At 33.1% G+C, this 57671-nt stretch carries 50 protein-coding genes and 1 pseudogene (1 of these 51 running past the window's edge); 25 read left to right on the plus strand and 26 right to left on the minus strand.

Annotation, left to right across the window (positions count from 1 at the left end; all coding sequences use genetic code 11):
- The 3 genes from CL818_RS08555 to porQ form a co-directional block, all read right to left on the minus strand.
- On the minus strand, positions 1-2397 hold a 2397-nt coding region (locus CL818_RS08555; RefSeq protein ID WP_502692233.1), incomplete at its 3' end, for a beta strand repeat-containing protein.
- A gap of 233 nt (positions 2398-2630) precedes the next feature.
- Positions 2631-3329, minus strand: a complete 699-nt coding sequence (gene cmk, locus CL818_RS08560; RefSeq protein ID WP_286972685.1) for a (d)CMP kinase — start codon at positions 3327-3329, stop codon at positions 2631-2633.
- Positions 3329-4363, minus strand: a complete 1035-nt coding sequence (gene porQ / locus CL818_RS08565) for a type IX secretion system protein PorQ (protein WP_286972687.1) — start codon at positions 4361-4363, stop codon at positions 3329-3331. The genes cmk and porQ overlap by 1 nt, the downstream gene beginning before the upstream one ends.
- Positions 4364-4712: 349 nt before the next feature.
- On the opposite strand from porQ, the gene CL818_RS08570 reads away from it, so the two are divergent.
- The 3 genes from CL818_RS08570 (at position 4713) to CL818_RS08580 (ending at position 6645) form a co-directional block, all read left to right on the plus strand.
- Positions 4713-5255 (plus strand): DUF4402 domain-containing protein, encoded by a 543-nt coding sequence (locus tag CL818_RS08570; protein ID WP_286972689.1) that lies wholly within the window; start codon positions 4713-4715, stop codon positions 5253-5255.
- Positions 5256-5362: 107 nt separating this feature from the next.
- A complete protein-coding gene (locus CL818_RS08575; RefSeq protein ID WP_272973725.1) occupies positions 5363-6181 on the plus strand; it encodes a fimbrial biogenesis chaperone in 819 nt (272 codons plus the stop codon).
- On the plus strand, positions 6181-6645 hold the full coding sequence (locus CL818_RS08580) for a hypothetical protein (RefSeq protein WP_272973726.1): 465 nt from the start codon (positions 6181-6183) through the stop codon (positions 6643-6645). The genes CL818_RS08575 and CL818_RS08580 overlap by 1 nt, the downstream gene beginning before the upstream one ends.
- Positions 6646-9280: 2635 nt before the next feature.
- Here the strand turns inward: CL818_RS08580 and CL818_RS08585 are convergent.
- Positions 9281-10525 (minus strand): ABC transporter permease, encoded by a 1245-nt coding sequence (locus tag CL818_RS08585; protein WP_286972692.1) that lies wholly within the window; start codon positions 10523-10525, stop codon positions 9281-9283.
- 107 nt (positions 10526-10632) lie between these two features.
- Between CL818_RS08585 and hisS the strand changes: the two genes are divergently transcribed.
- The 5 genes from hisS to CL818_RS08615 all read left to right on the plus strand — a co-directional run bounded on the left by hisS (position 10633) and on the right by CL818_RS08615 (position 14865).
- Positions 10633-12003, plus strand: coding sequence for a histidine--tRNA ligase (hisS, locus tag CL818_RS08590; RefSeq protein WP_286972693.1), 1371 nt, complete (start codon positions 10633-10635; stop codon positions 12001-12003).
- 1 nt (position 12004) lies between these two features.
- Positions 12005-12517, plus strand: a complete 513-nt coding sequence (locus CL818_RS08595; RefSeq protein WP_286972696.1) for a DUF3124 domain-containing protein — start codon at positions 12005-12007, stop codon at positions 12515-12517.
- Positions 12518-12722: 205 nt separating this feature from the next.
- Entirely contained in the window at positions 12723-13523 is an 801-nt protein-coding gene (gene rlmF / locus CL818_RS08605; RefSeq protein ID WP_353743986.1) for a 23S rRNA (adenine(1618)-N(6))-methyltransferase RlmF, read from the plus strand.
- Positions 13524-13525: 2 nt separating this feature from the next.
- Positions 13526-14113 carry a pseudouridine synthase gene (locus tag CL818_RS08610; RefSeq protein ID WP_286972844.1) on the plus strand — a complete coding sequence of 196 codons (588 nt, stop codon included), beginning with the start codon at positions 13526-13528 and terminating at the stop codon, positions 14111-14113.
- A 41-nt stretch (positions 14114-14154) separates the two neighbouring features.
- Positions 14155-14865 carry a flavodoxin family protein gene (locus tag CL818_RS08615; RefSeq protein WP_286972699.1) on the plus strand — a complete coding sequence of 237 codons (711 nt, stop codon included), beginning with the start codon at positions 14155-14157 and terminating at the stop codon, positions 14863-14865.
- A gap of 92 nt (positions 14866-14957) precedes the next feature.
- Here the strand turns inward: CL818_RS08615 and CL818_RS08620 are convergent, their stop codons facing one another.
- The 6 genes from CL818_RS08620 to CL818_RS08645 form a co-directional block, all read right to left on the minus strand.
- The gene (locus tag CL818_RS08620; protein ID WP_286972702.1) at positions 14958-15527 is read right to left on the minus strand and encodes a carbonic anhydrase; all 570 of its coding nucleotides are present in this window, start codon (positions 15525-15527) and stop codon (positions 14958-14960) included.
- A 146-nt stretch (positions 15528-15673) separates the two neighbouring features.
- Positions 15674-16222 carry a type 1 glutamine amidotransferase domain-containing protein gene (locus CL818_RS08625; RefSeq protein WP_286972704.1) on the minus strand — a complete coding sequence of 183 codons (549 nt, stop codon included), beginning with the start codon at positions 16220-16222 and terminating at the stop codon, positions 15674-15676.
- Positions 16223-16330: 108 nt separating this feature from the next.
- Entirely contained in the window at positions 16331-17302 is a 972-nt protein-coding gene (locus CL818_RS08630; RefSeq protein ID WP_286972706.1) for a YihY/virulence factor BrkB family protein, read from the minus strand.
- Positions 17302-17817 carry a DinB family protein gene (locus tag CL818_RS08635; protein ID WP_272973732.1) on the minus strand — a complete coding sequence of 172 codons (516 nt, stop codon included), beginning with the start codon at positions 17815-17817 and terminating at the stop codon, positions 17302-17304. Before CL818_RS08635 ends, CL818_RS08630 begins: the two co-directional genes overlap by 1 nt.
- Before the next feature lie 87 nt (positions 17818-17904).
- Positions 17905-18387, minus strand: coding sequence for an Lrp/AsnC family transcriptional regulator (locus CL818_RS08640; RefSeq protein ID WP_013187829.1), 483 nt, complete (start codon positions 18385-18387; stop codon positions 17905-17907).
- A 75-nt stretch (positions 18388-18462) separates the two neighbouring features.
- Positions 18463-19629, minus strand: a complete 1167-nt coding sequence (locus CL818_RS08645) for a M14 family zinc carboxypeptidase (RefSeq protein ID WP_272973733.1) — start codon at positions 19627-19629, stop codon at positions 18463-18465.
- Positions 19630-19906: 277 nt separating this feature from the next.
- Between CL818_RS08645 and CL818_RS08650 the strand changes: the two genes are divergently transcribed.
- On the plus strand, positions 19907-20350 hold the full coding sequence (locus CL818_RS08650) for a helix-turn-helix domain-containing protein (protein WP_272973734.1): 444 nt from the start codon (positions 19907-19909) through the stop codon (positions 20348-20350).
- 27 nt (positions 20351-20377) lie between these two features.
- Entirely contained in the window at positions 20378-20752 is a 375-nt protein-coding gene (locus CL818_RS08655; RefSeq protein WP_272973735.1) for a DNA topoisomerase IV, read from the plus strand.
- Between the two features lie 8 nt (positions 20753-20760).
- On the opposite strand, the gene CL818_RS08660 is transcribed toward CL818_RS08655, so the two are convergent.
- The 3 genes from CL818_RS08660 to CL818_RS08675 form a co-directional block, all read right to left on the minus strand.
- Entirely contained in the window at positions 20761-21300 is a 540-nt protein-coding gene (locus CL818_RS08660; protein ID WP_286972710.1) for a cupin domain-containing protein, read from the minus strand.
- Positions 21301-22537: 1237 nt separating this feature from the next.
- Positions 22538-23443 carry a patatin-like phospholipase family protein gene (locus CL818_RS08670; protein ID WP_286972714.1) on the minus strand — a complete coding sequence of 302 codons (906 nt, stop codon included), beginning with the start codon at positions 23441-23443 and terminating at the stop codon, positions 22538-22540.
- Complete coding sequence (locus tag CL818_RS08675; protein ID WP_286972716.1) at positions 23443-25509, minus strand: M1 family metallopeptidase; 2067 nt, start codon at positions 25507-25509, stop codon at positions 23443-23445. The genes CL818_RS08670 and CL818_RS08675 overlap by 1 nt, the downstream gene beginning before the upstream one ends.
- A 182-nt stretch (positions 25510-25691) precedes the next feature.
- Between CL818_RS08675 and recG the strand changes: the two genes are divergently transcribed.
- A complete protein-coding gene (gene recG, locus CL818_RS08680; protein ID WP_286972718.1) occupies positions 25692-27794 on the plus strand; it encodes an ATP-dependent DNA helicase RecG in 2103 nt (700 codons plus the stop codon).
- Here the strand turns inward: recG and CL818_RS08685 are convergent.
- From CL818_RS08685 to CL818_RS08705, 5 genes are all read right to left on the minus strand, one after another.
- Positions 27791-28462 carry a haloacid dehalogenase type II gene (locus tag CL818_RS08685; protein WP_286972719.1) on the minus strand — a complete coding sequence of 224 codons (672 nt, stop codon included), beginning with the start codon at positions 28460-28462 and terminating at the stop codon, positions 27791-27793. The genes recG and CL818_RS08685 overlap by 4 nt on opposite strands.
- 65 nt (positions 28463-28527) lie before the next feature.
- The gene (locus tag CL818_RS08690) at positions 28528-29949 is read right to left on the minus strand and encodes an NAD-dependent succinate-semialdehyde dehydrogenase (protein WP_272973742.1); all 1422 of its coding nucleotides are present in this window, start codon (positions 29947-29949) and stop codon (positions 28528-28530) included.
- Positions 29950-29995: 46 nt separating this feature from the next.
- Positions 29996-31111 (minus strand): alkene reductase, encoded by a 1116-nt coding sequence (locus CL818_RS08695; protein WP_272973744.1) that lies wholly within the window; start codon positions 31109-31111, stop codon positions 29996-29998.
- A gap of 85 nt (positions 31112-31196) precedes the next feature.
- On the minus strand, positions 31197-31781 hold the full coding sequence (locus CL818_RS08700; RefSeq protein WP_013187841.1) for a Crp/Fnr family transcriptional regulator: 585 nt from the start codon (positions 31779-31781) through the stop codon (positions 31197-31199).
- A 77-nt stretch (positions 31782-31858) separates the two neighbouring features.
- The gene (locus tag CL818_RS08705; RefSeq protein WP_272973745.1) at positions 31859-32635 is read right to left on the minus strand and encodes a TerC family protein; all 777 of its coding nucleotides are present in this window, start codon (positions 32633-32635) and stop codon (positions 31859-31861) included.
- Between the two features lie 472 nt (positions 32636-33107).
- Here CL818_RS08705 and CL818_RS08710 point away from each other — a divergent pair, with 472 nt between their 5' ends.
- From CL818_RS08710 to CL818_RS08735, 6 genes are all read left to right on the plus strand, one after another.
- Complete coding sequence (locus CL818_RS08710; protein WP_219360231.1) at positions 33108-34076, plus strand: TerC family protein; 969 nt, start codon at positions 33108-33110, stop codon at positions 34074-34076.
- Between the two features lie 108 nt (positions 34077-34184).
- Positions 34185-34487 (plus strand): ribosome hibernation-promoting factor, HPF/YfiA family, encoded by a 303-nt coding sequence (gene hpf / locus CL818_RS08715; protein WP_013187844.1) that lies wholly within the window; start codon positions 34185-34187, stop codon positions 34485-34487.
- A gap of 675 nt (positions 34488-35162) precedes the next feature.
- Positions 35163-37568 carry an alpha-ketoacid dehydrogenase subunit alpha/beta gene (locus CL818_RS08720; RefSeq protein ID WP_286972724.1) on the plus strand — a complete coding sequence of 802 codons (2406 nt, stop codon included), beginning with the start codon at positions 35163-35165 and terminating at the stop codon, positions 37566-37568.
- Between the two features lie 1095 nt (positions 37569-38663).
- Positions 38664-39437, plus strand: coding sequence for a mechanosensitive ion channel family protein (locus CL818_RS13590; RefSeq protein ID WP_502692239.1), 774 nt, complete (start codon positions 38664-38666; stop codon positions 39435-39437).
- 35 nt (positions 39438-39472) lie between these two features.
- On the plus strand, positions 39473-40006 hold the full coding sequence (locus CL818_RS08730) for a hypothetical protein (protein ID WP_272973749.1): 534 nt from the start codon (positions 39473-39475) through the stop codon (positions 40004-40006).
- Entirely contained in the window at positions 40006-40410 is a 405-nt protein-coding gene (locus CL818_RS08735) for a hypothetical protein (protein WP_272973750.1), read from the plus strand. The genes CL818_RS08730 and CL818_RS08735 overlap by 1 nt, the downstream gene beginning before the upstream one ends.
- Here CL818_RS08735 and CL818_RS08740 read toward each other — a convergent pair.
- Entirely contained in the window at positions 40407-41243 is an 837-nt protein-coding gene (locus CL818_RS08740) for a 1,4-dihydroxy-2-naphthoyl-CoA synthase (RefSeq protein ID WP_272973751.1), read from the minus strand. The genes CL818_RS08735 and CL818_RS08740 overlap by 4 nt on opposite strands.
- 99 nt (positions 41244-41342) lie before the next feature.
- Here CL818_RS08740 and CL818_RS08745 point away from each other — a divergent pair, with 99 nt between their 5' ends.
- Positions 41343-42455 carry a C1 family peptidase gene (locus CL818_RS08745; RefSeq protein ID WP_272973752.1) on the plus strand — a complete coding sequence of 371 codons (1113 nt, stop codon included), beginning with the start codon at positions 41343-41345 and terminating at the stop codon, positions 42453-42455.
- 90 nt (positions 42456-42545) lie between these two features.
- Here CL818_RS08745 and CL818_RS08750 read toward each other — a convergent pair whose 3' ends face one another.
- Both CL818_RS08750 and CL818_RS08755 read right to left on the minus strand, forming a co-directional pair.
- On the minus strand, positions 42546-43583 hold the full coding sequence (locus CL818_RS08750; RefSeq protein ID WP_272973753.1) for a hypothetical protein: 1038 nt from the start codon (positions 43581-43583) through the stop codon (positions 42546-42548).
- Between the two features lie 321 nt (positions 43584-43904).
- Positions 43905-45098, minus strand: coding sequence for a proline dehydrogenase family protein (locus tag CL818_RS08755; RefSeq protein WP_272973754.1), 1194 nt, complete (start codon positions 45096-45098; stop codon positions 43905-43907).
- 88 nt (positions 45099-45186) lie between these two features.
- Here CL818_RS08755 and aroB point away from each other — a divergent pair, with 88 nt between their 5' ends.
- The gene (gene aroB / locus CL818_RS08760; protein WP_272973755.1) at positions 45187-46263 is read left to right on the plus strand and encodes a 3-dehydroquinate synthase; all 1077 of its coding nucleotides are present in this window, start codon (positions 45187-45189) and stop codon (positions 46261-46263) included.
- A gap of 67 nt (positions 46264-46330) precedes the next feature.
- Positions 46331-46660 (plus strand): hypothetical protein, encoded by a 330-nt coding sequence (locus CL818_RS08765; RefSeq protein ID WP_013187855.1) that lies wholly within the window; start codon positions 46331-46333, stop codon positions 46658-46660.
- Positions 46661-46675: 15 nt separating this feature from the next.
- Here the strand turns inward: CL818_RS08765 and CL818_RS08770 are convergent, their stop codons facing one another.
- Positions 46676-47374 carry a hypothetical protein gene (locus CL818_RS08770; RefSeq protein ID WP_272973756.1) on the minus strand — a complete coding sequence of 233 codons (699 nt, stop codon included), beginning with the start codon at positions 47372-47374 and terminating at the stop codon, positions 46676-46678.
- 75 nt (positions 47375-47449) lie between these two features.
- On the opposite strand from CL818_RS08770, the gene CL818_RS08775 reads away from it, so the two are divergent.
- The 3 genes from CL818_RS08775 to CL818_RS08785 all read left to right on the plus strand — a co-directional run bounded on the left by CL818_RS08775 (position 47450) and on the right by CL818_RS08785 (position 52542).
- A complete protein-coding gene (locus CL818_RS08775; RefSeq protein ID WP_013187857.1) occupies positions 47450-48727 on the plus strand; it encodes a carboxypeptidase-like regulatory domain-containing protein in 1278 nt (425 codons plus the stop codon).
- Between the two features lie 146 nt (positions 48728-48873).
- A complete protein-coding gene (locus CL818_RS08780; RefSeq protein WP_272973757.1) occupies positions 48874-49761 on the plus strand; it encodes a GLPGLI family protein in 888 nt (295 codons plus the stop codon).
- Positions 49762-49794: 33 nt separating this feature from the next.
- Positions 49795-52542, plus strand: coding sequence for a carboxypeptidase-like regulatory domain-containing protein (locus CL818_RS08785; RefSeq protein ID WP_286972729.1), 2748 nt, complete (start codon positions 49795-49797; stop codon positions 52540-52542).
- Between the two features lie 3 nt (positions 52543-52545).
- On the opposite strand, the gene CL818_RS08790 is transcribed toward CL818_RS08785, so the two are convergent.
- The 4 genes and pseudogenes from CL818_RS08790 to CL818_RS08805 form a co-directional block, all read right to left on the minus strand.
- Entirely contained in the window at positions 52546-53601 is a 1056-nt protein-coding gene (locus CL818_RS08790) for an iron-containing alcohol dehydrogenase family protein (RefSeq protein ID WP_272974108.1), read from the minus strand.
- Positions 53602-53685: 84 nt separating this feature from the next.
- Positions 53686-54390: pseudogene (kdsB, locus tag CL818_RS08795) on the minus strand (3-deoxy-manno-octulosonate cytidylyltransferase); the annotation flags it as partial.
- 65 nt (positions 54391-54455) lie between these two features.
- Positions 54456-55034, minus strand: coding sequence for a DUF4126 domain-containing protein (locus CL818_RS08800; protein WP_272973759.1), 579 nt, complete (start codon positions 55032-55034; stop codon positions 54456-54458).
- Positions 55035-55048: 14 nt separating this feature from the next.
- Positions 55049-56479 carry an ATP-dependent DNA helicase gene (locus CL818_RS08805; protein WP_286972730.1) on the minus strand — a complete coding sequence of 477 codons (1431 nt, stop codon included), beginning with the start codon at positions 56477-56479 and terminating at the stop codon, positions 55049-55051.
- A 123-nt stretch (positions 56480-56602) separates the two neighbouring features.
- On the opposite strand from CL818_RS08805, the gene CL818_RS08810 reads away from it, so the two are divergent.
- Both CL818_RS08810 and CL818_RS08815 read left to right on the plus strand, forming a co-directional pair.
- A complete protein-coding gene (locus tag CL818_RS08810; RefSeq protein WP_286972732.1) occupies positions 56603-57256 on the plus strand; it encodes a hypothetical protein in 654 nt (217 codons plus the stop codon).
- A protein-coding gene (locus tag CL818_RS08815) for a DUF3822 family protein (RefSeq protein ID WP_286972734.1) crosses the window boundary here: on the plus strand, positions 57237-57671 show its 5' portion. It continues 372 nt past the right edge of the window; only the first 435 of its 807 coding nucleotides appear in the window; the start codon lies at positions 57237-57239; its stop codon lies beyond the right edge, outside the window. The genes CL818_RS08810 and CL818_RS08815 overlap by 20 nt, the downstream gene beginning before the upstream one ends.

A 57671-nucleotide genomic window follows, 5' to 3' on the forward strand; every position in this document is an offset into this window, starting at 1 on the left:
GATCGTTCCTGCTCCGATGACAACCGATCCGGCTCCATCCTCAGCGAAGATTCCTCCACCACCTACAATCTCCAATGGATCTGCAACAAGGTCTCCCTGTGCATCGTTACCATCTATAGTTGTTCCGGTGATAGTCATCACACCTTGGTTGTTCCATAGTCCGCCACCTTCTTTGGAAGCTGTGTTTCCACTTACGGTTCCTCCTGTGATGTTAATAGCACTAGACCCACTTACGTGTAGTCCGCCACCGTTTCCAGGAGCAGGAGCAACACCACCAGCATTGTTATTATCTAATGTTACATTAGTTAAATTTACAATACCTGGTACACTTCCTGAATCTGTATTATTTGCTTCAATACCACCACCAGCTCTATTTGCTGTATTATTAGAAATTGTTGTTCCTGTAGCAGTAAATGTTCCNCCTGCATTTAAAATACCACCACCAGAACCAGANGGNCCTACTGTAGCAATGTTATTTATTATTTGNGTNGTAGCATCTGTTGTTACAGTACCTCCTTCATTNTAGATACCACCACCACCAGATGTTGCTGCAGCAGCACTATGAGCACTGTTTCCATCAATAACAACATCAATAATTGTCATTATGCCAGAGCCATTCCATAATCCACCACCTTCATTAGCAGCTTGGTTATTAATAACTGAACCACCTGTAATATTAGTAGTTGCATTACCACCTACGTGTAAAGCACCTCCATTACCAGGATTAGAATTTAAAGGAGATGTAACACCAACATTATTACTGTCAAAAATTACACCTGTTAAATTAAGAGTTCCGCCAGTATGTTCTATAGCACCACCAGCACGTGTAGATACGTTATTAGTGAAAGTTGTTTCAGTAATTGTTACAGTACCTCCATTACTTAGAATAGCTCCACCAGAACCTGAAACACCATCTGCAANATTATTGACTATATTATTTCCTGCTAATACTATAAGATCTCCACCATTGTTGAATATTGCACCACCACCTGTAGTAGGCGCATCTCCACTTGCGATATTATCTGAGAAATTTGGTGTTGGTGTATTGCCTACTGTCATTGTACTTCCAAGTTGATTCCATAGTCCACCACCTTCGTTAGCTGCTATATTTCCTTGAATATTACCTCCATTAATTATNANAGTAGCAATTCCAGAAACGTGTAAACCACCACCATTACCNGGACTTGCTGAAGCATTTGGTGCAACACCAGCATTATTACTATTAAGTGAGGCATCTTGTAATGTAAGTGACCCATCTATTATTTCGATACCACCACCAGCACGGTTTGCTATGTTACTATTTACTGTAGTATTTGGATCTGTAACTGTAACATCTCCATCTGTACTTAAAATACCACCGCCAGAACCAGAAGTNCCTGTAGCAGAATTATTATTTACTAAAGTTGCGCCAGAAACTATTAAAGTACCACCGTTGTTGAATAAACCTCCACCACCGTTAGAGCTATCGTTTCCTTGTGCTTCATTACCAGTTACAGTTGAGGCATTTACGGTCATTGTTCCGCCAGCTTGATTCCATAATGCTCCACCTTCTGATCCTGCAATATTATTTATAAATGTAGAACCTGTTACGTTTGTATCACTTATACCTGTATTATGTAACGCTCCACCATTACCAGGTGTACCAGTTGCTTGGTTACCATCAAAAGTTACGTTAGTAATTGTTAATACATTAGGTGTATTAGTTTCAATCGCACCACCAGCACGACCAGCAATNTTTCCTGTTAAATCTGAATTTACTAAAGAGAATGTTGTTAAAACACTTTGAGACTCATAATAAATTGCTCCACCACTACCNGAAGCAGCANTTGCTATNTTATTATTAAATTCAGTTCCTGTAATATCTAANGAAACATCTGAAGCATAAATTGCACCACCACCGCCATCCCCAGACGTGTCTGATTCTGTGGAATTGTTATTAAAATCACAATTTACTATAGTTAAAGAACTAGGAGCTACAATATCATTAGCTGATACAAATATAGCACCACCACCATCTGCTGTTCCTGTAATTGAACCGTTNTGAATAGTGATTGCATCTAGTGTTGAGGATNCTCCTGCAATAATGCCACCATCCATCTGAAAATTAAAAATTCTTCCAGAATTGGAAGAACCATCAATAATTGTATTACCAGTACCATTTCCTGTAATTGTTACATCATCTGTAACTAATATTTCTCCAGAAGTTAGGTTTACTGTAAAGTTTCCATTAAATGTAATAACGTCTGCTCCNGCATTTGCGTTAGCTTGAGCAACTGCGTCTCGTAGGGAACCTGGTCCAGCATCATCGCCGTTTGTTACAATTTGACCAAAAGATAGGCCAGCAACAAACAACAAGGAAAATGTAAGAAATAAGTTCCGAGTAGTTTTTTGTTTCATAATGAAATGTTGATTTAGTTAAACTTAGTTTAGNACACAGTAGTTTTAAAACACTATGNCTTAAAGTATTAACGANTAATGAGGACTGTTGGATTTTCAACATAACNTCTTTAACCTAAGTTTAACTGCTTAACATTTCATTAACACCGATTGGCGATAAAATATGATTAAAACCANTATTTTTTGTAAGAATTAACAAATAATACTAACCTGTGTTAATANTCAAGCNAGATTTANGATCTGCCCGCTAATTTATCNTTTACAAGTTGTAGTATGGTATGAAATTGGCCATCTAAAGTAAGTTGAGAGTTATCAATTTCAATTGCATCTTTTGCTTTAACTAATGGAGAGTCTTTACGTGTAGTATCAATTAAATCTCTTTCGACAACATTATTATATATGTCTTCATAATTTACAGCATCGCCTCTTTCAATAAGTTCTTTATATCTTCTTTGAGCACGTTCTTCTGCAGATGCNGTCATAAATAATTTTAAATCGGCATCTGGAAATACTACTGTACCTATATCTCTTCCATCCATAACAACACCTTTNTCTTTACCTAAGCGCTGTTGTTGNCTTACTAGTTTTTTTCTTACTTCTGAAACAGTAGCTATTGGACTAACAAAATTTGAAACTTTTAAAGTTCGTATTTGATGCTCTACATTAATTGAGTTTAATAANACTTCGGCAAACCCCTTTGTCTCATTGTATTTAAAAGTTATTTCAATATTATCTAATTCATTAATTAGCTTTTCTTTATCAAAAACTGTTTCAGAAATAATATTGTTATTTAATGCATATAACGTTACTGCTCTATACATTGCTCCTGTATCAACATAAATATAATTAAGATGGCTAGCTAATTGTTTTGCNACTGTACTTTTTCCTGTAGAGGAATACCCATCAATTGCAATTGTAATTTTTTTCTGCATTATTGTAAATCTATATTTAAACCAAAAAAGCTTGAGCTAGCTGCGCTGTTATAGCGAGAATAGGCATAATTAAAACGTACTCTATTAAATTTGACACCAAAACCAGCACTTAAGCCTGCAAAAGACCTTTGGTCTACAATTCTTAATTCTTCTCCTCTTCTAAAGCTATAACCTAACCTAATATTAAAGCCTCCTTTTGGAAATAGCTCTACTCCTAATATTGTATGTCTTAATACATTATTAAAGAANCCTGGATCATCTTCAATAACATTTCCAGAAAGATCTTCTTCATCTCTATTTGTATTTCTGAAAGCTATTTGCCATTGCTGTAAATTCTCAAAGGTTAAATGCCACTGCAATGGTACTTTTCTTAATTGTTGTGAAATTCCGAAATTAACTTCGAAAGGGATACTTTCATAAGTATCATCATACGCAGTAAATTGAGTACCTATATTTCTAGCAACTGCAGCTATAACTAAATCCCANTCTTCATAAAAATAAGTTANACCAAGNTCTAATGCNCCTCCTAAAGATGAATATTGTTCTAATTTTGAAGATATAAACTTTGCATTTGCTCCAATATAAAAATCTGAGTATGGTATATTATAAGCATATCCTAAAGACAGTGCTGCTTCTCCACCACTAAAAGTGTTTGTAGCATTACCATTTTCATCATACCCATCAAANCTTCCATAGTTTATNTAAGTAATNCCTGCATGAATAACTTGAGTTCTCCTNTCATATAAATAAGCATAACTAGCAGTACCATAATTTACATCTGCTATATAATTTACATAGTTAACAGACAATTGGTTGTCCATTCTNAAATTTATATTGGCAGGATTGTAAAGACCAGATGTGGGATCTTGGTCATATATAGTAATATTCTTTCCACCTAAAGCAGCTTGTCTAGGAGAGTTTATAAGGTTTAGGAATTGATATGTAGACTGACCACCTATCTGTCCATATATAAAATTAATATTTAGGAAACAGAATAATGCAATGGCGGCTAAAACATAATAACGTTGCTGCATAGGCACAAATGTAATTAAAACTACAATTGAAACGNTTAGCTCTAATATTTATTTTAAACAGATATTATTTAAGNAAATTGAATGACTATGGATTATTATTTAACAAGTTGCACATAGCATTTAAGCNTATACAACTGTTAAAGTAAATGTNTAATGCACTGCATAATATTTAATTAACATTTANTTAGTGCTTTTAATCTATNAAATTAGCTTTTAACATATTAGNTGTGAAATGTTTCCNAAATTAACNAACTGTTAACNTTTTATATTTATAAATAATATAATTTAGCTTGTGTATTAATACNATAAANATTTANTCTCTTATTTAACAATTCAAAAACAATCTCTTATGAAAACTTTTAAAAATTTAGTATTTNCTGCAGTTCTTTCAACATTTGGNATTTTAACNGCTACNGCACAATTAACAAATACTGCNACTGCAAATGCCTCTGCAACAATTGTACAAGACTTAACAATTGAAAAAACAAATGATCTTAATTTTGGTGTGGTAATTCCATCTTCTTCAGCTTCATCATTTATATTAGCTCCTGCTGGAGGTTTAACTATAAGTGTTGGTTCTGTAAGTCAAATATTAGGTGATCAAACTGCTGCTAGTCCAGAAGCTGCAGCTTTTGAAGTAACTGGTTCTGGTATCTCTATCTTTACAATATCATTACCTACATCTATAGATATTACAAATACTAACGACGACACAATGACTGTTGATACGTTTACATCTAGTTTACCAATTGCTGGTGTAACTTTAGGTGGTGTATTAGGTGATTTGAGTGTAACAGAAGATTTTACGGTAGGTGCTAAACTTAATGTAGGTGCAGATCAAGCTGCTGGTTTATACACTGGTACTTTTGATGTTACTGTAAATTACTTATAAACCTACACAACATATTAATTTAAAAAGTACCATCTTTTTTAGATGGTACTTTTTTTTATCTCAACTTATTAATACTTTTATAAACACATCTCTTATTATTATTAATTATGAAACACGCTTTATATATCTTATTCTTATTATTAAGTATACCAAGTTGTTACCCTCAAGGCGATTTATCTGTAGTGCCAAGACGAGTAGTTTTTGAAAATGGAAATAAACGCTCAGAAACTTTATACCTCACAAATAGAGGAAAAGATACCGCTACATATAATTTGTTGTATGTTAATTATAAGGTAGATAATTCAGGTGTTTTTAAAAGAGTACCTGAAGACTCTATTGAAAACCCATCAAGTAAAAATTTTAGATTTTTCCCAAGGCGAGTAACCTTAGCTCCTAACCAAACCCAAACTGTAAAGCTGCAAATGAGAAATTTTTCAGAATTGGAAGATGGAGAGTATAGATCCCATTTACTTTTTAAAGGTGTGCCTAGAAATAATGCAAGATCAAATGTATTAGAGGTAGACAATGAGGCTGCTATGGGCGTTAGTCTTAAAGCAGTTTACGGTTTAACTATACCTAATATTATTAGAAAAGGAGCTTACAATACAACTGTTGCTATTGAAGATGTTAGCTTACCATTTACTGAAAACAATAAAAGAGCGCTCTCTTTTAAAGTTACAAAGTCTGGCAATATGTCTATTTATGGATCAATTAGTATAGATTACCTATATGGTGATGGTAGTATAGAAAATATAGGAGAAATTCCTGGAATTGCAATCTATGCCAAAAATGATCATAGAGTTGTAAATATGCTCATGCCAGATGAATTTTCTAATTTAAGCGAAGGAAATATACAAATTACGCTAACAAGTAAAGAGGAACGAAATATTAATGATATTATCGCTGAATATGTAATAAAACTCTAATGAATAATTTAAAAGTTCTTCTTTTCTTATTCTTTTGTTCAACTTACACATATAGTATAGGTCAAACTATACTTGCACAAAATATAGAACCTTATAATTTTGGAATGTTTACTTTAGGTGGTCAATCTTCTGGAGTTTTAAATTTAACAGAGAATTCTACACTAACCACATCACAAAATATTACAGTTTTAAACCAAAGTACAATAAGTGCCGCTAAATTTTTAGTTACCACAACAAGTGTATTCCCTATTAATGTATCAATATCCACATCAGATGTATATTTGGTGAATCAATTTAATGAGACTATTCTTTTGCAACCAGAATTACCAAATGATGAGTCTTTTAATATATCGGTATTAAATCCACTCACAGTTTCTTTAGGGGCTAGCCTACTCATAAGCAATAATTCGCCAGGGCATTATAATGGCGACGTAGAAGTTATGTTTATAATTAATTCTGAATGAGTAAAACTTTACGCATTATTCCATTCAAAATATTAATTCGGAGTCTCATTCTATTAGGGTTTGTTTTAATTTCATTATTACCGTTTCAATCATACTCTCAAATTTCTCAAGATTGTGACGAGGTCATTGTAAGGTTATTTATTGAAGGTTTACGAGATTCTGAAGTGTCTTCAATTATATGTGAAAACAAAACCTATATTTCTATAAATGAGTTATTTGCAATAACAAAAGTTAAGTTATCTCTCATAAATGATGATGCATCAATAGTTGAAGGTTTTATAAGCTCTCCAGAAGATGTCTATATCATAGATACAGAACAGCAGGAAATTATTTTTAGAGATAATAGATATGCTTTAGGTGAAGATGACGTGTATTTAAGTCAAGGAAACCTGTATTTAAGTTTAGAACGATTAGATGCTGTTTTTAAATTTGAAAGTAGCTTTATTTATAGAGAACTAGCTATTGTCACAAAAAGTGCTATTGAACTTCCTGCTATGAAAGAAGCTAGGATTTTAGAAAGACGCCTTAATCTTAATAAGATTACAAACACTGTTTATGTAGGAGATACGTTAGCTAGAAGAGAAAGGCCTTGGATAGAGTTAGGTGCGCTCACCTATGCAGTTAACACCTCTCAAGTTATAAATGGTAATTCCTTTAACAGGTTTCAAGTCTCCACAGGCGGCCAAGTTTTGGGAGGAGATTTAGCTGCTAATTTTGTAAGTAACGCACAAACGCCACTTACGTTAAGAAATTTTTCTGCAACCTATAAATATGTCGATAACTCAGACACTAATTTTAAGCAGTTTAGTTTAGGAAATGTTGGTACAAACTCAATCGCTACAAACTTTGCACCATTAATTGGTGGACAGATCACAAACAGGTCTACTCAACTAAGAAACACTTTTGAATACTACAACCTTACAGAATATACAGAACCCTTTTGGACTGTAGAGCTTTATATAAATGATGTCTTGGTAGATTATACTGAAGCAGATGCCACAGGCCTTTTTAGTTTCTCTATACCTGTAGTTTATGGAAGAACTAATGTCGATTTAAGATTTTTTGGACGTTTTGGGGAAGAGCAAACACAAGAACGTTTTATAAATGTTCCCTTTAGTTTTTTACCGCCAAAAGAATTTGAATATCAAATTACTGCTGGAACATTTGCAGAAGAAACTGGAAGTGTATTTTCTCAAGTAAGAGGAAGTTATGGTGCAACTAGGTTTTTAACATTAAACGCAGGTACAGAATATGTAAAGACAAGAGGAAATATAAGCTTCTACCCTTTTTTATCTACTAACCTTAAAATAAAGAATAACCTTATCTTTTCTTCAGAATATGCTTTAGGTGTAAGATTTAAGAGTACTATAAATTACTTTTCAACGTCTAACTTTAATATTCAGGCAAACTATACAGAGTTAGATGAAAACCAAACTGTAGTATTTCAAGGAGCAAACAGACAGTTAGATGCTACTGTAGCATTTCCTTTAAGATATAAGTTTATTCAAGGGTTTTCAAGATTTAGATTCGATTACAGATCTAACAGAAATGGTAATTATTCTACCAACACTCAATACATTTATAATGGAAAAATATTTGGTCTAAGTTCTAACTTAACNACCAGTATTTTAAAAAATGCTAACGCNAATGCATTNTATAGNTTAAGAGGATTTACAACCTTTGAAATTTATAACGGNTTNTTAATGTCNCCAGAGNTATTATATGAAATCTCACAAAACAAAATTAACTATGCCAGAGTAAGAATTAGAAAGAATTTATACGGAAGAGGATTACTAGATTTTAGTTATACAAGAGAGTTCTTNTCAAACTCNAACTTATTTAGCTTAGGGTTACGATGGGACTTTAACTTTGCTCGTACCGGAGCAAATATTGCTATTAGTGAAGACTTAGTAACCTTAGGGCAAAATATATCTGGTGGTTTACTATTTAATAATTATGACAACCACTTAAGCTTTGATAAAAACATAACTCTAAACAGAGCTAATCTTGTGTTTAAACCATTTTTAGATTTAAACGACAATGATATAAAAGATGAGGATGAACCTGTAGTTGTAGGCCTTGGCGGTAAGTTAAACAAAGGTAGAAATGGAAACCAGATGCCTAATGGAGATTTACAATTTAATAGTTTAGAGCCCTACATAGATTATTATGTTGAGTTAAATACAGACAACACAGAAAGTGTTGCTTATAAATTAAAATACGATTCTTACAATATTACACTTAGNCCAAATAAAATTACTACTATTGAAGTNCCTGTAAAAATATCTGGTGAAGTNGNAGGATATGTCTTCAGGTCTAAAAATGGTACTCAACAACCGTTTAGCCGAATTAAAATAAATATCCTAGATGAAAAATTTAATACTGTAGCAACAGTATTATCAGAATATGATGGTTATTTCTCTTACTTAGGATTATTAAGTGGAAATTACTCTGCAAGAGTTGATAATGAACAACTNCAGAAAATATTTTACTCTACTAAAAGTCCAGTAATTAATTTTACAATAGATAATAGCAAGTANGGAGATATNTTAGACAACCTAGAGTTTTACTTAGATCCTAAAGAACCTCAGTTTGATCTTTATGAGACTATTGTTAAGTACTTTACGTTTTAATGTTACTCGTACCTAAGAGACTCAATAGGATCTTGTTTAGATGCTTTTAAAGCTGGATAACTGCCAGAAACTACTGCAATTAAAAAGGTAATACCTGTTGCCCACAAAATAGCAACCCAAGGCGTTACAAAATCAAACTCTGCAGCAGATGCCACAGCATAACCTATAAGAATACCTAATATAATACCTATTAAACCTCCTAATTGTCCAATAATTAAGGTTTCCATAAAAAACTGAGTGGCAATNGTATTACGTTTTGCTCCNAAAGCTTTTCTAACCCCAATTTCTCGAGTACGTTCTGTCACAGAAACCAACATAATATTCATAAGTGCTATTGAAGATCCAAAAATTGTGATTATACTAATAATCCAAGCAGCAATATCTAGATACCCTGTAATTGCAAAGATTTGATTTAATAAGCTATCACTACGCTCTATCCCAAAGTTATTGTCTTGTACAGGACTAAGACCTCTTATATTTCTAAAGGTTATAGTTGCTTCATCTTGAGCACCTTCCATCATTTCTTTATTNTCTATTTTCACGCTCATCTCATAGTTTATATTTGGCGCAGTAAAAATAGAACGTGCATTTTGAATAGGTATAAGTACCCTTAAGTCTTGATTNTTCCCAAACGTAGAGCCTTTTTCTTCTAAAATTCCTATTACNTTAAATTTTACGCCTCTTATACTAATNGTTTTATCAATAGGATTTATGTCTTTAAATAGAACTTCATAAAAATCAGCTCCTAGAATACAAACGTTGTTATTGTTTTCAATATCGAAGACTGTAAAATTTCTGCCTTTTTCTAATTTAAGNCCAGAATTGTCTAAAAAGTATTCGTTTACACCTAATACTCTAACTTCTGGATCTGTTTTTTCNGTTTCAAATCTTACTTCGGCACTTGCTGTACCTGTAAANGAAATGGAGGTTTGAGAAAATGGATACTCAAATTTTTCTTTAAATTCTTTTACTTCATTATAACTTAAAATAGGATTTACCTTTTGGCGTTCTCCTGGACGACCGCCCATTTGTATATTAAACTCGTACTGTCTTATATTAAATGTATTGGCTCCCATAGCAGAAAAATCNCCNCTNATNGTATTTTCTAGTGCAGAAACTGCGCTAAGTATTCCCACAAGTGCAGTAATACCAATAGCAATAATCATTACCGTTAAAATNGTTCTAAGTAATTGGCTTTTAATGCTATCAAAAGCTATTCGTACATTTTCCTTAAAGAGTCCAAACATAGGATTACGGTTCTACTAAATAAAATTCACTCATAAGACGCTATACCAATGATAAAGTTACTTAAATTTTGAAGTTTCTTTAAGTATCTTTGCGCTTTCAAATAATTATGGCACAGAAACCAAGCATACCAAAAGGCACAAGAGACTTCTCTCCTATTGAAGTTTCAAAGAGAAATTACATTGTAGATACTATAAAATCTAAGTTTCAAAATTTCGGTTTTCAACCTATTGAAACTCCAAGTTTTGAAAATAGCGCAACCCTTATGGGAAAATATGGAGATGAAGGCGATCGTCTTATTTTCAAAATATTAAACAGCGGAGATTTTCTTAANAAAGTAGATGATACTACATATGCTGAAAAAGACAGTCTTGTAATGACTCCTAAAATTTCAGAAAAAGCACTTCGCTATGATTTAACTGTACCCTTTGCTAGGTATGTTGTACAACATCAAAATGAAATAGACTTTCCGTTTAAACGCTACCAGATACAACCAGTGTGGCGAGCAGACAGACCNCAAAAAGGACGATTTAGAGAGTTTTACCAATGTGATGCAGATGTTGTTGGTAGTAAAAGTTTGTTTCAAGAAGTAGATTTTATTCAACTTTATGACAGTGTTTTTACTGCGTTAAATCTTGATGGNACAACGATAAAGATGAACAACAGGAAGGTGTTAAGCGGTTTTGCTGAAGTTATTGGAGCTAGCGATAAACTTATAGACTTTACTGTAGCGTTAGATAAATTAGATAAGATTGGCGAGGAAAANGTAAAAGAAGAAATGCTTACTAAAGGTATTTCTGAAGAAGCTATTTCTAAAATNCAACCCATATTTAATGTTTCTGGAAGTTTTTCAGATAAAATTGAAACGGTAAANAGTATCCTTGAATCTTCAGAAATAGGAATGGAAGGTATTAAGGAATTAGANTTTATACAAGAAGCCATATCACAACTACCATTACAAACTGCAACTTTAGATTTAGATATAACTTTAGCGCGTGGNCTAAACTACTATACAGGTGCTATTTTTGAGGTTAGTGCNCCAGAAGGTGTAAGTATGGGAAGTATTGGCGGTGGTGGCCGTTACGATGATCTTACAGGTATTTTTGGCCTTAAAGATATGAGTGGTGTTGGTATCTCCTTTGGTTTAGATAGAATTTACCTTGTTTTAGAAGAACTTAATAAATTTCCTGATACGGTTTCTGAAAATACAAAGGTCCTTTTTGTTAACTTTGGAGAAACAGAGGCATTNTATGCTATGCAAGCTATTAAGAAATTAAGAGCTAACGGTGTATCTGCAGAATTATATCCAGACAAGAAAAAAATGGGTAAACAGTTTGATTATGCTAACAAAAGAAATATACCATTTGTTGTAGTTGCTGGAGAAACCGAAATAGCAAATGATTTGTTAGCCTTAAAATCTATGAAAACTGGNGAGCAAGAAGATGTCTCTTTACAAACATTGATTACTAAAATGAGTTAATATGAAACANTTCCTTTTACTTACTGTAATATCATTACTATTTTGGTCTTGCCAGGAGCAAAAGGATTTTAGCACTGTAGATCCTGTAAACTGGAAAAAGAGAGCTATAAAAGATNTTTCTGTACTAGACAGTTTNGAGCAAGGNNCAACCTACCTTTCTGTGTATTCTGAAATTTATAGTTTGTCTGAACATAGAACACATGATTTAACTGCTACAATAAGTTTAAGAAATACACATAGGAGTGACTCTGTATTTCTTACTAAGGCAGAATATTTTAATACAGAAGGCGATTTAATACGTACCTATTTTACAGATCCTATTTATTTGAAACCAATGGAAACTGTAGAAATTGTTATAGATGAAATAGATAAAGAAGGCGGCACTGGAGGTAATTTCATTTTTGATTGGGTTGTACAACCTAACTCTTCNGANCCATTGTTTGAAGCTGTTATGATTTCTACTTCAGGACAACAAGGACTTTCATTTACTACTGTTGGTAAACGTTTAAAATAAATTACTATGAAAAAATTACTAAGAGCACTTGTTGCATTTTGGGGTGCTAAGAAAATTGGTGGNGGCCGTTGTGGNTGTATTGGTACTATTGTAGTTTTTCTAATCTTATATTGGCTGCTAGGTTACGTTTTCGAAGCATTTTAAACCATTCTTTTCTCTGCATCCTAATAATATACATAACGGCGACTATAATTTTACTGCTTTAATTAGCACACATAAACCGCTACAAGNCTTTGTTTTTAAAAACTCGTATGGAAATCTTAGTNTNGATTTTTCTAATCCCGACGCTGTTTATCATCTAAATAAAGCTTTATTAAAACACCATTATAATCTTACAGATTGGNATATTCCCAAACATTTTTTATGTCCTCCAATTCCTGGTCGCGCAGATTATATTCATCACCTTTCAGACNTTATAGATCAAAAACAACAAGTTAAGGGATTAGACATTGGCGTTGGTGCAAATTGCATTTATCCAATTTTAGGNACTCAAATATACAATTGGGATATGGTNGGTTCTGATATTAACAAAAACTCTGTATTACAAGCAATTAAAAATGTTAATTACACAAAAGGTTTAAGTGAAAAAATTTCAATAAAGCATCAAGAAAACAATGCTAATATTTTTGAAGGNATTATAAANGAAAATGANCNNTTTACNTTTACTATGTGCAATCCACCATTTTATACNTCAGAAAAAGATGCAGANCGTGAGGCTTTAAAAAAGNTTAAAAACTTAAACNACACAACAGAGTTAAAGCTAAATTTTGGTGGACAATCTCACGAGCTTTGGTGTAATGGTGGCGAAGCTCTATTCATTAAACGTATGATTAAGCAAAGTGCATCTTTTAAAGNAAATGTCACTTGGTTTACAACGTTAGTCTCTAGAAAAGAAAACTTGCCTAAACTTGAAAAGCAGCTTAAGAAACTAAAAGCTTCTNTAAAAGTTATAGAAATGAGTCAAGGTCACAAAAAAAGTAGAATCTTAGCTTGGCAATTTTCTTAGTTATGAATGCTGAAAACTCTACACACAAACATTTTAAACTTTATAAACCAGACGGTTATCTTAGTCAGTTTATAAATAACAGCAAGAAACGCCGAAACAAAAAACTATTAGGCGAATTATATAATTTTCCTGAAGGCACTATGAGTATTGGTAGGTTAGACGAAATGTCTGAAGGTTTACTCCTATTAACTACAGANGGTAAAGTGAGTGCCGCTGTTACAAGCTCTAAGTACGANAAAGAATACATTGTACAAGTTAGTGGTGACATTACAGAAGGTGCNATAAATGAAATGCGTAACGGACTTACTATTCCTATTAATGGTAAGCAATATGATACAAAGCCGTGTACNGCATTTAAACTANATAAAANACCTCAATTTCCTGAACGNCAAAAAGCAATACGAAGCTCTAGACACGGCGAAACTAGNTGGTTATCTATTTCAATTCGCGAAGGNAAATTTAGACANGTTCGAAAAATGACTGCAAAAGTTGGCTTTCCTACATTACGATTAGTACGTNTACGTATTGGCAACTACCATTTAGAAGACATGCAACCAGGACAGGTTGCTCCTATTAACATTTCACAATAGATATAAAACCAGTATCTTTAGGATAAACCTAAAGTAACACTATGTCTAAGCCAGATTTTTCTTCTCTTAAAGCACTTTATTTAAACTGTACATTAAAAAAATCTCCAAGAAAAAGTCATACAAAGGGCTTAATAGATGTTTCTATGAATATCATGAAATCTGAAGGTGTTACAGTAAACTATCATCGTGTAGTAGATTATGATATTGCATATGGTGTTTATCCAGACATGACAGAACATGGTTATGATACAGATGATTGGCCAAAATTATATAAAGATATTATGGATGCTGATATCTTAATTATTGGTACACCTATCTGGTTAGGAGAAAAGTCTTCTGTTGCCACTAAACTTATTGAACGTTTATACGGTATGAGTGGCAAAACTAATAATAAAGGCCAATACGTGTTTTACGGCAAGGTTGGCGGTTGTATTATAACAGGTAATGAAGATGGCGTAAAACACTGTGCTATGGGATTATTATATGCAATGCAACATATAGGTTACAGCATACCACCGCAAGCAGACGCAGGATGGATTGGTGAAGTTGGTCCTGGACCAAGTTATTTAGATGAGGAAGCAGACGCTAAAAACAATGAATTTACTAATAGAAATACTACATTTTTGACGTACAACCTCTTACATCTAGCCAANGTAATGAAAGAAAATAACGGNTATCCAAAATATGGTAANTCAAGAGAAGATTGGGATAATGGCTCTAGGTGGAATTTTGAAAACCCAGAATANAGATAATGCTAAGTCAATAATGCTTCTATCTATAAATTAGAACAAAAAAAAAACGAGAGCCATTTTAGCTCTCGTTTTAGTTTTATAAAATGTAGGGCTTATAAAAACTCTACTTCTCCAGATCCTAAATTATAATATGCAGGAACTACTTTTAATTTTCCGCTATCAATTGCACCTTTAATGATTGAGCTACGGCTAGCTAATTCATCTACAGTAAGCTTTGCATTTGTTTTCACTACCTCATTAACTTCTGCATTATCATCAGACTTNGCTAACGCTGGAGAAATGTGTGATAATAAATGATTTAAGTTATAACCGTTATCTCCACCATTTACAGCAGCAGTTACAGCACCACAACTCTCGTGTCCTAACACAACAATTACAGGTGTTCCAATATTAGCTACNGCATATTCTATACTAGCAATAGAAGATGTGTTTGCNACATTACCAGCNACACGCACAACAAATAGCTCTCCTANACCAGCATCAAAAGCTAATTCTGGCACTACTCTACTATCTGCGCAACTTAATACAATTGCGTAAGGCTCTTGNCCTCCAGTTAAATCGCCACGGCGACTTTTATCTTGCAGCTTTCTATCAAGCTTATCTTCTGTGTATCTTTTATTCCCTTCTTTTAAGCGTTCTAAAACGCTGTCTATAGTCATCATAAGTTTTTATTTTAAAGTATAAATTTCGGAATTATAGATGTAATTTCAAATTAATCTATATTAGAATTTTATACAAATGTGCATTTCTATTTATTCTATAAAAAAAGGGAACATTTCTGTTCCCTTTTTNAAAAATTATTTNATAATTAAGCGTGTTGTAACTCGTGCTTACCTTCTTTTACCTCTTCAATTAATTTTGCATTAAATGCTGGTAAATCATCAGGATTTCTACTNGTTACAAAACCTTCATCTACTACAACCTCTTCATCTACCCAGTTTGCTCCTGCATTTACTAGGTCTGTTTTNATAGAGTTGAATGATGTTAACTTACGNCCTTTAACCACATCTGCTTCAATTAATAATTGAGGTGCGTGGCATATGGCTGCTACTGGTTTACTTTGNTTAAAGAAATCTTTAATAAAGCTAATAGCCTTATCATCTCTTCGTAAAATATCTGGGTTAATTACACCACCAGGTAACATTAAAGCATTATAATCACTNGCTGAAACATTATCCAATGTTTTGTCTACTGTATATTCGTTAGACCAATTTCCATTATCCCAAGCTTTTATCTTTCCAGACTCTTGACTTACAATATCTACTGTAAATCCTTCATTCTTCATAGCTTCTAAAGGTGACTTTAACTCACTTTCTTCAAATCCATTTGTTGCTAATATTGCGACTCTCTTATTCATCTTCTTATTATTTTGATTAGTAATTAAATTCATCTCAAATATAAGCAGATGTTAAGGCTAAGTGGGTTAATGTTTTGTGAAGCTTATGTTTAAGTTTGTTAAACAATGTTANGAGTCTACANCGTTTTCCAGCTTTTTAAAATCNTCATGATCTTCTTCTGCTTGTTTTTTTTTAAGCTCTAACTCTTGTAGTTCTTGCTCTAAAGCAGATTCTCCTTGTTCATTTGGCTCTACTTTTTCATTTTTATAGAGTGCATACTCTACAGTAAAACACGCTCCAAAAAATACTATGAGACACGTGTAGTAAACCCAAAGCAGTATAAGCACCACAGAAGAGGCGCCACCATAAACAGATGCAGGCTCACTATGCCCAAAATAAAATCCTAATAAATATTCACCTATTAAAAACAAAAGTGTTGTTACAGATGCACCTAATAAGGTAACTCTCCATTTAAGTTTTACGTCTGGTAAGATTTTAAAGATACTTGCAAATAATGCCGTTATAAATATATAAGAGAACAGGAAATTACCAATATCTAGGGCAATTGCTGTAATGTTTGGTGCAATTTGCTCTACATATTCACTTATAGCACCTATGGTTGCAGAAATTACTAACGAAACAAGTAGCATAAGACCCACAACTAAGATCATCCCAAATGAGATTACACGATCTATAACCATTCGTAAAATGGTTTGATCTCTCTCCTTTACATTCCATATAAAGTTCATAGTACGTTTTAATTGAAAAAACGCACCTGTGGCTCCAAAGAGTAGCGCACCAACACCAAATACAACTGTAAATGCAGAACTGTCATTAAGCGCGGCATTAGCAATCATACCTTCTATAGCTTCTGCGGCGCCATCTCCAATAAGGCCTCCTATTTCTGAAGTAATCCTACCTTGAACAGCATCTCTGCCGAAAAACTTTCCGGCAATGGTTACCACAATCATTAATAAAGAAGGCAATGAGAATAAGGTGTAGTAAGCAATAATTGCACTTTTAGCAAAAGGGTCTATATTATCCCAACGCTTGTAAGTAGACTTTATAAGACTTAAAAATGTTTTAAAAATTACTGTCATTACAAGTATCGTTCTTTTATAATTTCAATATGATGCTTTTCATGTCCTATCATAATAGCAGCAATGGCTCTAGCTGTCATAGCACTACCGTTTGCCGTACCTTTAAAAGAAAAAACATCTTCTTCTAAACTCTGAAACAAAACTAAAGAATGTTGCCGCTCAACATCATACTCCTTAATAAGTTGTGGCATAGATTTATTGTTGGCTCTTGATGGATTTATATAATCGTTATGTTCAAAGCCAATTAAAGGCGTCGCATCCATACGGGCAAAACGTAATGCTCGGTAATAAAATATACGTTCTGTATCTATAATATGTTGCAGAATTTCGAGAGGAGTCCATTTGCCATCAGCATAACGGTATAGGTATTTAGACTCGTCAAGTGATTTGAAGAATTTAGTTATAATCTCTTGTCTTTTATATAATAGCTCTAATAAATCTCCATCTCCAACTTTATCTATATAAGTTTTATAATATGGGTTATACTCATCTGGCTGTATGTCTTGAACTGTCATTTTCTAACTTTTTAGCTACTAAATTAACTAAAAAACCCCCAACATTACTGTTAGGGGTTTTTATAATTAGTAATTACTACCAATTCATTATTCTTGATGTTGAAAAATGCTATGCATTAAACGTTTTTTGTCGTTTAAGCTTTCCTCTAGAGAAATCATAGTCTCTGTTCTGTAAACACCTTCGATATCGTCTAATTGATAGATAACATCTTTTGCGTGATTTGTATTCTTAGCACGTATCTTACAGAAGATATTAAACTTTCCTGTAGTTACGTGAGCAACTGTAACAAATGGAATTTGGTTTATGCGCTCCATAACAAACTTAGTTTGAGATGTGTTCTGTAAAAAGACACCAACATAAGCAATAAAAGCATAGCCTAACTTCTCATAGTCCAATGTTAAAGATGAACCAATAATGATACCAGCTTCTTCCATTTTCTTTACACGCACGTGTACCGTTCCAGCAGATATTAAAAGTTTCTTTGCTATATCTGTAAACGGCGTTCTTGTGTTTTCAATCAGCATATCAAGTATCTGACGATCAATATCATCTAATTTGAACTTTGCCATAATTATTTATTTTCTGATTAATTGTGATTAGCCGGCAAATTTAATGAATAATTCGCAATAGAACTTATAAAAGCATTAAGTATTTTTTACAAAACTCAATTTTTTACCATTTATTAACACATTAACAATATCTATTTCTTCTGCAAGTTTTTCTGAAGTATTTATTAGAACATCTAAATCACTGCATTCTAACTCTTTATGAGCATAGTAATCGTTTAAGTTATCAATTTTAGCGATGTAAGGACTAAACGCAATTAAGCCACCATCTAATTCTTCACGATATTGAATAGCTATATCTTTTATTTCTTCTTTAATTGCTACATTTCTAAGTATGATATCGTAAAACTTCTTGTCGTTTTGCGGAATTCTCATATAATCCTTTACAGTTTCAGCCTCATAAGTTTTAGTAACTGCACAATTTATTAGCTGTAGCAAGGCTGCATAAATAGCTTTCCTGGTATCATTTCTATCATAAGCTTCCAAATGTCCGGCTTCAAATAAAATAGTAGGTGTGCCTAGGTTTTGAAACGTGTCTCCAACACAATTAATATTAAAACCATCATCATAACGCCCTATATGTCCTTTAATTAAATGTGACAATGTTGTATTCATAGCAGAGATATACTGCATAGCCACCTTCCTATTTACTGTAATAGAGCGTTCTATATCTTGTGATGGCGACAAAAAAGATACTGCAGCAGTTTTAGGTGTAAGATTTACATTATAAATGGTGCGTTGGTCGTGTAAGTTTAAACACAAATGAGGCGTAAATTCCTTATAAACCGCTTTAAGCACTTTACTTTCTGGCTGAGAGCAATCTTGCGCATCTCTATTTAAATCTATTTCGTTAGAATTAAAGCGCGTATAAGCCTCACAACCATCTGGATTTAACTGTAAAATTATTTTTAAGGTGATGCTTTTAAATATCTCCTCAGTTTCTGCAGAGTCTTTATGAGCGTCTATAATTGATAACAGATCTAATACAGCTTTAGTAGTTGTGCTTTCGTTTCCATGCATTTGAGACCAGCCTAATATTTTATAAGAACCAGTTCCTAATGTTATAGAATGAATTGGTTTTCCTAAAACAGAGTGACCTTCTAACGACACTTTTCCAATTGTTGAAAAGCGTTTTAAAGCTGAATTAATTTCATAAGGATGTATATAACGACCAATTATAGGCTTATAAAAATGATCGTTGTAAGACTTCCAAAATAGATGCTGATATATTGTATTATTTTCCACGTTACAAATGTAAACAATGTCTAATTTACATTTGTATACAGATGAAATGTCCATTTAGTTTAATTATGTAAACACAAAGAAGGTCGTGACTCTATTATAATTGAGAAATTAATAACGATGTGTATTTAATAAGCATTAAATAATGTTTTTCAATGTGTTATATACGTTTATATCAACTTTTAGTTCAATATAATTAACGTTATTATAGCTTGGTTTTGGTTATTTCTGTCAATAAGTTTACATTTGTAATGTATATATTTTAAAACTTAAGTTTACAATGGTAAACAGCACTGAATTTACGAAACGACTCGAAAAAATCTTTGATTATTACGATCTGAGTGCCTCTTCTTTTGCAGATAAAATTGAAGTTGGACGCTCTTCTATTTCTCATATTGTTTCCGGAAGAAACAAACCGAGTTTAGATTTTGTAATGAAAGTTGTATCTACTTTTGATGAAGTAGATTTATACTGGTTATTAAATGGTAAAGGAACATTCCCAAAATCAGATACAACAGTTCAGTCTTCTACACCACCAAGACCACAATCTTCATTTAGTGATTTTGACACATCACCTACACAGGATTTATTTTCTGATGCAGAACACCATTCAAATTCAATTGAAAATCACATTGCTCCAAAACCTAGTAATGTAAAGAGTAAAGCTATTGCTAAGATTATTGTCTTATATACTGATGGAAGTTTTGAGGCTTTTGAAAATTAATGCCTTATTTTTGCAAAAAAAGATCCTATGAAGCGTTTTGCAGCTCTTTTAATCTGTTTAATACTTACATCTTGTTATGCTCCAGAACGTGACTGTAAAGCATTTAAAACTGGTACTTTTGAATTTGAAAGTTTTTTAAATGGCGAATTAGTGACCTCGCGTTTTATTAGAAATGATTCTATTGAAATTGATATGTTTCAAGGTAAAAGTGATACTGCTTCAGTACGTTGGGTAAACGACTGTGAATATATACTCACCAATCTTAACCCCAAAAATATGGCAGAAGAAAAGCCATTACAAATTAGAATTATCACCACAGAAAAAGATTCCTATACATTTGAATATTCATTAGTAGGATCTCCAGAAAAGCAGCGTGGTACTGTTACAAGAGTTAAAGAGTAATTAATAGACTAAGGACAATACTTTCTTAAAAGCTTTTGCTCTAAGCCTAAAGTTTTTCCTAAAAATGCCAATACTGTTATTCCTGAATTTTGAACACCTCTTGGTATATTAGGTACATACGTATCCATTTTTTGTAATGCAATTGCCATTAACAATATATTTTTAGGAAGTCCATTTTTATAAACCTTACCATCTTCTGCTAGGCCATACATAATTTGTAAGCCTTCTCTTAATTTTCCAGGTGTATTTACGGTTACTTTAAACACAACTGTCTTATTCGTAGGATTATAAAACTGATGTTTTGTAAATGGAGAAATTTGCCTGGTCTCATTCTCCTTTAAAAGAAAGGGCTTATTATTTATAAATACCTGTAACTCTCCAGAAATAACCTTGAATACTTCTGTAATCTTGGTGTGGTAATGCTTTTGTGTTTGCCCACTTTGCGGCAATAACGTTGTTTTAAATACTAAGGATTCTTCAGATTCAGAAAGAATTTCAATTTCATCATTTAATATAGGGTTAGAGNAAGTAACATTTNGTTTAGCCATTNGTTNTGTGCTGTNTATTAAGNNTTAATTCTCTTCAATNTTAATAATCTGCTCTATCCAACTCGTTGTATTGCTAAGTTTAACATCGGGTGTTAGCCCTTTAGTTTCATATTGCGCATATGCTTTTTTATTGTGTTTTGTAGAAAGTGTAATACTATAATCCCTACAAGAGGTTGTTGTTTTATAAGCTTTGTTTCCATATCCATAAGCTAACATACCTCTTGAGTTTTCTCCNACAAGTTTAGTGCGATTGTCTTNTAATAACTCTANTNCAGCAAGNTCTGCCGCGCTTGAAGTTTTAAAATTTATAACAACATATATCGTTTTTAAGCTAGAGTTTCGTTTTACATATTTTATTAAAGGTTTGGCTTGTTTTAATGAGCCTCCACCATTATTCCTTAAATCNATAATCAGNTTTTCTTTTTCTAATTTTTGTAAAGTTTCATCATAAAATTTATCAGCTTCTTTCATTAAAGCTTTTGTTCTAGATAACGTTTTTATACCAACATAATCAAATGAAGGGTTTAGAGATGTATAGTTGAAATTCTCGGCGTGATTTTTATTAAAAAAGTAATTATCCTCTTTATTCCAAAATGTTGAGTGAATACGGCCTTCACTTATAGAAATANTATTCTGATAAAAAAGTAGACCATTTTTATAAAATTCAAAGATTTCAAAAGTTTTTGGTGAAGTCTTTTTTATTCTTAACCTAATTTTTCCTTTGGTCCACGCTTTAGAATTTGAATCTAACGTAATACCTAACCATTCAACTTCTGCGCTTTTTTTAACCAAAATCTTATCACTTCCTGCAAAGTAAATTCCTGAAATACTGTCTGAAGCCGTTAAAGTAGTATCTATATTTTTAGAATAGCTTGGTATATTTACTGGTATATCTTCAGGTACCCAATAAATTTCGTTATGTCGGTCTTTAATAAATGATATGTATTTCTGGATATAGCCTACACAAAAAAACGTGCTTAATGAATCATTTTTAATTTCTTCCTTTATTTGTTCTCGCCATTCTTGTAACTCTATTCTTAAATTAGCTGTAGTTACTTGATCTTTATAGCTTTTAGAGGATTTTATAACCTCAGACACTTCATTTAGTGCTGTCATACAATTACAGTCCTTTTCTTGGCTATAAGCAGTAGTTAATAGTAATGCAAAAGCCCATATGAAATTGTAATTGTACATAATCTGTTTTTAGTTAATAGCTATCATTTTTATTTAAGAGAATTCACTTTAATTCGTTATCCTTTGCCTGTTGTGCTTTACGTTCTGCGTAGGCATATCCTTGTTTCCACCAACTACGCATGAGCTTCTTATTAAATATCAATGAGTTTTCAGTTAGTTTAGATGGTGTGTAATATAAGTTNAGTGTTACTTCCTTATTTATAGCTGCTAGTTTTCCTTCTACAATATTGTGTCTTTCGGTTTGGTCCATCATAAAGCTAAAAAGGCCAACCATAAGTGAAAACGGATTTTTACCTAATATTTTATTGTGTTCCATATTCTCACTNTCTAAAATAATAGCATCAATTTCTGTTGCGCCTCTTCTTATTGCTTCACGTATAGGAATTAAGCAACCAAANCCACCATCTGCATACTCAAATCCGTCTTTTTCAACCAGACTCATAAANGGTACGTAGTTGCAGGAAATCCATATCCATTCACAAAAATCATNATAGGTACATTCTTGAATACTCTTATATTCTACNTTNTTTTTAGTAAGGTTAGATACTGTTACTACAATATCTTTAGCGTTTGTTCGGGCTTTTTGAAATTCGGCTTCAGAAAAATTCTTACGTATAAGTTGTCTTAGGTTTTTACTTTCTCCAAACGTGCGTTTACGTTTTATAAACTGTAATAANGAATTNACATAGTTTATNGAGACAAACTCTCTATTATCCTTGCGNTTAACACGAAACGGATTTAAACTAAAAATAGAGTTCTGATTAACATTGGTGTATATATTATACAACTTATTTAGATTGCCCAATGCTAAGTGTGGTAACAGTAAACTTCCTGTTGAACTTCCTAGAAACAAATCATACTTTGTATGTTGATGCCTAATAAGGTAATGCGCAACGCCACCAGCATAAGCACCTTTACTACCACCACCAGATATTACTAATGCTCTCATTATAATATAGTATCTAAAAATGCATTTTCTTCTTTTGTAAACGTTGCTTTAAGTTGTAGTAAACGTTTTTTGTAATCTGGCTTTTTTATAAGTTCTTTTAAAAGTTCTCGTGAAAACTTTTTAAATCGCCAAACGTGATGTGTTGTAGCATCAACCAAGTTCATTAAACTTTCGTCTGAAAAGGCTTCAATTTGGTATAGGTAATTAAATGNTAGTTCTCTAATCTGGTAGCTATACTTAGTATTGGTATACGTTGTTAATTTCTGAAATGTTTCAGATTTATTTGTAGGCTCATAGTTTTGAGTTGCCAAGTTTAAGGTAAGCCAAAGTAGCTCNACGTTATGATCTGAAAANCCTTTAATTCCTTTTAACTGTTCAAGGTAAGTAACACGTTTATTTGGAAATTGGCTCCAAAGGGCATACAAAGCAAGTTCTTTNGTTTGGTAAGAATCATCTTGTAAAAGTGACTCAAATTCAGACTGCAATGCCTTAGGTATTTCCTTTACATTAGCAACAATAGCCTGTCTTATAAGGCGATTATTAGTGTTAAATGCCATACGCATTAAAGACAAAGCTTCCGTATGCGGTTCGTTTGCTAACTGATAAACTATTTCTTGCCCTATATAAGTATTTACTTTTGGTGCAGAAAGTTCTTTAAAAAACAAATCTGCCTTNTCTTCTANTGGNGTTTCTCTTAATGCAGAAATTTTAAAATAGTGCTGCATAAATTCAGATGTTTTTAAACTGTTCAAGGCAGNTTCTGCTTTAAAAGCAGATTGTTCTAACCAGTTGGCTTTAAAAGTGCTCAACTCTTTTCCTGAGGCTTGTTCTATTGCAGCTAAGAAGTCATCTACTGTAACATTCTTGTACGCGTAAGTGTTTAAATAGTGCTTCACTCCTATTTTAAATGCTAAATCTCCAACGTCTTCCCTCAACATATGTAATGCCCAAGCGCCTTTCTCATAAAAAGTTAATGAGCTTGCCTTAGGGTTTGTTAAAGCTTCTCCTTTGCCACTATCACTTAGTTCTTTAAGACGTTCTGCACTCTCATAAAGTTTCCAATAGTAATAATCTTCTCCAAAAATCTCTCGTTCAGCCAACAATGCATAATAGGTTGCAAAACCTTCGTGAAGCCAATGGTGNGCACTACTTTTCTCGGTAACTAAATCGCCAAACCATTGGTGCGCTAACTCGTGAGCATTTACATTTACATAATTGCGGTCTATAAATCCGATATCGTCGGTTACAAAAGCATCGCTAAAAATGGTTAAGCTTGTGTTTTCCATTCCTGCATAGAGAAANTCNTTAACATACACTTGTTTATAATTTTGCCAAGGGTATGGTACACCTATTTCAGACTCTAAAAAATTAAAAATAGTTGAAGTATGACGGTAAGTTGCCTCAAACTCCTCAGTATCTTTAGGCTCAAANTATAGCTGAATAGGAATACCACTAGCGCTTGTAAGAGATTTGTGATCATAATGTCCAGCAGCTAATGCCACCAAATAACTAGACATGGGTTGCTTCATGTCATAATACCACGTCTTTTTAGTTTTAGTGCTACTAACAGAATCTAAAACACCACTTGCCATTACATTGAGATGTTGTGGAGCTGTTATCGTAAGNTCAAACTCNATTTTATCTGTCATATCATCTATACTCGGTAACCAGTGCGACGTATATTTACCTTGGCCTTGAGTAAAAANTTGATGNTCATTTAGGTCGTTTACAAAATAAAGGGTTTGCTTTGGAGAGGTTGTGTAAGTAATATTGAAGCTATATTCTGAAGGTTTGAAATCTCCTCTAATAATTAACTTCCCATTATCTGTTATAAACTGAAGCGTATCATTTCCNGAAACAACACTTTCAATAGTTTCAATTTTTGAATNTAANTATAACTCATTGGNTTGTTGAAGTATATCTACTATAANTTCAACTTTAGATTTAATTGATTTTGATTCAGGCAGCAATTCAATTTCAGCTGCTANTCTCTTAACATCTTGGGTTTGTGCTAATAAAGGCCATTGTAAAATTGAACAAAAAAATATAAATAATAGGTATTTCATAAACGGAGAACCTCNAACANGAGATTAATATTTTAANTTATTTCTTAATTAATATTACTTCAAAAAATAGGGTTTCAAACTTTATCTTAAAACGATTTTTTTAATAATAAATTACAGAAATTGTATACTACAAATCTAGCAAATCAAATCTCAATTACACTTAATTCTGTAATTTAGCGGCAATGAGCAGTCTTCTACAAACTCCCATAGATTATTTAAAAGGTGTTGGTACCAATCGTGCAGATTTACTCCGCACAGAATTAGACATACACACCTTTCAAGATTTGCTCAATTTCTTNCCGTTTAGATATATAGATAAGACTAAGTATTATAAGATAANTGAGCTGCAACGCAATTCTGCAGACGTTCAAGTTATAGGGAAGATTACACACATAAAAACTGTAGAGCAAAAACGCGGAAAACGTTTAGTGGCAGATTTTATAGATGATACCGGTAAAATGGAATTGGTCTGGTTTAGAGGTCATAAATGGATTAAGGAAAACCTTAAATTAAACACAGCATATGTAATTTACGGAAAAGTAAACCATTACAACGGAACGTTTTCTATGCCTCANCCAGAAATGGAACNTTATGCAACTCATAAAGAAGAGGTTAAGATAGCTATGCAACCTGTTTATTCATCTACCGAAAAGCTAACCAACAAAGGCATTACCCAACGNTTTATGGGCAAAATGATGCAACAGGTTTTTATACAAACTGGAGCAACTTATGAGGAAACACTTGCCGCANCTTTAAGAGNGGAACTAAANTTAATTAGCAAGACTCAAGCGTTACGAAACATACANTTTCCTAAAAATTCAGAATTACTAGCCAAGGCACAATTTAGGNTAAAATTTGAAGAGCTATTTTATATACAGCTACAAATGCTTTCTAAGANCTTACAACGTAAGCAGCGCCTAAAAGGCTTTCCATTTGATCAAGTTGGTGAGGTTTTTAACGACTTTTACGAGAATCACTTACCATTTGAGTTAACCAATGCNCAAAANCGCGTAATTAAAGAAATTAGAAATGATTTAGGCAGTAGCGCCCAAATGAATAGATTACTTCAAGGTGATGTGGGTTCGGGAAAAACCATTGTTGCACTAATGTGTGTTTTGTTAGCTATCGATAACAATTTTCAGGCGGTTCTTATGGCACCTACTGAGATTTTAGCGCAACAACATTATCAAGGTATAAAAGACCTTGTGGCTCACTTAGATATTAAAGTTAATTTACTAACAGGCTCAGTTAAAAAGAGTGATCGTACCTTAATTCATGAAGCTCTTGAAGACGGCACACTTAATTTACTAATTGGCACACATGCAGTTTTAGAAGACAAGGTGCAGTTTAAAAATTTAGGNTTAGCTATTATTGATGAACAGCATAGATTTGGAGTGGCACAACGTTCTAAATTATGGCGTAAGAATACCATACCACCACATATTTTAGTGATGACAGCTACTCCAATACCACGTACTCTAGCTATGAGCGTGTATGGCGATTTAGANATAAGTGTAATCGATGAGTTGCCACCTGGACGAAAAGCCATTAAAACTGTACATAGGTTTGATAGCCATAGACTACGTGTCTTTANGTTTATACGTGATGAAATTGAAAAAGGCAGACAGGTTTATGTTGTATATCCATTAATACAGGAAAGTGAAGTNTTGGATTACAAAGATTTAATGGATGGTTACGAAAGTATTGTGAGAGATTTTCCTCAGCCAGAGTATCAGGTTTCTATTGTTCACGGCCAAATGAAGCCTGCAGATAAAGATTATGAAATGCAACGCTTTGTAGAAGGTAAAACACATATAATGGTTGCAACCACNGTTATTGAAGTTGGTGTTAACGTTCCTAATGCATCTGTTATGATAATTGAAAGTGCTGAGCGTTTTGGNTTATCNCAACTACACCAATTGCGCGGTCGTGTTGGTCGTGGTGCAGAACAGAGTTTTTGTATTCTTATGACCGGTCATAAACTTAGTGATGATAGTAAAACTCGCCTAGAAACTATGACGCGTACTAACGATGGTTTTGAAATAGCCGAAGTAGATTTAAAACTTCGNGGTCCTGGCGATATGATGGGTACGCAACAAAGTGGTGTTTTAAACCTTAAGATAGCAGATATAGTTAAGGATAATAATATTTTAAAACTAGCAAGAAGTTATGCCTATGCAATCTTAAAAGAAGATCCTAGCTTAAGTGATGACAGTAATGCTATTTATCGTAAAATTTATAAGCTGTTAGGCAAAGACAAAACCATTTGGAAATATATTTCTTAAGAGAGCTGTTTCACCAATTCTTTTAATGAAGTGCAGCTTAACGTAGGCTTTTTACCTAATGGATAAATAGATTTTTTTTCTCTTTCAATAAAAGCCGTTTGTAATCCTGCTTGTTGTGCACCAATAATATCCCAACCGTGTGCAGCTACTAACATTGCTTGTTCTGCGGAAACATTTAAAGAGTCTANAACATATTTNTATGTGTTGGCGTGTGGTTTATAAACTTTTACAGCACTAACNCTAAATAAAGCATTAAAATANGNAGAGAGCTCTGCGTTTTCAATTTGTTGTTCCAAAGCATCTTTACTACCATTGGTTAATGCTACCAATATAAATCCTTTAGTTTTTAGNNCCTGCAATGCTTCTACAACATCTGCGTGAGGTTTTAAATTAAGGATATGGTTTAATATTGTTTTAGTTTCAGCTTCAGATATATGAACGTTAAAATGAGCTTCAACCATTTTTAATACTGCTTTNCCGATAGCACCAAAATCGTTATAGGTTTCTTGTATTGTTTCAGCAAAAGAATACATTAATAGTTTATGAAACCAAATTTGGAATGCGGCTTCGTTTCCAAATGCATTATTCATAGCTCTTTCCATTAAAGAAAGGTCTANAAGTGTTTCATTTACATCAAAAATGAGAAGTTTAGGTGTGTTTTTCATCATTATTATTAAAACTATAAATCCAAGCTGTTACACTTGGATNTATANAATTTANATTAAAGNTTATACTAGCTGTTTAAGCTCATAATAGCCTTTTCATTTACAAACTCTTTCATACCAAANCCACCATGTTCTCTACCATATCCTGAGTTTTTAACGCCTCCGAATGGCATGTTAGGTTGTGCTAATCCAAATGAATTGATAAACACCATACCAGTATCAAAATGATTTTTGGCAAGCGCGAAGGCTTTGTCTTCATCTTTAGAGAAGATACCACCACCAAGACCAAATCTACTATCATTGGCAATACGCATAGCATCTTCATTATCTTTAGCTCTAATTAATGACGCAACAGGACCAAAAAGCTCATCATCATAAGCTGGCTGTCCTGGTTTCACATTTTCAAGAATTGTTGCTGGATAATAAAACCCGTCGCCTTGAGGAAGTTCTCCACCTACAAGAATTTTTGCTCCTTTAGCAACACTTTCTTTAAGCTGTGTGTGTATTTTATTACGTAAATCTTCACGTGCCATTGGGCCGATGTCTGAATCTTCATCCATAGGATCTCCATGTTTAATATCCTTCATTCCCTTAACAAATGCTTCTTTAAACTTATCATAAACGGCATCTACTACCACAAAACGTTTTGCAGCAACACAAGTTTCTCCATTATTATAAATACGTCCTTCTACACTTGTTTTAGCAGCTAACTCTACATCTGCATCATCTAAAACTAAGTAAGCATCATTACTACCAAGCTCCATTACTGTTTTCTTTAATGCAGCACTTGCTTTTTGAGCAACTACTTTACCTCCTTCTGCACTACCAGTCATCGTAACTCCTCTAACAAGGTCGTTTTCTATAACCTTATCAGACTGTTCGTGGTTCATTACTAAAACAGTGAATAAATGTTTTGGCAAGCCAGCATCCTCATATACTTTCTGTAAGAATTTAGCAGAACCTGTAACATTTTCTGCGTGCTTTAGCAATACTCCGTTACCTGCCATTAAGTTAGATATACTATATCTTACTGCCTGATAGCAAGGAAAATTCCAAGGCTGTATACCATATACAATACCAATAGGAGAATGAGTAATTACTCCTTTTCCTCCTTCAGGTAATTCACGCTCTATATCTTTAAGTACGTCTGCTCCAGTATTTGCAGTATAATCACAAATTCCTGCACAAAGCTCTACTTCTTGCAAACCTTGCTTATAAACTTTACCCATTTCTTGAGTCATAAGCTTGGCATATTCCTCTTTACGCTCTTTTAAAAGTTTACCTATAGATTTAAGTACTTTACCACGTTCTTCAAAAGATTTAGATTTCCACTCTGTAAATGCTTTGTGGCATTTCTCTACAGCATTTGTAACATCTTCATCACTCATATAGGTATATTCTTCAATAACCTTTCCTGTATGAGGATTAATAGTGTTAAACCCATTTTCTCTTTCTCTATTTATTATCTCTATTTCTTTTTCTAGTATCATTTTTTCTTTTTTTTTGGTTAATTAAAAAGCTAAGTCTTATTAAGTTTTAGCTTGTTGGTATAAGGTCTCTAGTTTTGGCTTCATAATCTATATAGCCTTCAGGACCTTGTGAATAAAAGGTATTAGCATCCCATTCTGCAGTTGGTATATTTTCTTTAAATCGACCTACTAAGTCTGGATTCGATATATATAGTTTTCCAAAAGCAACAAGGTCTGCATCACCATTTTCTATTACTTTATTTGCGGTGTCTTTTGTAAACCCAGTATTTATCATTAATGTCCCTGAATATTTAGGACGGTATCGCTTTGCAATATGCTCTTCTGCATAATCAACATCTGAGACATCTGTAAAAGGCTCAGATAAATGTATGTATGATAAATCGTATTCTTTTTCTAATCTTTCAATCACATAGTCGAATGTTGGGATGGTATCTTCAACGACTTCCATTCCAAATGTACCGTGTAATGATGGGTTAAATCGAGCTCCTATCCTATTCTGCGGAATTACCTGTTTTACAGCATCTAAAACTTCAAAAAAGAAACGCGCTCTGTTTTCTATACTTCCGCCGTATTGGTCGTCTCTTTTATTACTGAAGCTACTGAAGAATTGATGAAATAGATATCCGTTTGAAGAATGTATCTCTATGCCATCAAAACCTGCTTCAACTGCATTTTTTGCTGCTTGCTTAAAATCATTTACTGTAATTTTTATTTCCTCAAGTGTCATTGCCTTTGGGGTTACAGTATCTTTAAAACCTTCTGGAGTATAAGATTGTGCGTGTGGATTTATAGCTGATGGTGCTACTGGCAAATCACCATCATGAAAATCTGGATGACTCATACGGCCTACATGCCATAGTTGTATAAAAATACGTCCGCCAGCATCGTGTACACTTTTTGTTACTTTTTTCCAGCCTTCTACTTGTGCTTTAGAGTGTATTCCTGCAGTATGTATGTAACCAACTGCTTGTTTAGATACTTGCGCACCTTCTGTAATTATGAGTCCTGCTGTAGCACGTTGTGTGTAATATTCTACGTGCAATTCTGTAGGTGCATTTTCATCGTTTACAGCACGGCTACGTGTCATAGGTGCCATTACTGCACGATTAGGTAACGACAAGTCGCCAATTTTATGTGGTTGTAATATAGGTTGATCTTTCATTGTAATTTTTTTGGTTTTACCCAAATATACAATGAAGAACAGCTTGAAATGCTTGACGTACGTTAGCGTAAGCTGTTAAAGATAGTTAAGAGGCTATTTCTAGCTGTTTCCTAATACGGCTTAAGCTTTCTGGTTTTATACCAAGATAGTTTGCTATATGGTAGTTTGCTACACGACTTTCAATTCTAGGATAAGATTTACAAAAATCTATATAACGTTCTGTTGCAGATTTCTCTAATGTTGATAAGACACGTTTTCTAAGAGACACAAATGCTCCTGCTGTTTTAATTCTGAAGAATCGTTCAAATTTTGGAATACGGATATATAGAGTTTCAAGTATGGCTTTATCTAACTTTAAAACTACAGAGTCTTCAATTGCTTCAACATAGAGTTTAGCTGGTTCATTGTTAAAGAAGGCTTCAAAATCACTAATCCACCAATCTTCAATAGCAAATTGAATAATGTGTTTTTCGCCGTGAGAATCTAGATAGTATGCTTTCAAACAGCCTTTTAGAACATAGAACTCTGAATTTACAACATCGCCAGGTTGAATTAAAAAGTGTTTCTTAGAAACTTTCTCTTCAGTAAACAAGCTTAAAAACTCTGTCATCTCACTTTCTGTAAGATCAATTACCTTATTAACGTGTTGTCTTAATTTTTCACTGGCCATTACACAAATATAGACTTTAGTTAAAATGACTCACGTTAAAAAAATTAAAAAAAACTGGCGTTGTTTAGCATTGGGATTTAGTTAAGACCTCCAGAAATTTTTTTCTGATAACGGCCTTGTACTATATCTATAATAACCAATGTTATGATAACAAAGTAGAATGTTCCTTTACTCATTGGAGTAATTTCACTTCCAAAAAACTCCATATGTGCTAAATGGCCACCTTCGCTCATTAGCATAATTCCTACTATAAATAATATAAATAGTCCCAATACTTCATACATACGGTTCTTCTTCAAGAAGGCAGTTACTTTTCCTGCTAACCAAATCATCATAACACCACCAATTACAATTGCTACAGCCATTACCCAAAAGACATCGGTTAATGCAATGGCACTTAAAATTGAATCGAATGAGAATACAAGGTTCATTATAATGATTGAGATAATGATTCTTGTAACACTTTTATGTTTTGAATTATGCTGATCCTCATTATGCTCTTTAAAAGACATCATATGCCAGATTTCTTTTACTGAAGTATAAATTATGAAAACACCACCTGCTAAAACAATAAGGCTGTGAATATTAAACTCACCACCAACTATACCTTCTAAATGAAAACCAAAAACAGGATCTTGAAACAAATCAATTAAACTTACCAAGACAAAAAGCAATACAATACGTAAAACTATAGCTATTCCTATTCCTAATAAACGCACTCGCTTTTGTTCACTAGGTGGTGCTTGACCGCTTTCCATGGATATATAAAGTAAGTTATCTAACCCTAAAACCATTTGCAAGAGAGTTAGCATACCTAAAGTGATAAAATTATCGAGTGTAAAAAGACCTTCCATAGTTTATTAGTTGTATAGTTTAGGTCAAAGATACTTTTTAAGAAGACAATTAAAAATAAAAAACCTCTTCGGTGAGGAAGAGGTCTTTATTGATAACTAATTAAGTGGAAAAACTAAACTTAAAACTTATACCCTAAAAAATAATTAGCTATTCTAAAACTTTTAAATAAAAGAGGTGATTTTAATAATACAGGATAAAACTATACTATAATTCTCTATTAAAATACCAAAAATTGAATTTTTAGAATATTTTTATCAAATAATTAAAGAATATTTATTTTTAATAAGAATTATTTGCCAAATTTATGTTAACAATGTAAGCGAATGTATAGATAATTAAAGTTTATGGTTTTAAAAATATAGTGTATAACCCTTAAAATTTTAATTAAAATAAATAGTGAGATAACAAGTCAAACCATAGATAATTAATCCTGAATTATCGAAATTTGCTTTTTAAAACTACTCAAGAACTATGCTTACAGTCTGGATTATATTTATCGTATTTATACTTATTTGTCTTGCATTAGATCTTGGCGTCTTTAACAAAAAGGCACATATAATAAAGACTAAAGAAGCGTCAATATTTACTGCTATCTGGGTTTCTTTTGCTCTTGCGTTTAGTGGCGTAATTTGGTGGTTGTTTTCACAAGGTATTGTAGAGAATCCAACAAATCTCACAGCAGATAATGCCGTACTTAAATACATTACCGGCTACCTTATAGAGCTTTCTTTAAGTATTGATAATGTTTTTGTGATTGCTGTAATATTTTCATCTTTTAATATTCCGCAATTATACCAGCATAAGGTCTTGTTTTGGGGAATTTTAGGTGCAATTGTTTTTAGAGCATTAATGATTTTCTTTGGGGTCGCGCTTATTACTAAGTTTGATTGGATAATTTATGTATTTGGTGCCTTCTTACTTTATACAGCATTTAAAATGCTAAAGAGTGACGACAGTCACTTTAACCCAAAGCAATCTTGGATTTTTAAGACTATAAAAAAAGTGTACCCTATCACTACTGCTACAGATGGCGATAAGTTTTTTATTCGCCGTATGGGTATTAAAGCAGCCACTCCTCTATTTATGGCTCTTTTAGTAATAGAACTCACAGACATACTATTTGCATTGGACAGTATTCCTGCAATCCTTGCCATTACCGAAGATCCATTTATTGTATTCTCTTCTAATATCTTTGCAATATTAGGTTTACGTTCTATGTATTTTTTAATTTCCAGAATGCTCGAAAAGTTCAGATATATTAACTACAGTTTAGTTGTTATACTAACCTTTGTAGGCTTAAAAATGATTTTTGTTCATCATATTGAAATACCTGAATGGCTTTCATTAGCTGTAATAGTAGTGGCTCTTGCTGGTGGCATTTTAGCTTCGGTTTTAATTAAGAATCCTCAAGCAAGTGATGTAATAGATGACTCTAATTAAGCTTAGTTACATTTAAAAAAACTTTAACCACATCTTAAAAAAAAGCCAAATAGGCTGTAATATTTGCTATGCCTAAGCTTGTCTTGTATCTTAGTATAAAAATATATTATGGAGATTAACTTTAATTATGTGCACGTAAGCGCTAGTGAGCGTTTAGAAGCATTTACGACAGAAAAAATAAATAAATTAGCTAATAGATACGATTTTATAGTAAAGGCAGATGTTTTCTTTAAAAAGGAAAACACATCTGAGCCAGATACAGGTATGATTGCAGAAATTAGATTAAGTGCACCTGGTCCTAGACTATTTGCAGAATCTAGTAATAGTAATTTTGAACACGCTGTTGCAGAAGTTGCCGAACAATTAAAAACGCAATTAGAGAAGCGAAAAGCTTCTATGAAAACGTATTAATAGTTACGATACTAACTAATCCTTAAAAATATAATGGGCGTGATAGCACAAGATAATAAACAAATGAATTTCTATTATTCAGAAGACTCTAGTATAGCCAAGCAAGCTCTTGGCTACCTAGAAGCTTCTGATAAGAAAATTCAACTTATAAATATTAACGAAACTAAACTTACCGGCACACAATGGGCAGAATTATCCCAAGGNGTTGGTACTACTATAGACGGATTAATTTCAAAAGATCATCCTAGTGCAAAAGATGTAATTAAAGATGGTGATTTTGATGAACACGATTGGATAGATATTTTAAATAACTGTCCTCAGGTATTTGAGTATCCAGTAGCTATGAATGGGTCGTCTTTTCTTTTGGTAAATACACCATCAGATATCCTTAAGTTTTACGGTGTAGACAGTCCTGCTTTAAACAAACCAAAACTTGGCGAGGAGCAAGATACTAAACCAGCTTCAAAAAATGATAATTATATCGAGTAATTCATCACTTTTAATAGTTTNAAATTAAACAAAATGCAATTGAACATCTCAATTGCATTTTTTTATTGCAAATTTCATTAGAAATATGACTTTTAATTATTGAATTGNTAGTTATTTAGCATATTGCTGTATTGGTTTTCAGATGCATTTCCATTACCTTTGCATGATAAAATTTGAATCATAATTATGCAAAAATCGCCTTCCACAGCTAAAGATATTTCTTTTGAAGATTTTAAGACAGAAGTTTTAAATGATTACAAGCTTGCCGTAACCAGTAGAGAGTGCAGTTTACTAGGNCGTCGCGAGGTACTTACAGGTAAAGCTAAATTCGGAATTTTTGGAGATGGTAAAGAGGTACCACAGTTAGCATTGGCTAAAGCCTTTAAAAATGGAGACTTTAGAAGTGGTTACTATAGAGACCAAACCTTTATGATGGCAATTGGCGCATTAAACATACAACAGTTTTTTGCAGGCCTATATGCTAACACAGATTTAGAAAAAGAGCCAATGAGTGCAGGACGCCAAATGGGTGGTCATTTTGCAACTCACAGTTTAAACGAAGATGGTTCTTGGAAAAANTTAATGCAACAAAAAAACAGCAGTGCAGACATCTCTCCTACTGCTGGACAAATGCCAAGACTTTTAGGTTTGGCACAAGCTTCTAAAATTTACAGACACGTAGATGGTATAGATGCTGAAAAATTTTCTGATNAAGGAAATGAAATTGCTTGGGGAACTATAGGTAACGCNAGTACTAGTGAAGGTTTATTCTGGGAAACTATTAATGCNGCAGGTGTCTTACAGGTACCTATGGTTATGAGTGTTTGGGATGATGAATACGGTATTTCTGTTCATGCAAGACACCAAACAACAAAAGAAAATATATCAACTATCCTTAGCGGCTTTCAAAGAGATGAANAGCACAAAGGNTTTGAAATAATGGTTGTAAAAGGTTGGGATTATGCAGCATTGGTAGATACTTACCAAAAAGCNAGTGCACTTGCAAGAGAAAAGCATGTNCCTGTTTTAATTCACGTAAACCAACTTACACAACCACAAGGACATTCTACTTCTGGATCTCATGAGCGCTATAAGAGTGAAGATCGTTTAGCTTGGGAAAANGAATACGATTGTAACGTACAGATGCGCCAATGGATGATTACTAACAACATTGCNACAGAAGAACAATTGTCTGAGATAGAAAAGGATATTAAAAAGCAAGTAAGAGATGGTAAAAANGCCGCTTGGTCAGATTTTACCAACATTTCAAAAGCNCCACACCAAGAGGTGTTGCCTTTATTAAAAAATCTTGCTGAATCCAGCTCTAACAAAACATTCATCAACGCATTATATGAAGAGCTAGCTTCTAAAAAAGAACCACTTAAGAAAGATTTGGTATCTTATTCTAGNAAGGCNTTACGCTATACNTTTGGAGAATCATCTGAAGCTAAATCTACACTAGAAAATTGGCTTACATCTTATATTGAAANGGTTCAACCAAACTACAGCAGTCACTTAGTAAGTGAAAGCGAATGGAATGTCACAGGTGTTAATGAGGTAAAGCCAACATATGACGATAATTCAGAAGATGTTGATGCNCGTTTAATACTNAGAGATAACTTCGACCATATATTTTCTAATCATCCAGAAACATTAATATTTGGAGAAGATACCGGAGAAATTGGTGATGTAAACCAAGGTCTTGAAGGCATGCAGGAAAAATATGGTGAACTAAGAGTTGCAGATACTGGTATTAGAGAAGCAACTATTTTAGGTCAAGGTATAGGTATGGCGCTAAGAGGNTTGCGTCCAATTGCAGAAATNCAATATTTAGATTACGTCTTGTATGCATTACAAATCATGAGTGATGATTTGGCTACNTTACAATANAGAACTGTNGGAAAACAAAAAGCACCTTTAATCATAAGAACACGTGGTCACCGTTTAGAAGGTATATGGCATAGTGGCTCACCAATGGGTGCATTATTACATACTTTAAGAGGTATACATATACTTGTTCCGAGAAACATGACTAAAGCGGCTGGTTTTTACAACACGCTTTTAGAGGCAGATGAGCCTGCATTAATTGTAGAGTGCCTTAATGGTTACCGTTTAAAAGAAAAAATGCCTACTAACCTAGGTGAATTTAGAACACCTATTGGTGTGGTTGAAACTGTTAAAGAAGGTAAAGACATAACTTTAGTATCTTACGGGTCTACTTTAAGACTTGTACAGCAAGCAGCCAAAGAGCTACAAGAAGTTGGTATAGATGCTGAAATCATAGATACACAATCACTACTTCCTTTTGATATTAATCATGATATNNTTGAAAGTGTGAAAAATACAAACAGACTTCTAGTAATAGATGAAGATGTTCCTGGTGGAGCTTCAGCATATATATTACAACACATTTTAGAAGAGCAAAACGCTTGGAGGTATTTAGACAGCAAACCAAAAACTCTTACTGCAAAAGCACATAGACCTGCTTACGGTACAGATGGTGATTATTTNTCAAAACCATCAACCGAAGATATTTTTGATGCTGTTTATGAAATTATGCACGAAAGNAACCCAACTCAGTTTCCAAAATAGAGCTAACACGTATTATTTAAAGACCTGCCTTATGCAGGTCTTTTTTTTATGGTTAACTTTAGATCACATAATTAATTGTCTAACCAACCTAAAATGCATTTAAAAACTACACGTTTAACTTATATATTAATTGTTTTGGGTGTCTTTTTTCTGGGACAAATTACTTGGTCTCAAGAACAAAAGGAGGAACAGAAAGATGACCAACCACCTAAAAAAGAATCTCTTTTTGAAGATGATGCTAATTATCAAAGCAATCCTATTGGAGATTTTAATGAAGCCTATTACATTGTAGATCGTTTAAATGAACAAATAGGCTTATCTCCTAGTGAATATAATTTACAGACGCCACAGGCTACCTTAGAGCATTTTATAGTTAGCTGCAGAAACAAGGAATTTGATAAAGCCATTTATGCACTTAATTTTAATTTATTTCCAAAATCACTTACAAAAGAAGATGCAGCAATCTTAGCTGAAAAATTNTACTTTGTAATAAACCAAAGAGTAAATATAGATTGGGATAATTTATCAGACAGACCAGATGGCCAAATAGACATTAGNACNACTACAAACAGTGCAGTTGCAGGTGCTCCAAGACGTAGTTTGGTATTTGGAGAAGTAGATTATAAAGGCCGTGATATTGTATTACGATTGCAGCGTGTTAGGTATAAAAATTATGGAGCTTTTTGGTTAATATCTGCTAATACAACAGATAATATTGAGAATATGTACGCTNAATATGGCCCTAGAGAGTTAGATCTTATGATGCCCAATTGGGCNCGNGTACAATTTTTAAATGTCCCTGTATGGAAAGTTGTTGGTACTATCCTACTTATTGTAATCGCATATTTTTTAGCAAGATTTATATACTTTCTAGTTTGTAAGATTTGTAAAAACTCAAAAAGATATTGGATTAAAAGCATTTCNGATAAGCTTGCAAAGCCAGTAGCTATCACNATANCGGTTTTATTTTTCTATATAACCTTAAATAAGCTTATCTCCTTCTCTGGCGCATTGGCAACTGTTATATANACAAGTCTCTTAATTGTAGTTGTAGGATCTATCACTTGGTTTATAATGCAATTTATAGATTACTTAATGCTGTATGTAGCAGACAGAAAAGTTGGTGATGTCTCTGAAGAAGAAAATGAAGAGTCTAGAAAATTACTTACCTANATTTCTGTAGCTAGGCGATTAATTACNTTCTTGGTAATTATAATTGGCGGTTACATCATACTCTCACAATTTAGATCNTTAGAAAAGTTAGGTATCTCCTTATTAGCATCTGCAGGTGTAGCAACNGTNATTATTGGTGTTGCGGCACAAAGTACCTTAGGTAATATTATTGCTGGATTACAAATAGCATTTACAAAACCTGTTAGAGTTGGTGATACTGTAATTATTGATGATGATTGGGGCTACGTAGAAGACATAAAGTTTACATTTATGGTAGTAAGAACTTGGGATTTACGAAGATTGGTAGTGCCGCTTAAATATGTAATTTCAAATACATTTGAAAACTGGTCTATGACAAGCTCACATCAAATAAGGCCTATTTATTTACAAGCTGATTATAGAACAGATGTTTCTAAAGTTAGAAGTAAGTTTAANGAANTGTTNGAGNANCNTGAAGANTGGGANCAAGATCATCCACCAGTTGTTCAAGTTACAGATATGAGTGACAAAACTATTACTATAAGAGCCCTTTGTAGTGCAAAAGATGCCTCTTCTACTTGGGATTTACATTGCAGCCTTAGAGAAGATTTGGTACGTTATATTTGCGACTTAGAAGATGGCGTCTACTTAGCAAAATCCAGAGTTGAAAATGTTGGAAATAGCGGTGAGGTTACTGGCGAAGAATCAATTGATTAATACATTTAAGTAAACAACTATAACTAACTATTATATTGAGACTTACACTTTATATATTTAAAGGATTACATTACGCATTTATTGTAGCGGTCTTGGCAGAAAGATCTCAAAGTACCTATCATTTAATTGCCTTAATTATAGCCCTATTTCTTATTGCATATACTTATAAACACACACCAATAAAAAAGGTTACCTATACATTTTCTGATGCATTAAATGTTGTATTTGTATTACTTGGCGCATTGGCCACTTTTGCACTTAGCGTAGAAACCAGTCTCAATACGGTATTTGTTGCTAGTGCATTAGGACTTTTAGGCGCTTTTATCCCAAAACATAAATTATTTAAAGAAGCACCTGCAGCATTGTATTGTGGTACATTTATAGGAATGACGTCTACTTTAGTTGCAAATGGTTATTTATTCATTGCATTTGCAGGAGCACTTGGCGGATTGGTTTATATTATTGCCAAGCCCTTTTTAAATGGTTTTGGTGGAAAGCTTGGCACAATTGCATTTGGTGGTGTTGCTTTTGCTACATTATTTATATACCTCACAAACCTAGTTTATTAATGATTGAAATAATACTATTATTAACGGGAACAATTGCAGCTCTCTCAACCTTTATAGCTAATTACACCTTAAAATTAGGAGCTGTAAAAGCTTCTGCTGGCTTATCTTTTATAGTCGCACTATTGTGTCTTCTTTTTGATGATATATTTAAAGAAGACTTAGCATTGCAAATACAACTTGTATTTTTTGGAGCTTCCTTTGTAGGTATGGTTTCAAAAGAAATAATTTCTAAACACTATCTCGTAGGTTTAGGTGGTCTTGTATTTTCTGCTATTTACTTAAATACAAGTTATTTTTTTGAAGGTTTTGGTGGTGCTTTAGGTACAACCGCTTGCATTTCTGTAATTATAGTTTTTGGATTACGTATAATTTTAAACAAAAGAAAACAGAAGGCTAACTTCTAAGGCAACCATTTCTTATCAAAGTTAGGTTTACGTTTTTCGAGAAATGCATCTCTTCCTTCTTTAGCTTCATCTGTCATATATGCTAAACGAGTAGCTTCTCCTGCAAAAACTTGCTGTCCTACCATACCATCATCTGTAAGATTCATAGCAAATTTTAGCATTTTTATAGATGTAGGGCTTTTTGCAAGCACTTCTTGCGCCCATTCAAAAGCTGTTTGCTCTAAATCTGCATGTGGAACAACGGCATTAACCATTCCCATTTCAAAAGCTTCCTGTGCAGAGTAGTTTCTTCCTAAAAAGAAAATTTCTCTAGCTTTTTTCTGTCCTACCATTTTTGCTAAGTAAGCAGAACCATAGCCACCATCAAAGCTAGTAACATCTGCATCTGTTTGTTTAAATATGGCGTGTTCTTTACTTGCTAAAGTCATATCACAAACTACATGTAAACTATGACCACCACCAACAGCCCAACCAGGAACAACACAAATAACTGCTTTTGGCATAAACCTAATAAGGCGCTGTACTTCTAGGATATTTAATCTATGGTAGCCATCTTGGCCAACATAACCTTGATGTCCTCTTGCCTTTTGGTCTCCACCACTACAAAAACTATACACACCATCTTTAGAAGAAGGTCCTTCTGCAGATAATAAAACTACACCAATGCTAGTATCTTCTTGAGCATCGTGAAATGCATCTAAAAGCTCTGATGTAGTATGAGGTCTAAATGCATTTCTTACATCTGGTCTATTAAATGCAATACGTGCAACGCCATCACTTTTTTTATAGGTAATGTCTGTATATTTTTTTACGGTTTTCCAATTAGGAGTCATAGTCTTTGGTTTGAGGCTTCAAAAATAATCAATTGAAATTGGATTTAGAATGTTGAATCAAATTTCATTACTTTTCAGTTTTAAAAACCAACTATTATTATGAGAGTCATCATCTTTTTCCTGTTTTTTAGCAGTGTAGCTTTACAAGCACAGAATTATCAATTTTCAGAAGACATTAACATTGCCTGTACGCCTGTAATAAGCCAAGGTCGTACCGGAACCTGCTGGAGTTTTTCCACTTCTTCTTTTTTAGAATCTGAAATTATAAGATTAAAAGGTAAACCTATCGATTTATCTGAAATGTATACAGTACGACAAATTTACCCTGAGAAGGCAGAAAATTATATCATGCGTCAAGGTAAAGCACAATTTAGTCAAGGTGGATTAGCTCACGATGTATTGCACTCTGTATCTAAATATGGATTAGTACCACAATCTGTATACGATGGTTTAGATACTAACCAAACAGACCATAACCATACTGAGATGGTTGCTATTTTAACCGCTATGTTAAACCGTTATATTGAGAATCCTGCTAAAGAACTGTCTCCAAAGTGGAAAATGGCTGTAAGTGGTGTTCTAGATGCATATTTGGGAGCTACTGTAAATGAATTTGAATATGATGGTTCTACATATACGCCAATGAGTTTTTTAGAGATGACAGGTATTTCTCCAAAAGATTATATTACTGTAACTTCTTTTAAACAAGCGCCATTTTATTCTACATTTATATTAAATATTCCTGATAATTTTTCTAATGGTAGCTTTTATAACGTTCCTTTAGATGAGTTGGTTGAGGTTACAGATAACGCTTTAAAAAATGGTTTTTCTGTTGAGTTAGATGTGGATGTAAGCGAGCAAACATTTTCTTCTAAACATGGTGTTGCAGTTATCCCAAGTAATGATAGCGACAGTAAAGCTATTTTAAGTGAAATTAAACCTGAAAAACAAATTACACAAGATTACAGACAACAAGAGTTTGAAAATTACAACACTACAGATGATCACTTAATGCATATTGTGGGTACTATAAAAGACCAAAAGGGTAATACATATTATAAAGTAAAAAACTCTTGGGGAACAGATGCTAACCGTAACGCTAATGGAGGATATATTTATATGAGTAAAGCTTATTTTAAATTAAAAGCTATTTCTGTTACAGTACATAAAAATGCACTTCCTAAGGCAATTGCAAATAAGCTAAACAAGTAATAACACTTATAATTATATACAAAAAAAGCCCTCGATTATATCGAGGGCTTTTTAATTTAAAGCTTTTGCTTTATCTACTTAAACTATACCTTAGTTCTTGTAGAAGTATACAGAAGAAGCACTAGATAATGCAACGTTAGTTGCAGGAGCTACATCTCCACCAGCTTCGAAGTCTGTTCCTACGAAAGAAACAACTCTACCTCCACCGTTTGCAATCTCTGCAATAAATACTGTGTTAGACTCTGCATCATACTCAGCAGATATTGGGTTACCTAATAATGTAGATTCACCAGCAACTCTTACTTGATCAGTAACAGCAACCATACCACCATCTGCAGCAGCACTAAACTTAGATGTAAAGTTAGATACTACGTGGAAACCACCATCTGTATCTGCACCATCACCAGAAGCTGCACCAATATCTGTTAAGATCATAGTAGTACCATCATAAGCCATACCGTGAGTTCTTACAATACCTTCAAAAGCAACTCTCTTGTCTGCAGAAATCGAAACATCTGTAGTGTGAGTTGATAAGAAGTTAGAGAATAATGCTACTTCATTAGTTGCATCTACAACAGCATATAAATCTGCTCCTACAAATGCAATTTCCCATACTTTAAAGTCAACAGTTACTGTGTTTCTTAATGTGAAACCAGAATCTGTTCTTTGGAAAATAAAGTAACGACCATCTGCAGTAGCTTCATCACCATCTACATCTTCTGAGTCTGCTACTACATAGAAATCACCACTTACAGCAATTGCTCTTGGGTTTTCTAATACAGCTTCACTAGATAAGCTAGCAGTTAAAGTAATACCATCGTTAGAAACTGATGCGTCTGCATAGCTATCTAATGTAAGGTTAGAACGAGATGCTTGTGTTACTGCATCTGCATCTGCATCATAATAAATACCTTCTGCTGCTAAAGAAGCAGTTAAAAGTGTTTTACTAGTACCATCTTCTAAATCGAATACTGTAATGTTACCGTTATTGTTATTAGAAGCGTAAAGTTCTGTTCTAGAATCTGCAGTTGGAGGCGTATTATCTCCACCGTTATCATCATCACTGCTACAAGCAGCAAGAGAACCTATTACTAAAGATCCTAAAAGGATTGTTTTTAAATTTTTCATTTTTTGGTTTTTGTTATTAAACATTGCTTTTATTTAAGATGTAAAGATAACGAGATGGTTGCGTACTTGTTGCTAACGATATGTGAATAAAATTCAACCCGTTTCATTATAACTAATTGTTTATCAATTATTTATACTAATATTTTGATGTAACATTTAACGTCATTTTAAGATTTTTGGGAGTAATTTGTGAGCTTTTAAATGGGTTTAAGATTTTTTTTAGAAAACTGGTATTTTGGATATAAAACATAAAAAAACGCTTACAATTATTTAACTGTAAGCGCTTTGCAATACTATAAGTATTCAAACTATAATTTCTATTTAATGAATAGTCTTTTTATGTTTTCCTTTTCGTCTGTCTTTTTCTTCTAATAATAAGGCAAGTTCTCTTCCTGTTTGTCCTTTTACAGATGTGTTTTCTTGAGCACGACGTATAAGATATGGCACAACATCTCTTACAGGACCAAATGGTATTAACTTGGCAGAGTTATAGCCATTAGCCGCTAGGTTAAAACTAATATGATCACTCATACCGTAAAGTTGAGCAAACCAAATACGACCATCGTCTTTAGCTAAATCTCTATCTTGTGTTAGCTGCATTGCCAAGTATGAAGACACTTCGTTGTGAGTACCTATAAATAATTCGAAATCTTCTAGGTGATTCATTATGTAGGCCATTACAGCATTAAAATTAACGTCTGTAGCTTCTTTATCTTCACAAATTGGTGTAGGATAGCCCATTTTAGATGCTCTTGCATTCTCTTTTTCCATATATGCACCTCTTACTATCTTGGCTCCTATTTTAAAACCTTTAGCTTGGCCTCTTTCGTGCAAGTCTTTTATATATTGCAATCTATCCCAACGGTAACATTGTATGGTATTAAAAATAATAACTTTCTCTTTGTTATAAAGCGCCATCATTTCCTCTATCAAATCATCTGCAGCATCTTGCATCCAAGATTCTTCAGCATCTACTAAAACACATACATCTAGATCGTATGCAGTTTTACAAAGACGTTTAACACGGTCTTTAATTTTATTCCAAGATTCTTCTTCCTCTTCTGTTAAGGTTTCTTTGTTTGTCACTTTTGCCCAAATATCAAAAGCACCTACACCAGTTGGTTTAAATACTGCAAATGGCATTTCTGGTTTATCTGCAATAAACTTTATAATGTTTATTTTACGTTGCGTAGCAGCATCAAACTCTTCATCGGTTTCTTTACCTTCTACAGAGTAGTCTAATATACCGTGTAGCTTCTTTGTATATATCTTTCGAATATTAGGTAAGCAATCTTCCTCGGTTACACCACCACAAAACTGATTAAATACTGTTTTCTTTATTAACCCTTCAACAGGTAACCTTAAATTTAAAGATACATTAGTTAAAAATGTACCCACTTTAACCATAACAGGACTGCCAATAGATTTAAACATGAAAATAGCACGGTTTAACTCTCCATCTGTCTTTAAACTGAATGCCCTCTTGGTATTGTTAAATATTTTTGTTGTAATCATTTCTATTTTTTTGACGCACAAATATAGGTATTGCAGCACTACTTTTAATTGTTTGTTATACTTTCGAATTAAAATTTGAAATTAACTTATGAAATTTGATCCCATAGCTTCTGGCAATAGCATTGTGTACTTTGAAAATGAAGGTTATACAGCTTTAAATAGTTATTTGAAAGAGGAAAAACCTTCTAAAATTTTTGTTCTTGTAGACTCTAATACCTTACAAGATTGTTTACCTATTTTCTTAGCTAAACTAGAAACAGAAATTGTTATTGAAACAATTGAGATTGAACCAGGCGAAAGTTTTAAAACAATTGATACCTGTGTAGGTGTTTGGAATGCTCTATCTGAGTTGAATGCAGATCGAAAAAGTATTATTCTTAATCTTGGTGGTGGCGTTGTAACAGATCTTGGTGGTTTTGTCGCTTCAACTTTCAAAAGAGGCATACCTTATATAAATATACCTACATCTTTATTAGCAATGGTTGATGCCTCTGTTGGTGGAAAAACAGGCGTAGATTTAGGAGTGCTTAAAAATCAGATTGGCGTAATATCACATTCTGAAATGGTTATTGTAGATACAAATTACCTAAAAACACTGCCAGGAAAACAAATGCGAAGTGGTCATGCCGAAATTTTAAAGCATGGATTAATTACTAGCAAATCGTATTGGGACAAATGTTCAGATTTAAAGAATCTCACCTTAGAGTCTTATGATGCTATTATTTATGAGTCTGTACAGATAAAAAATAATGTTGTAACCAAAGACCCTAAAGAAAAAGGATTAAGGAAGACATTAAACTTTGGCCATACGCTAGGTCATGCTATAGAATCTTATTTATTAGAACACGATACAAAAGACGCTGTATTACACGGCGAAGCAGTTGCAGCAGGAATGATACTTGCATTGCACCTTTCTGAAGCAGAATATGAGTTCCCTAGCCAAGAAAAGGAAGAAATTTGTATTACTTTATTGAGTATTTATGGAAAAATTTCTCTTAACCATGAAGATTATCAGCATATTATTGAATTATTAAAATTTGATAAAAAAAATACGCACGGTAAAATAAACTTTATACTTTTGAAGGGCTTTGGAGAGGCTGTTTTAGACTGCCAAATATCTAATGAAAGATTACTCGAAGCATTTAATTACTATAAAAACTTATAGTCCCTAATTTTGGATTATAAAAAGATTTTATACATTTAAACTTAAGACTTTAATAAAACCCTTTGCTATGAAACGTGTCATTGTTGACTATAAAAAACTTACCCCAGAAATTTTGGGAATGCTTGTTGAAAAATACCCTGACGGTTATGATGATGATCAAATAATCTCGTTTAGAAATGCTAAAAATGAGAAGATTGAAGCTGTCGAGGTGAGAACAGAAGACTCTATCTACCTTGTTAAGGTTAGTACAAAACTAGAAAACTCTATGGCAGGTTATGATGTTGATGATTATGATGATGGTGATTTATCTGAACCTATTGTAGAACTAGAACAAAAACCAGGCAAAGATGAATTGGATATAGAAGACGAAGAAACAGATGAAGAAGAAGAGGATTAATCCTCTTCTTTTTTTTTATCGCACTAATTGAATAGTTGCCTTATTACCAGTGGCTAGAGACCAATACCTATCCATTACTACATGACCACTGGAGTCTATAACTTTTAGCTCTGCTGTATTTGGTGCAAACAGGCCCATACTTACGGCCTTAAAATCTAAAATACTTATACCAGGTTTAATGTCTATTAGCATGACTTTATAACCTCCAGATAATGTTATATTACCTTCAACAAGTTCTTTGTTAAGGTAAACTTGTATAATATCTCCATCTACATTACCGTAATCTCTAAAAAACACTTCAACATACTTAGAGGTGGTTTTAATAGTACCTAAATTTCTATCACCAGTAAAAACCTCTTCAACAGGAAAGTTTTCTTCAGACCATTTTGGTTGTATATCGTAACGTTGGTCTATAAATTTTGATTTCTGAGGTGTCATATCTACCATTTTCTTAGAGTCATCTTTAGAGATAGAACTTTCAGACTTAGGTAACACCGTAAAGCCATTATTGGTTTTAGATAAACTTGGAGAAGTTTTGCTTCTTAAGCTACTGTTTTCTGCTTCTTTATTTTCTTCAGCCTTAATAAGAATACCACCAGTATTTCTATCTATTTGAGCTTGTAATGAGGTAAGGCCAACACAACATAACACAGCAATTATAGCTACTGCTTTATTAGAAAAGTCTCTTAAAAGTTGATGCATTGTTAAAGACATAATTGATAGTAATAGTTATTATAAGGTATCAAAAGTAAATTGAGTATATTTAAAAGTCTCAATTTATAATTAGTTATGAAAACAAATATCACACCAAAACTACGCATTCCCTATTGTTATGTTGCAATACTTTTCTTGTTTGTAATAAATATTGGACAAGCACAAGACTCATTTACAACATATAAAGGAGAAGTTGTTAATGAGGCTAACAATGATCCTTTAGTATTTGCAACACTAAGTGTAGAAGGTACAAATATTAGTACAGTTACCAATTCTGATGGTCTTTTTACTCTTAAAGTACCAAATACAATTAAAGATGCAAGGATCGTAGTTATGTACTTAGGGTTTACTCCCAAAACATTCTTGTTATCCTCTTTTAATAAAGAACGTACAAAAATTGGTTTGAGTGAGGTAACTACACAGCTTAATGAAGTTATGGTACAAACTAATAAAAATGCTAAAGCAATAGTTAAAAAAGCCCTTAGTAATAAAGGCGAAAACTATATGAATAGCCCTAAGAGAATGATGGCGTTTTATAGAGAAACTATAAAGAAAAGAAGACGTAATGTGTCTTTAGCAGAAGCTGTTATTACCGTTAATAAAGAATCTTATGATTCTTTTAAATCAGATAAAATTGCACTTTTTAAATCTAGGAAAAGTACAGACTACTCTAAGTTAGATACCATTGCATTAAAATTACAAGGTGGTCCATTAAATGCATTGTACGTAGATGTCATGAAGTATCCTGATTATTTTTTGAATTATGAGGATTTTGATAAATATAAATTCACCTTCGATGAGCCTACTATAATTAATGATGAGTTAGTGTATGTAATTAATTTTAAGCAAACTAAAGCGCAAGAAGATGATCCGCTGTATTTTGGCACACTTTATATTAACTCAAATACAATGGCACTTACAAATGCTATTTATAATTTAAATGTAGAGAACAGAGCTGCAGCAAGCGCATTATTTGTAAGGCGTAAACCGTCTGGAGCTAATGTTTACCCAACAGAAGCTGTTTACAGAGTAAACTATAGACAACAAAACGGAAAATGGTATTATGGTTATAGTAACGTACAAATTGAGTTTGTGATAGATTGGGATAACAAACTATTTAACTCTAAATACACCTTACAGAGTGAAATGGCAATTACAGATATTATAGATAACAACTCTGAAACTATTAGAAATAGAGACCGTTTTAAACAATCTGCTATTTTAGTAGATGAAACCTCAGGATTTACAGATCCAGATTTCTGGGGAGCTTTTAATGTTATAGAGCCAGATAAATCGATAGAATCTGCTATCGACAAAATACAGAAACAATTAAGAAAGCTAGAAAAGTCTTAAATCACTATTTAACTTTTATGTATTTAACCTTCAAAATTAATTTTTTGAAGGTTTTTTTCATTTCCACATTAAACCTTTTAATTTTTTAAATGTCATAACCATGTAACAATAGGTGCTTTATAAAGTCTTATTAAAAAACTATACCAATGAAATATATTTTTACCTGTTTAGCAATAGTATGCACTATTGCACTTCAAGCCCAAAGTATTAGCGGAAAAGCTACATATGAAAGTAAGACTACTGTCGATATGGATGGTTTTGGCGGAAGAGAGATGACCGATGATATGAAGAAGATGATTATGGAGCGTATGAAAAGTATGCTCGAGAAAACTTACATTCTTACATTTAATAAAAATGAATCTTTATATACAGAAGAAGAGCATTTAGAAACTGGAGCTTCCGGTGGCGGAATGAGAATGATGATGAACAGTTTTTCTGCTGGTGTTCAATATAAAAACACAGAAACAAATGAACTTGTTGAGGAAAATGAATTCTTCGGAAAGCAATTTTTAATAAAAGATACTATCCAGAATATAAACTGGACACTTACCAAAGAATCTAAACAAATAGGCCAATACATTGCTTTTAAAGCTACAGGTGTAAAAGAATTATCTGACACAGATTTTCAATTTGCAAGACGTCGTGGTGGTAGAGATGGAAACCGAAGAGGTCGAAATGAAAATGATACCGAAAAAAAGCAAGATACTATAGAAGACTCTAAAAAAGACCCGCTTGAAGAAATAGAGATTCCTAAGGAAATAGAAATTACTGCTTGGTACACTCCACAAATACCAACGAGTACAGGACCAGGTGAATATGGTGGTCTTCCAGGATTAATTTTAGAACTTAATGCACATCGTACTACAATACTTTGTTCTAAAATTGAAATGAATACTAAAGATACTTCAGACATAAAAAAACCTACAAAAGGTAAAGAAGTATCTAGAGAAGAATACCAAAAGATTGTAAAAGAAAAAACCGAAGAAATGCGTGCAAACTTTAGAGGTGGCGGTCGCGGTGGCAGACGTTTTTAATCTTACATAATACTTACTAACTCACTCTTACTTATGAAATTTTTAAAATCTATTGCTACAATAGGGCTGCTCCTTGTATGCGTAATTTCAGCACAATCACAAAGTATAACTCTTGAAGGAACTATAAAAGATAGTATTGGTAATCCTTTAGAGTTTGCAAATATAATTGCTAAGATAAAAACCACTTCAGAGGTTGAAACTTATGCCATTACCAACCAAAATGGTAAATACAGAATAGATCTTCCTAAACAAGAAACTTATACATTAGTAGCTAGTTTTTTAGGATTTGATCCTTCAGAAAAATCTATTACTGTATTAGAAACCTCTCAAGATTCGCAATTAGATTTTACATTATACCCGTTAGCAGATCAATTAGATGATGTAACTATTGTATATGAAATGCCTGTAACTGTTAAAGGCGATACTATTGTGTATAATGCAGATTCTTTTACCAATGGTAATGAACGTAAACTTGGTGATGTCATGAAAAAATTACCTGGTGTAGAAATAAATGATGATGGTGAAATACAGGTTGAAGGAAAAACTGTACAAAAAGTAATGGTTGAAGGAAAAGACTTTTTTGATGGAGATAGTAAACTAGCCACAAAAAACATTCCTGCAGATGCTGTTGAAAAAGTTGAAGTTCTGAGAAACTACAATGAAGTAAACCAAATGCGAGGTTTAGGAAACGATCAAGACAATATTGCCATAAATATAAAGCTTAAAGATGGTAAGAAAAACTTTTGGTTTGGAGAGCTAACAGCTGGTGGCGGATATTCTGATGAAGATGAAAAAGAGCGTTATCTAGTTCAACCAAAGTTATTTTACTACAGTCCTAAATATAGTATTAACCTTATTACAGACTTTAATAATATAGGCGAAGTACCGTTTACCTTTAGAGACTATTTTAAATTTACAGGTGGTTTTAGAAACTTTAATAGAAACGGAGGAACTAACTTCGAGGTTAGTCAAACCGATCTAGGGTTTGCTGTTGCAAAAAACAATAGAGCTAGCGCATTAGAAAGTAAATTTCTTGCAGGTAACTTTAGTTATGCGGTTAATAAGTCTTTAGATATTAGTGGTTTTGGTATACTCTCAGACAATAAAACTAGTATTATAAACAACTCCATAAGGCAGTATATTGCTTCTGGATCTGTAGAAACTACTAATAGTACAAATGACCAAAGGAGCCAATTAGCAATGCTAAAATTAAGCGGTTCTTATAAGCCAAATACTAGCTTACAGGTAGATTACGATGCCTTAATAAAAACATCTAAGCAGACAGAAGATAACTCAACACTTTCCATTTTTGATACCAACACTAATAATATCTTAGAAGGAAAAGAAACAAAGCCCTACTCTATTAACCAGAATGTAAATGCTTATTACACGCTAGATGAAAAAAATATTTTTGCAGCACAGGTACAACATTTATATCAAGACGAAGATCCATTTTATAATGCTATAACTGAGTTATTACCGTTTGATGGTATTTTACCTATAGATGAAGACCAAAGCCTTTTTGATATAAATCAAAATAAAACTATTAAAAGTCATAAGTTGGATGCTAAAATAGACCACTATTATGTCTTGAATAACTTAAGTAATTTAAACTTCACGTTAGGATCTACGTATAGTAACCAATCTTTTAACTCTAGTATCTTTCAAATTTTAGATAATGGCTCTCAAAATTTTCTTAATGAATCAGATCCTATAAACTCTGAAGGTGATACAATGCCATTGGTAAATGATGTACAATATCACTTTGCAGATTCATTTTTAGGATTACATTACAAAGTTAAATCTGGAAGTTTTGTATTCACACCAGGATTAACATTACACAATTATATACTTCAAACAGATCAATTAAACCAAACTTCTAAAACTACAAATTGGACAGTTTTACCAGATTTAAACGTGATCTATAATATTAAGAAAAGTGAAAACATTCGTTTTAATTATGCCATCTCTAATGAATATACAGATGTAAATAATTATGCTGAAGCCTTAGTATTTAATAATTACAATAGACTTTATGGAGGTAATAGAAATTTAGAGAACTCTTTATCTCATACTTATAACTTAAACTACTTTAACTTCAACTTATTCAACTTTACAAATATTAATGCGGGTTTAAGCTACACCAAGCGTATAGATGGTGTAAAAAACAATACAAATATTGTAGCCATTAATCAAGTGTCTACGCCTGTAAACATTGATAGTAATTTTCCAGATGAAACTTTTACAGCATTGGGTAGGTTTAGTAAGACAGTTAAAAAGATAAAATATAATTTAAGTGCCAATGTAAGTTTAAGTAAGTCTTTTAATAATATTAATAATGAGATAAGAGAAAGCGAAAGCTTTACTCAAAACTATAGCGGTAGCATACAGACAAATTTTAATGAAGCTCCAAATTTTGAGTTAGGTTACAGATTAAATGTAAATAACTATAACAATGGTGGTTTAGAACAAACGTTTTATACACAACAACCATTTGCTAGGTTTGATGTAAACTTCCTTAAAGATTTTACATTTGATGCAGAATGGGATTTTTACGATTACACCGATAAGAATGATACTGTAGAAAACAGATATTCTTTTGTAAACGCAAACCTATATTACCAAAAGGGAGATAGTCCTTGGGAGTTTAAGTTACAAGCTAGTAATCTCTTAAATACAGAGTTTATTAATAACGATAGTTTTAATGAACAGTTTAATACTACAACACAATATTTTGTATTACCAAGAATATTAATGTTTGTGGTAAAATATAACCTGTAGATCTTACATCTTAAGGAAAAGCGCCTTAAGAGTAGCCTCATTCATCACCTCTTGCCAGTTTTTGCCCAGTGCATTTTCCCAAAGAGGTGTAAGTCCTAATGAAACATCGACCATGGTTTGAAGTTGTTGTTCTGTTAGGTCTTTACATAAACCTTGTGGCAAGGTGATGTTATGTTTGGCTTTCATTTCTTTAAATAGAGCAACACCTTTAGGGTAATAGTCTTCTAGTTTATCAAACACAATACAGTTACCTATACCGTGCTTTGTTCCTAAAACATAAGACATACCATAACTCATAGCGTGCGCAACACCAACTTGAGAGTAGGCAATACTCATACCACCATGCCAAGACGCCATCATAAGTTTAGCGCGAGATTCTTCATCTTCAAGATTCCCTAAGAAAATCTCTTTACAAAGATCGTAGGCTTTATCGCCATAGCTTTGGCTAAAAGCATTTAAATAGGTGCCATTTAAAGACTCAATACAATGTATGTAACAATCCATACCCGTATAAAACCATTGGTCTTTAGGTACGGTTTTAGTTAGGTCTGGATCTAAAATTACTTGATCAAAAGGAGTGTAATCTGAATTTATGCCTAATTTCTTTTCTGGTCCTGTAAGCACAGTTGTTCTAGAAACCTCTGCTCCTGTTCCACTTATAGTAGGAATACCCACATGATATATGGCTGGAGATTTTACTAAATCCCAACCTTGATAGTCTTTGGCCTTTCCTGGATTTTTGAGTAAGATTGAAACCGCTTTAGCTAAATCTAATAATGTACCGCCACCAATACCAATAATACCACTAGGCAGTAATTGAAACTCTTCTTTAAGTTCAGTTACTATTACATCTACCTGAGAAGTTTTAGGTTCATAATCTGCCGATATATATTTTATGACATCATTGCCTTTTAGTTTAATCCTATTAATAAATGTGTCATTCCCCTTAAATACATCATCTACCAGATATACAAAAGGTGCACCTACAGCTCGTTTTTTATTAAGAATTGTAGGTAGTTGATCAAAACAGCCATTTCCAAACACAATACGAGGCACCATCGGAAAGTTTTTGTGTGGATTATTAGCAGTATCAAAATTTGAAACGGCAACTTCAGATTCTTCTACATTATCCTTAGCATTTAAAATACGCTTGGCATTTTCTAAATCTTCTGGAGTATCTATTTCTACACTGGTTGCAGATGTTACAACCATTTTTATATTCTTACCATTTTCTAAATAGCGAATACATTCAATTTTCTCTGAAGCCTCTAGCCTACCCATTGGTAGTTTGTAAAAATCTAATAGAGCTTCTTTTCTAAACGCATAAATACCTTTGTGTTTGTAATACGTAGTATCTACATCTTGATCTCTAGGATAAGGAATTGGTGATCTAGAAAAGTACAGTGCAAAATTATTTTCATCTACAATTACTTTTACAGAATTAGGGTTTGTTATTTCATCATTATCCTTAATTACCTTCATTAGAGAGGCTAAGTCTATTTTATCTGCATCATCTTGATAAAAAACATTTAAAACATCTTTTAAGCTTTCCTTATCTGTAAATGGCTCATCGCCTTGAACGTTTACCACAATATCTACATCCATGTGTTCTACAGCTTCTGCTATCCTGTCGCTACCACACTCGTGTTCTTTTTTACTCATTATAGCCTTACCACCTTGAGAGGTAATTTCATTATAAATAATGTCGCTATCTGTAACAACAAAGACATCATTAAATAAACCAGTAGATACAGCAGCTTCGTAAGTGCGTTGTATTACTGTTTTACCATTAAGGTCTTGCATAAGTTTTCCAGGAAATCGAGATGCAGCGTATCGCGCAGGTATCATGGCGATTACTTTAAGAGAAGTAGTGTTCAAAATCATAGCTTTACTTAAGATCAAAAATAAGAATTTTAGCGTGTAACAGGTTTCTTTTTAGAAAAGAGTTTGGTGTAAAGTTTTTTAGCGCTAAAAATGATAATTACAACGAAAACTAAGGCTAATAAAGGAAAAATTAATGCGGTAAGAGATAATGTGGTTGCGCCTATAGTTTCAACAGTACTTACTACAGGATTTGCTATTCCGCCAGTAGTTGCAGAAGATGCTGCTCTAGTTGCACTTGTGGTGCCAGAGATAAATCCTGCGGTGCCACCACCTGCTATAATTGCTAATACCCACATTAATAATGGGTCTACATCTGCCATTGTTGCAAACATGACACAGGTTCCAGCAACTGCTGCCAATGGTACAAAGATAGTGTCTAAAAGATTATCAAAAAAAGGAATATAGTAAGCTAAGATTTCAAATACTGTGGCTACAGCCAGAGTTACTATTGTAGTACTATGACCTATCCAAAGCCAATTATCTTGCAACGGGATTACATTGTAATATGCCGCAATACTTAATACTAGTAAAGGTAAAAATACTCTAAAACCTACTGAGGCTGCAAGACCTATGCCCAAACAAATACTTAAAAAAAACTCTAAACCCATAATTAAATATACACTTAAAATGAGTTGTCTTCAAACATTTCATTTTTAAAACCTATAAGATAAAGTTTAGATTTTGCTCTTGTAATTGCCGTATACAACCATCTTAAATAATCTTTGTCTATACCATCTGGTAAATAAGGTTGCTCAACAAATACAGTATCCCATTGTCCACCTTGAGATTTATGACAGGTAATTGCATAGGAGAATTTAACCTGCAAAGCATTAAAAAACTTGTTGTTCTTAACCTTTAAGAATTTCTGATATTTGGTTTTAACATCGGCATAGTCTTTCATTACTTCTTGATAAAGCTGGTTAGACTCTTCAAAGGACAGTGATGCGGTGTTAGAGGTTAATGTATCTAACAATACAACAGTTTCAAAAGGCTTCATATTAGGATAATCTACCATTTGTACATTTACTTCAGCAAAACGGAAACCATAAAGTTCTTTTATGGCGAAGATCTCAAGTACTTTTACAATATCCCCATTGGCTATAAAACCAGCATCTGTTGTAGGTTTTACCCAGAAATAATTATTCTTTACGACCATAAAATAATCGCCTGCAGATATTTCTTCTTCTTGAAATAAAATACGCTGCCTAATGTTTTGATTGTAAAGATTTGCCCGTTTGTTGGACCTTACAACAATACAAGTATCCTCATGCCCTAATTGGGAGTAAGAATCATTAATGGCATCCATAATTTCATGACCATCAATTAATCGAATCACGTCTCCTTTTTGTGTAATATTAAATTTAAAAGATTCATAAAAGCCATCTTCTAAAATATGTCTTATTTGGGTGGCATTTAAGAGAATGTCACTTTCTTCACTTTGNCTTACAACCTCATTAAGCTCAATATGAGTAACTTCTCTATTGTAATCCAACATTAGTTTCTTCTCATCTAANGCAGGACTAATATCTAATTTTACTGGTGGCAGCTGTGCAGTATCTCCNATGAGAAGTAAGCGGCATTTAAAACCAGCATCAACAAACTCAATGAGATCGTTTAAAAGTGATCCATTTTCAAAAAGTTTAGCATCACTTGGCNTATCTGGAATCATAGAAGCTTCATCGACAATAAAAAGTGTATTTCTATGCTTGTTTGGTCTTANTGAAAANGTAATGTTGTTATTCTTGCTTTTAGGAAAGTAAATCTTACGGTGTATGGTTTGGGCANTTTGCTTGGCATAATTACCTAACACCTTTGCTGCACGACCTGTTGGCGCAGCTAAAACCACACTTTTTCTAACTTTCCATATATTTTTTACGATTGTAGATGTGATTGTAGTTTTACCAGTTCCTGCAAAACCTTTTAGTAAAAAAAGTTCCTCAGGCTCACTATCTAATATAAATTCTGAAAGCTTTTGTAGTGCGATGTCTTGCCGAGTTGTGGTTTGGTGACCAAAATCCTGTTTTAATACGTTGTAAAATTCTTTGGCGTCCATCTAGTGTTAAAGATTCAATAAAAAGTAAAGATAGCAATGGATTTTTCCTAGCGAAACTTTTAGCATTAAAAAAAAATTGTAGATTTGCGAGTACCTTGTTAATAATAAAACAAACAGAAACTAATGAAAATAGTAATTCAACTAGTACTTTGGGCCGTAATAGCTTTTTTAGGATATTTAGTGTTCAACTCTATTTATGAGCCAGTAAAATTCAATAAAATTAAGAACGAACGTTACGCCAAAGTAATTGAAAATCTTAAAGATATAAGAAATGCTGAGCTTGCTCACAAAGAAGTTATTGGTACGTTTGAAGCAGATTATGACAAACTAATACGTTTTATTGATACTGCACAATTTGCTGTAACACAACGTCGTGATACTACGTATTTAGATGAAGAATACAAGAAAACTTACGGTGTAGACCAATATAAAGAAGATGTAGTTATAGATACATTAAGCTTTATTCCTGTAAAAGATTCTCTTTATGGTGGNACAGANCGTTACAAGACAATGATGAATATCCCAATTGATGGTGTAGACAAAAAGTTTGACCTTAAAGCTGGTTTCATTACTAAAAACGATGCTAAGATTCCTGTTTTTGAAGCTAAGGTTGCAAAGACATTAATACTATCTGACCAAGATAAAGATTTACTTGCTCAAGAAAGAGAAGTTGTATCTGTAGATGGTGTAAACGGTAAGTATATAAAAGTAGGATCTATGGAAGAAGTTAATACAAATGGTAACTGGCCAAAAACTTATGGCGCAAACGACCAATAATATCATACAAACTCCAAAAGCATTGTCCATCTTGGTTAGCCTCGATGGACTTTCTTTTTGTGTATTATCCTTTGGTAAAATCTCATTACTTTCTGAAGTTAGTTTTGAAAAGCAGCTAAACCCAATCGAAGTTTTAGAACGGTTAAAGAAAGCCCTTTCTAAAGAACAGCTAATCTCNGAACACTTTGAGAAAGTAACGCTTACTATATCTAATGAGCTTTTTACGTGTGTACCAGAAGCNCTTTTTAATAAAAACAATCTTACCAACTACCTAAAGTTTTCNAGTAAGCTACTTAAAACAGATTTTGCAGATGTAGATGCACTACCTGCTNTACAATTACATACCGTATATATTCCGTTTACCAATATTACTAACTTTATATACGACCAATTTGGTGCGTTTACGTATAGACAC

The sequence above is a fragment of the Croceibacter sp. genome, assembly GCF_002716225.1.
Lineage (GTDB): Bacteria > Bacteroidota > Bacteroidia > Flavobacteriales > Flavobacteriaceae > Croceibacter > Croceibacter atlanticus.

Coding starts and splice junctions, on each gene's coding strand:
- CL818_RS08575 (WP_272973725.1), top strand. CDS start 5,363: ATGAAACACGCTTTATATATCTTATTCTTATTATTAAGTATACCAAGT.
- CL818_RS08580 (WP_272973726.1), top strand. CDS start 6,181: ATGAATAATTTAAAAGTTCTTCTTTTCTTATTCTTTTGTTCAACTTAC.
- CL818_RS08635 (WP_272973732.1), bottom strand. CDS start 17,817: ATGACAGTTCAAGACATACAGCCAGATGAGTATAACCCATATTATAAA.
- CL818_RS08640 (WP_013187829.1), bottom strand. CDS start 18,387: ATGGCAAAGTTCAAATTAGATGATATTGATCGTCAGATACTTGATATG.
- CL818_RS08650 (WP_272973734.1), top strand. CDS start 19,907: ATGGTAAACAGCACTGAATTTACGAAACGACTCGAAAAAATCTTTGAT.
- CL818_RS08655 (WP_272973735.1), top strand. CDS start 20,378: ATGAAGCGTTTTGCAGCTCTTTTAATCTGTTTAATACTTACATCTTGT.
- CL818_RS08695 (WP_272973744.1), bottom strand. CDS start 31,111: ATGAAAGATCAACCTATATTACAACCACATAAAATTGGCGACTTGTCG.
- CL818_RS08700 (WP_013187841.1), bottom strand. CDS start 31,781: ATGGCCAGTGAAAAATTAAGACAACACGTTAATAAGGTAATTGATCTT.
- CL818_RS08705 (WP_272973745.1), bottom strand. CDS start 32,635: ATGGAAGGTCTTTTTACACTCGATAATTTTATCACTTTAGGTATGCTA.
- CL818_RS08710 (WP_219360231.1), top strand. CDS start 33,108: ATGCTTACAGTCTGGATTATATTTATCGTATTTATACTTATTTGTCTT.
- hpf (WP_013187844.1), top strand. CDS start 34,185: ATGGAGATTAACTTTAATTATGTGCACGTAAGCGCTAGTGAGCGTTTA.
- CL818_RS08735 (WP_272973750.1), top strand. CDS start 40,006: ATGATTGAAATAATACTATTATTAACGGGAACAATTGCAGCTCTCTCA.
- CL818_RS08740 (WP_272973751.1), bottom strand. CDS start 41,243: ATGACTCCTAATTGGAAAACCGTAAAAAAATATACAGACATTACCTAT.
- CL818_RS08745 (WP_272973752.1), top strand. CDS start 41,343: ATGAGAGTCATCATCTTTTTCCTGTTTTTTAGCAGTGTAGCTTTACAA.
- CL818_RS08750 (WP_272973753.1), bottom strand. CDS start 43,583: ATGAAAAATTTAAAAACAATCCTTTTAGGATCTTTAGTAATAGGTTCT.
- CL818_RS08755 (WP_272973754.1), bottom strand. CDS start 45,098: ATGATTACAACAAAAATATTTAACAATACCAAGAGGGCATTCAGTTTA.
- aroB (WP_272973755.1), top strand. CDS start 45,187: ATGAAATTTGATCCCATAGCTTCTGGCAATAGCATTGTGTACTTTGAA.
- CL818_RS08765 (WP_013187855.1), top strand. CDS start 46,331: ATGAAACGTGTCATTGTTGACTATAAAAAACTTACCCCAGAAATTTTG.
- CL818_RS08770 (WP_272973756.1), bottom strand. CDS start 47,374: ATGTCTTTAACAATGCATCAACTTTTAAGAGACTTTTCTAATAAAGCA.
- CL818_RS08775 (WP_013187857.1), top strand. CDS start 47,450: ATGAAAACAAATATCACACCAAAACTACGCATTCCCTATTGTTATGTT.
- CL818_RS08780 (WP_272973757.1), top strand. CDS start 48,874: ATGAAATATATTTTTACCTGTTTAGCAATAGTATGCACTATTGCACTT.
- CL818_RS08785 (WP_286972729.1), top strand. CDS start 49,795: ATGAAATTTTTAAAATCTATTGCTACAATAGGGCTGCTCCTTGTATGC.
- CL818_RS08790 (WP_272974108.1), bottom strand. CDS start 53,601: ATGGTGCCTCGTATTGTGTTTGGAAATGGCTGTTTTGATCAACTACCT.
- CL818_RS08800 (WP_272973759.1), bottom strand. CDS start 55,034: ATGGGTTTAGAGTTTTTTTTAAGTATTTGTTTGGGCATAGGTCTTGCA.